Annotated in this window: 49 protein-coding genes (1 of these 49 running past the window's edge); 24 read left to right on the top strand and 25 right to left on the bottom strand. The window is 70.3% G+C overall.

The window, feature by feature from the left end; all coding sequences use genetic code 11:
- From ABD151_RS13530 to ABD151_RS13515, 4 genes are all read left to right on the top strand, one after another.
- Positions 1-566, top strand: partial view of a hypothetical protein gene (locus ABD151_RS13530; protein WP_343995216.1) — the 3' portion only. 478 nt of this gene lie to the left of the window's left edge; the window shows 566 of its 1,044 coding nt (coding positions 479-1,044); its start codon lies off the left edge, out of view; it ends in the stop codon at positions 564-566.
- Positions 567-755: 189 nt separating this feature from the next.
- Positions 756-1,049 carry a co-chaperone GroES gene (groES, locus tag ABD151_RS13525; RefSeq protein WP_343995214.1) on the top strand — a complete coding sequence of 98 codons (294 nt, stop codon included), beginning with the start codon at positions 756-758 and terminating at the stop codon, positions 1,047-1,049.
- Between the two features lie 80 nt (positions 1,050-1,129).
- Positions 1,130-2,758 (top strand): chaperonin GroEL, encoded by a 1,629-nt coding sequence (gene groL / locus ABD151_RS13520; protein WP_343995212.1) that lies wholly within the window; start codon positions 1,130-1,132, stop codon positions 2,756-2,758.
- 74 nt (positions 2,759-2,832) lie between these two features.
- Complete coding sequence (locus tag ABD151_RS13515) at positions 2,833-4,011, top strand: multidrug effflux MFS transporter (protein WP_343995210.1); 1,179 nt, start codon at positions 2,833-2,835, stop codon at positions 4,009-4,011.
- 21 nt (positions 4,012-4,032) lie between these two features.
- Here ABD151_RS13515 and ABD151_RS13510 read toward each other — a convergent pair whose 3' ends face one another.
- Positions 4,033-4,686, bottom strand: coding sequence for a TetR/AcrR family transcriptional regulator (locus ABD151_RS13510; RefSeq protein WP_343995208.1), 654 nt, complete (start codon positions 4,684-4,686; stop codon positions 4,033-4,035).
- A gap of 65 nt (positions 4,687-4,751) precedes the next feature.
- Between ABD151_RS13510 and ABD151_RS13505 the strand changes: the two genes are divergently transcribed.
- From ABD151_RS13505 to guaB, 3 genes are all read left to right on the top strand, one after another.
- A complete protein-coding gene (locus tag ABD151_RS13505) occupies positions 4,752-5,651 on the top strand; it encodes a sterol desaturase family protein (protein WP_343995206.1) in 900 nt (299 codons plus the stop codon).
- Between the two features lie 78 nt (positions 5,652-5,729).
- Positions 5,730-6,632: a GNAT family N-acetyltransferase gene (locus ABD151_RS13500; protein WP_343995204.1), complete on the top strand. Its 903-nt coding sequence runs from the start codon at positions 5,730-5,732 to the stop codon at positions 6,630-6,632.
- A gap of 38 nt (positions 6,633-6,670) precedes the next feature.
- Complete coding sequence (gene guaB / locus ABD151_RS13495) at positions 6,671-8,173, top strand: IMP dehydrogenase (RefSeq protein WP_415629950.1); 1,503 nt, start codon at positions 6,671-6,673, stop codon at positions 8,171-8,173.
- Here guaB and ABD151_RS13490 read toward each other — a convergent pair.
- A complete protein-coding gene (locus ABD151_RS13490; RefSeq protein WP_343995200.1) occupies positions 8,170-8,640 on the bottom strand; it encodes a GNAT family N-acetyltransferase in 471 nt (156 codons plus the stop codon). The genes guaB and ABD151_RS13490 overlap by 4 nt on opposite strands.
- 88 nt (positions 8,641-8,728) lie before the next feature.
- On the opposite strand from ABD151_RS13490, the gene ABD151_RS13485 reads away from it, so the two are divergent.
- From ABD151_RS13485 to ABD151_RS13455, 7 genes are all read left to right on the top strand, one after another.
- Entirely contained in the window at positions 8,729-9,835 is a 1,107-nt protein-coding gene (locus tag ABD151_RS13485) for a GuaB3 family IMP dehydrogenase-related protein (protein ID WP_343995198.1), read from the top strand.
- The gene (locus tag ABD151_RS13480) at positions 9,835-10,620 is read left to right on the top strand and encodes a carbon-nitrogen hydrolase family protein (RefSeq protein WP_343995196.1); all 786 of its coding nucleotides are present in this window, start codon (positions 9,835-9,837) and stop codon (positions 10,618-10,620) included. Before ABD151_RS13485 ends, ABD151_RS13480 begins: the two co-directional genes overlap by 1 nt.
- A 39-nt stretch (positions 10,621-10,659) precedes the next feature.
- Positions 10,660-12,411, top strand: a complete 1,752-nt coding sequence (locus ABD151_RS13475; protein WP_343995194.1) for a glycerol-3-phosphate dehydrogenase/oxidase — start codon at positions 10,660-10,662, stop codon at positions 12,409-12,411.
- A gap of 79 nt (positions 12,412-12,490) precedes the next feature.
- A complete protein-coding gene (locus ABD151_RS13470; protein WP_343995192.1) occupies positions 12,491-14,107 on the top strand; it encodes a succinic semialdehyde dehydrogenase in 1,617 nt (538 codons plus the stop codon).
- Positions 14,104-15,822: a GMC oxidoreductase gene (locus ABD151_RS13465; protein WP_343995190.1), complete on the top strand. Its 1,719-nt coding sequence runs from the start codon at positions 14,104-14,106 to the stop codon at positions 15,820-15,822. The genes ABD151_RS13470 and ABD151_RS13465 overlap by 4 nt, the downstream gene beginning before the upstream one ends.
- Before the next feature lie 288 nt (positions 15,823-16,110).
- Positions 16,111-17,676, top strand: coding sequence for a glutamine-hydrolyzing GMP synthase (gene guaA, locus ABD151_RS13460; protein WP_343995188.1), 1,566 nt, complete (start codon positions 16,111-16,113; stop codon positions 17,674-17,676).
- A gap of 215 nt (positions 17,677-17,891) precedes the next feature.
- On the top strand, positions 17,892-18,488 hold the full coding sequence (locus ABD151_RS13455; RefSeq protein WP_343995186.1) for an HAD family hydrolase: 597 nt from the start codon (positions 17,892-17,894) through the stop codon (positions 18,486-18,488).
- Between the two features lie 7 nt (positions 18,489-18,495).
- Here the strand turns inward: ABD151_RS13455 and ABD151_RS13450 are convergent, their stop codons facing one another.
- The 15 genes from ABD151_RS13450 to ABD151_RS13380 form a co-directional block, all read right to left on the bottom strand.
- Positions 18,496-19,848 carry an HNH endonuclease signature motif containing protein gene (locus ABD151_RS13450; RefSeq protein WP_343995184.1) on the bottom strand — a complete coding sequence of 451 codons (1,353 nt, stop codon included), beginning with the start codon at positions 19,846-19,848 and terminating at the stop codon, positions 18,496-18,498.
- 93 nt (positions 19,849-19,941) lie between these two features.
- Positions 19,942-20,979 (bottom strand): TerC family protein, encoded by a 1,038-nt coding sequence (locus ABD151_RS13445; protein WP_343995182.1) that lies wholly within the window; start codon positions 20,977-20,979, stop codon positions 19,942-19,944.
- A 231-nt stretch (positions 20,980-21,210) separates the two neighbouring features.
- A complete protein-coding gene (locus ABD151_RS13440) occupies positions 21,211-23,739 on the bottom strand; it encodes a bifunctional FO biosynthesis protein CofGH (RefSeq protein ID WP_343995180.1) in 2,529 nt (842 codons plus the stop codon).
- Positions 23,740-23,938: 199 nt separating this feature from the next.
- Positions 23,939-24,976, bottom strand: a complete 1,038-nt coding sequence (locus tag ABD151_RS13435; RefSeq protein ID WP_343995178.1) for an LLM class F420-dependent oxidoreductase — start codon at positions 24,974-24,976, stop codon at positions 23,939-23,941.
- A gap of 46 nt (positions 24,977-25,022) precedes the next feature.
- Positions 25,023-26,858, bottom strand: coding sequence for an AMP-dependent synthetase/ligase (locus tag ABD151_RS13430; protein WP_343995176.1), 1,836 nt, complete (start codon positions 26,856-26,858; stop codon positions 25,023-25,025).
- A gap of 8 nt (positions 26,859-26,866) precedes the next feature.
- Positions 26,867-28,045 (bottom strand): acyl-CoA dehydrogenase family protein, encoded by a 1,179-nt coding sequence (locus ABD151_RS13425; protein ID WP_343995174.1) that lies wholly within the window; start codon positions 28,043-28,045, stop codon positions 26,867-26,869.
- Between the two features lie 9 nt (positions 28,046-28,054).
- Entirely contained in the window at positions 28,055-29,206 is a 1,152-nt protein-coding gene (locus ABD151_RS13420) for an acyl-CoA dehydrogenase family protein (RefSeq protein ID WP_343995172.1), read from the bottom strand.
- Positions 29,207-29,278: 72 nt separating this feature from the next.
- Positions 29,279-30,370, bottom strand: coding sequence for an MlaD family protein (locus ABD151_RS13415; RefSeq protein WP_343995170.1), 1,092 nt, complete (start codon positions 30,368-30,370; stop codon positions 29,279-29,281).
- Complete coding sequence (locus ABD151_RS13410; RefSeq protein ID WP_343995168.1) at positions 30,367-31,383, bottom strand: MCE family protein; 1,017 nt, start codon at positions 31,381-31,383, stop codon at positions 30,367-30,369. The genes ABD151_RS13415 and ABD151_RS13410 overlap by 4 nt, the downstream gene beginning before the upstream one ends.
- Positions 31,380-32,471 carry an MCE family protein gene (locus ABD151_RS13405; RefSeq protein WP_343995166.1) on the bottom strand — a complete coding sequence of 364 codons (1,092 nt, stop codon included), beginning with the start codon at positions 32,469-32,471 and terminating at the stop codon, positions 31,380-31,382. Before ABD151_RS13405 ends, ABD151_RS13410 begins: the two co-directional genes overlap by 4 nt.
- Entirely contained in the window at positions 32,468-33,436 is a 969-nt protein-coding gene (locus ABD151_RS13400; protein ID WP_343995164.1) for an MCE family protein, read from the bottom strand. Before ABD151_RS13400 ends, ABD151_RS13405 begins: the two co-directional genes overlap by 4 nt.
- The gene (locus tag ABD151_RS13395; RefSeq protein ID WP_343995162.1) at positions 33,436-34,458 is read right to left on the bottom strand and encodes an MCE family protein; all 1,023 of its coding nucleotides are present in this window, start codon (positions 34,456-34,458) and stop codon (positions 33,436-33,438) included. The genes ABD151_RS13400 and ABD151_RS13395 overlap by 1 nt, the downstream gene beginning before the upstream one ends.
- Positions 34,455-35,498, bottom strand: a complete 1,044-nt coding sequence (locus tag ABD151_RS13390; protein ID WP_343995160.1) for an MCE family protein — start codon at positions 35,496-35,498, stop codon at positions 34,455-34,457. The genes ABD151_RS13395 and ABD151_RS13390 overlap by 4 nt, the downstream gene beginning before the upstream one ends.
- On the bottom strand, positions 35,495-36,310 hold the full coding sequence (locus ABD151_RS13385) for an ABC transporter permease (RefSeq protein ID WP_343995158.1): 816 nt from the start codon (positions 36,308-36,310) through the stop codon (positions 35,495-35,497). Before ABD151_RS13385 ends, ABD151_RS13390 begins: the two co-directional genes overlap by 4 nt.
- Positions 36,307-37,206: an MlaE family ABC transporter permease gene (locus ABD151_RS13380; RefSeq protein WP_343995156.1), complete on the bottom strand. Its 900-nt coding sequence runs from the start codon at positions 37,204-37,206 to the stop codon at positions 36,307-36,309. Before ABD151_RS13380 ends, ABD151_RS13385 begins: the two co-directional genes overlap by 4 nt.
- Before the next feature lie 138 nt (positions 37,207-37,344).
- Here ABD151_RS13380 and ABD151_RS13375 point away from each other — a divergent pair, with 138 nt between their 5' ends.
- The 3 genes from ABD151_RS13375 to ABD151_RS13365 all read left to right on the top strand — a co-directional run bounded on the left by ABD151_RS13375 (position 37,345) and on the right by ABD151_RS13365 (position 40,836).
- The gene (locus ABD151_RS13375; RefSeq protein WP_343995154.1) at positions 37,345-38,076 is read left to right on the top strand and encodes a MerR family transcriptional regulator; all 732 of its coding nucleotides are present in this window, start codon (positions 37,345-37,347) and stop codon (positions 38,074-38,076) included.
- 92 nt (positions 38,077-38,168) lie between these two features.
- Positions 38,169-39,203 carry a glycerophosphodiester phosphodiesterase family protein gene (locus ABD151_RS13370; protein WP_343995152.1) on the top strand — a complete coding sequence of 345 codons (1,035 nt, stop codon included), beginning with the start codon at positions 38,169-38,171 and terminating at the stop codon, positions 39,201-39,203.
- Between the two features lie 304 nt (positions 39,204-39,507).
- Complete coding sequence (locus ABD151_RS13365) at positions 39,508-40,836, top strand: HNH endonuclease signature motif containing protein (RefSeq protein ID WP_343995150.1); 1,329 nt, start codon at positions 39,508-39,510, stop codon at positions 40,834-40,836.
- A gap of 53 nt (positions 40,837-40,889) precedes the next feature.
- Here the strand turns inward: ABD151_RS13365 and ABD151_RS13360 are convergent, their stop codons facing one another.
- The 3 genes from ABD151_RS13360 to ABD151_RS13350 are packed head-to-tail and all read right to left on the bottom strand — an operon-like array spanning position 40,890 to position 43,063.
- The gene (locus ABD151_RS13360) at positions 40,890-41,729 is read right to left on the bottom strand and encodes a septum formation family protein (protein WP_343995148.1); all 840 of its coding nucleotides are present in this window, start codon (positions 41,727-41,729) and stop codon (positions 40,890-40,892) included.
- 8 nt (positions 41,730-41,737) lie between these two features.
- Positions 41,738-42,511, bottom strand: a complete 774-nt coding sequence (locus ABD151_RS13355) for a septum formation family protein (RefSeq protein ID WP_343995146.1) — start codon at positions 42,509-42,511, stop codon at positions 41,738-41,740.
- 60 nt (positions 42,512-42,571) lie between these two features.
- Positions 42,572-43,063 carry a flavodoxin family protein gene (locus ABD151_RS13350; protein WP_343995144.1) on the bottom strand — a complete coding sequence of 164 codons (492 nt, stop codon included), beginning with the start codon at positions 43,061-43,063 and terminating at the stop codon, positions 42,572-42,574.
- A gap of 177 nt (positions 43,064-43,240) precedes the next feature.
- Here ABD151_RS13350 and leuA point away from each other — a divergent pair, with 177 nt between their 5' ends.
- Positions 43,241-45,010 carry a 2-isopropylmalate synthase gene (gene leuA / locus ABD151_RS13345; RefSeq protein WP_343995142.1) on the top strand — a complete coding sequence of 590 codons (1,770 nt, stop codon included), beginning with the start codon at positions 43,241-43,243 and terminating at the stop codon, positions 45,008-45,010.
- On the opposite strand, the gene ABD151_RS13340 is transcribed toward leuA, so the two are convergent.
- A complete protein-coding gene (locus ABD151_RS13340) occupies positions 44,997-45,776 on the bottom strand; it encodes an ion transporter (RefSeq protein ID WP_343995140.1) in 780 nt (259 codons plus the stop codon). The two genes, leuA and ABD151_RS13340, sit on opposite strands and share 14 nt — an antisense overlap.
- Before the next feature lie 80 nt (positions 45,777-45,856).
- On the opposite strand from ABD151_RS13340, the gene ABD151_RS13335 reads away from it, so the two are divergent.
- Positions 45,857-46,600, top strand: coding sequence for an enoyl-CoA hydratase-related protein (locus ABD151_RS13335; RefSeq protein ID WP_343995138.1), 744 nt, complete (start codon positions 45,857-45,859; stop codon positions 46,598-46,600).
- Between the two features lie 35 nt (positions 46,601-46,635).
- Positions 46,636-47,292 (top strand): nitroreductase, encoded by a 657-nt coding sequence (locus ABD151_RS13330; protein ID WP_343995136.1) that lies wholly within the window; start codon positions 46,636-46,638, stop codon positions 47,290-47,292.
- 34 nt (positions 47,293-47,326) lie between these two features.
- On the opposite strand, the gene ABD151_RS13325 is transcribed toward ABD151_RS13330, so the two are convergent.
- From ABD151_RS13325 to ABD151_RS13310, 4 genes are read right to left on the bottom strand one after another with little or no spacing between them, the layout of a single operon-like run.
- Positions 47,327-48,142: an SDR family oxidoreductase gene (locus ABD151_RS13325; RefSeq protein ID WP_343995134.1), complete on the bottom strand. Its 816-nt coding sequence runs from the start codon at positions 48,140-48,142 to the stop codon at positions 47,327-47,329.
- Positions 48,139-49,059 (bottom strand): alpha/beta hydrolase, encoded by a 921-nt coding sequence (locus ABD151_RS13320; RefSeq protein ID WP_343995132.1) that lies wholly within the window; start codon positions 49,057-49,059, stop codon positions 48,139-48,141. The genes ABD151_RS13325 and ABD151_RS13320 overlap by 4 nt, the downstream gene beginning before the upstream one ends.
- On the bottom strand, positions 49,050-49,973 hold the full coding sequence (locus ABD151_RS13315) for an SDR family NAD(P)-dependent oxidoreductase (RefSeq protein WP_343995130.1): 924 nt from the start codon (positions 49,971-49,973) through the stop codon (positions 49,050-49,052). The genes ABD151_RS13320 and ABD151_RS13315 overlap by 10 nt, the downstream gene beginning before the upstream one ends.
- On the bottom strand, positions 49,970-51,427 hold the full coding sequence (locus ABD151_RS13310) for an MFS transporter (RefSeq protein ID WP_343995128.1): 1,458 nt from the start codon (positions 51,425-51,427) through the stop codon (positions 49,970-49,972). The genes ABD151_RS13315 and ABD151_RS13310 overlap by 4 nt, the downstream gene beginning before the upstream one ends.
- Positions 51,428-51,618: 191 nt before the next feature.
- Between ABD151_RS13310 and ABD151_RS13305 the strand changes: the two genes are divergently transcribed.
- The 4 genes from ABD151_RS13305 to ABD151_RS13290 all read left to right on the top strand — a co-directional run bounded on the left by ABD151_RS13305 (position 51,619) and on the right by ABD151_RS13290 (position 56,861).
- Entirely contained in the window at positions 51,619-52,215 is a 597-nt protein-coding gene (locus ABD151_RS13305) for a TetR/AcrR family transcriptional regulator (RefSeq protein WP_343995126.1), read from the top strand.
- Between the two features lie 89 nt (positions 52,216-52,304).
- Positions 52,305-54,230, top strand: coding sequence for a flavin-containing monooxygenase (locus ABD151_RS13300; protein WP_343995124.1), 1,926 nt, complete (start codon positions 52,305-52,307; stop codon positions 54,228-54,230).
- 1 nt (position 54,231) lies between these two features.
- Positions 54,232-55,272 (top strand): alcohol dehydrogenase catalytic domain-containing protein, encoded by a 1,041-nt coding sequence (locus tag ABD151_RS13295; protein WP_343995122.1) that lies wholly within the window; start codon positions 54,232-54,234, stop codon positions 55,270-55,272.
- Complete coding sequence (locus ABD151_RS13290) at positions 55,269-56,861, top strand: fatty acyl-CoA synthetase (RefSeq protein ID WP_343995120.1); 1,593 nt, start codon at positions 55,269-55,271, stop codon at positions 56,859-56,861. The genes ABD151_RS13295 and ABD151_RS13290 overlap by 4 nt, the downstream gene beginning before the upstream one ends.
- Positions 56,862-56,889: the final 28 nt, after the last annotated feature.

The raw sequence follows: 56,889 nt of genomic DNA, 5'->3' as shown, positions 1-56,889 counted from the left end.
TGGCCGGGGAGAGCATGACGGTGAGCGCCGACGGCGTCGACGCGGGACGCTTCGCCGAGCTGGCGTCGCTGCCCGCGTTGGGCGACGAGGACGGCACCGCTCTCGACTGTGGGGAGCCTCGGCTGCCGCCCGGCGTCAGCTCGCCGCGGGACGAGCCCTGGCTCAACGGCAGGTGCTCGGCCGGACTGAGCGTGCGCACGCCGTTCGTCGACGGCGTCGGCTGGGCCGCGGAGGGGAGTGAGTGGATGATCGTCGACCTGACCGTCGACGTGCCGTTCGAGCTGCGCAAGGACGGCGTCGGGGTGCGCTACAGCGAGGATGCGCGCGACTCGCTCACCTTGCTGGCGGCCCATGACAACGACGAGCTCCGGGTCGTTCCGCTCGACGAGGGGCCGTGGCGCGCGGGGTATCTCGACTCGTTCGCGGTCGAGGTGCCACGCGGTGAGGGCGCCCAGCTGCAGGCACAGGTGCGCACCGTGTCGAGCCGCGCCGAGAGCACCTACCGCGACGCCGGCGGCATGCGCTACACCTGGAACCTCACGTTGGGCGAGCCGGCAGACGAGTGACGATCTGAGCGTCGCCCTGGCACTCGCTGGGGGTGAGTGCTAACGTCTGTTCTGGCACTCTCCCCGTGAGGGTGCCAGTGCTTGCGAAGAGTGCGACCCCCGCGACGGCGTACCCCCAGCAAGCTCAGACGTCGGCGGGGCTGACCCGTCATCACAGATTCATCCCGAACAAGAAAGTGGAGGTTGACTGTGTCGGTCAACATCAAGCCTCTCGAGGACCGCATCGTCGTCAAGCCCCTCGAGGCCGAGCAGACCACCGCCTCTGGCCTGGTCATCCCGGACACCGCGAAGGAGAAGCCCCAGGAGGGCGAGGTCGTCGCCACCGGTCCCGGTCGCATCGATGACAACGGCAACCGCGTCCCGCTGGACGTTGCCGTGGGCGACAAGGTCATCTACAGCAAGTACGGCGGCACCGAGGTCAAGTACGCGGGCAGCGAGTTCCTGATCCTGTCCGCCCGCGACGTTCTCGCGATCGTTTCCTGACGCACCTGGCATGCCCGGCTGGCGGTCCTCCGCCGGCCGGGCGCCAGGCACGTCAGGTCTTGTGCATTTAAGGAGAAGCAATGCCGAAGATCCTGGAGTTCGACGAGAACGCTCGTCGCTCGCTGGAGCGGGGCGTCGACGCACTGGCCAACGCGGTCAAGGTGACCCTCGGTCCCAAGGGCCGCTACGTCGTCCTCGACAAGAAGTGGGGCGCCCCCACCATCACCAACGACGGTGTCACCGTCGCCCGTGAGGTGGAGCTGGACGACCCGTTCGAGAACCTCGGTGCGCAGCTGACCAAGGAAGTCGCCACCAAGACCAACGACGTCGCCGGCGACGGCACCACGACCGCCACCGTGCTGGCCCAGGCGATGGTCCACCAGGGCCTGCGCGCCGTGGCCGCCGGCGCCAACCCGATGGGCATCAAGCGCGGCATGGACGCCGCTGCCGAGGCCGTCGGCAACGCGCTGCGCGAGGCTGCCCGCGAGGTCGAGTCGAAGGACGACATGGCCAATGTGGCCACCATCTCGAGCCGTGACGCGCACATCGGCGCGCTGCTGGCCGAGGCCTTCGACAAGGTGGGCAAGGACGGTGTGATCACCGTCGAGGAGTCCAACACCATGGGCACCGAGCTCGAGTTCACCGAGGGCATGCAGTTCGACAAGGGCTACAACTCGGCCTACTTCGTGACCGACCCGGAGCGCATGGAGGCCGTCCTCGACGACCCCTACATCCTCCTGGTGCAGGGCAAGATCTCGGCCGTCGCCGAGGTGCTGCCGGTCCTGGAGAAGGTCATGAAGAGCGGCAAGCCGCTCTTCATCCTGGCCGAGGACGTCGAGGGCGAGGCGCTCTCGACCCTGGTCGTGAACAAGATCCGCGGCACCTTCACCTCTGTTGCCGTCAAGGCTCCCGCGTTCGGTGACCGCCGCAAGGCGATCATGCAGGACATCGCGATCCTGACCGGCGGCCAGGTGATCTCCGCCGAGATCGGTCTCAAGCTCGACCAGGTCGGTCTCGAGGTGCTGGGCCGTGCCCGGCGCGTCGTAGTCACCAAGGACAACACCACCATCGTCGACGGCGCGGGCGACGCGGCGCAGGTCGAGGGCCGGGTTGCCCAGATCAAGGCCGAGATCGAGAACACCGACTCCGACTGGGACCGCGAGAAGCTGCAGGAGCGCCTGGCCAAGCTGGCCGGTGGCGTCTGCGTGATCAAGGTCGGCGCCGCCACCGAGGTGGAGCTCAAGGAGAAGAAGCACCGCATCGAGGACGCCGTCTCCGCGACCCGCGCTGCCATCGAAGAGGGCATCGTGGCCGGCGGTGGCTCCGCGCTGATCCACGCCGTCTCGGTGCTCGAGGGCGACCTCGGCCTGAGCGGTGACGAGGCAGTGGGCGTTCGCGTGGTCCGCAAGGCCGCCGACGAGCCGCTGCGCTGGATCGCCGAGAACGGTGGCGAGAACGGCTACGTCATCACCACCAAGGTGCGCGAGCTTGGCGTCGGCCAGGGCTACAACGCCGCCACCGGCGAGTACGGCGACCTGGTCGCCCAGGGCGTCCTCGACCCGGTCAAGGTGACCCGCTCCGCGCTGGTCAACGCCACCTCGATCGCGGCGATGCTGCTCACCACCGAGACCCTCGTGGTGGACAAGCCGGAAGAGGAAGACCCCGAGGCCGCAGCCGGTCACGGTCACGGTCACGGACACGGCCACTGAGCACCGTTCCGTCATCAGCACCCGACCCGTCCGGGGCCCTGCGCCCCGGGCGGGTCGGCCTGTTTCTCGTGCTGGTGGCGAGCCTGAGCATGCTCGGGCCGTTCAGCATCGACACCGCCTTCCCGGCGTTCGCCCAGATGCGTGGCGAGTTCGAGGTGGGCAGTGCCGAGATGCAGTGGGTGGTCAGCGCCTACCTGATCTCCTTCGCGTTGATGAGCCCGTTCCACGGTCCGCTCTCCGACGCGGTGGGACGCAAGCCGGTGATGATCTGGGGCGTCGGCATCTACGCCGTCGCCTCGGTGGGCTGCGCCCTGTCGGTCTCCCTGCCGATGCTGCTGGTCTTCCGGGTGCTGCAGGGCTTGGCCGCAGGCGGCGGCGTGATCGTCAGTCGTACGCTGATCCGCGACGTCTTCGAGGGGGCCGAGGCGCAGCGACTGATGAGCATCACCGTGATGATCTTCGGCGTGGCCCCGGCATTGGCGCCGATCGCCGGCGGCTGGCTGCTCCAGCTCGGCCCGTGGCCGGTGGTCTTCTGGTTCCTGGCCGCCGTCGGCCTGGCGCTCAGCCTCAGCGTGGCGCTCTGGCTGCCTGAGACCCATCCCGCGGAGCGCCGGATCCCGTTCCGCTTCACTGCCATGCTGCGCGGTCTCACCGTCCCGGCGCGCGACCTCACCTTCCACCGGGTGGTCTGGTCGGCAGCGCTCTCCTTCGGCGGGCAGTTCCTCTACATCGGTGCGGCGGCGATCTTCGTCGTCGACCTGCTCGGCAAGGGCGAGCTCGACTTCTGGATCTTCTTCGTGCCGATGATCGGTGGCATGGTGCTCGGCTCGCTGGTCAGCACCCGGTCCGCGGGCCGGGTCAGCGGACGGCGGCTGATCACCTGGGGTCTGGTTGCGGCGGCGGTGGGCGCGGTGGTCAACATCGTGCTGGCTGTCGGCCCCACCGCGGCCGTGCTGCCGTGGGCGGTGATCGGCCCGGCGCTGATCGCCTTCGGCTCCGGCACCGCCTATCCGTCGCAGCAGCTCGCGCTGCTCGACCTCTTCCCGCAGGCGCGGGGGAGCGCGGTCTCGCTGTTCAGCTTCTGCACGCTGACCCTCAACGCGATCACTGCCTCGTTCTTGGCACCACACGTCACCGACACCGTGCTGCATCTGGCGATCGCGGCTGCGGTGATGGTCTTCGCCGGCCTTGCGCTCTGGCTGTGGCACCTGCGTGCGGTGCCCGCGGAGCCCGCCCTCGAGCCTGCCGGCTGAGCGTTCGGAGGTCGGTGGGGCTCAGGCCCCGCCGACCTCGGCGAGCACCCGCTGAGCCGCATCGCCGTCCAGGGTGACGGCGACGAAGAGCCGGGCGCTGCGCCGGGTCATCTCGGCTGCGCTCACCTCAGGGTGACCGAGCCACCAGACCACCAGCGTGTCGAAGACGCTCGCCCACACCGCGGCCAGCGCCTCGGCGTCGAGCGGGTCGGCGTTGCCGGCCGCGGCGAGCATCTCGGCGACGCCCTCGGCGGCACGCTCGGTGAGCCGTGCGGTGTAGCGCGCGACGATCGCGTCGAGCTCCTGGCTCGCGGGCCGGGTGGTGTCGAAGAAGAGGCGCCAGATCCACCGGCGCTCCTCCAGCACCTCGAAGATGCCCTCCAGGGTGACCAGTGCCCGGGCAAGGCCGACCTGGCCGGCCTCGGCGGTGCGGTCGATGTCGTCGGCGATCAGGTCTCCGGCGAAGCGCAGGCAGGAGGCGAAGAGGCCCTCCTTGGAGCCGAAGTAGTTGTAGATGAGCGGCTTGGAGATCCCGGCAGCCGCGGCGACGTCGGCCATCGAGACGGCGACGTACCCGGCCTCGCCGAAGGCGCGGCAGGCCAGCGAGAGGATCTCGGTCTCCCGGGCCGCGCGCGGCATGCCCTTGGACCCTGCCCGAGGGCGCGGAGAGCTCATGCGCGCACCCTATCCAACCCATATGAACGCGTGGTAACTTACCCAAGAGTCATATAGGAGGAAGCATGCTCGAGGAGTTGCTCGACCCGGCGAAGAACCCGATCGCCTACGCGGTTCCGTTCTTCGTGCTCACCATCGTGCTCGAGCTCGCCGCGCTCAAGTGGCTCGATCACGACGACAATGTCACCGGCTATCACCTCAAGGACGCGCGGACCAGCATCCTGATGGGGGTGGGCTCGCTCTTCTTCTCGACGGCGTTCAAGGTCGGCAGCTTCGTGGTCTTCAGCGCCGCCTACTTCTGGTGGGCGCCGTGGCACCTCGACGTCTCGGCCTGGTGGTACTGGCCGGCGCTGTTGCTGGTGCTGGACCTCTCCTTCTATGCCAGCCACCGCTTCGTGCATCGGGTCAACGTGGGCTGGGCCGCGCATCAGGCCCACCACTCCAGCGAGTACATGAACTTCGCGACCGCGCTGCGGCAGAAGTGGAACCCCTGGTTCGAGCTGATCTTCTGGATGCCCCTGCCGCTGCTCGGCTTCGCGCCGTGGACCATCTACGTCGCGTTCTCCTTCAATCTGATCTACCAGTTCTTCGTGCACACCGAGACCATCGATCGTCTCCCGCGACCGATCGAGTTCCTCTTCAACACGCCCTCGCACCACCGCGTGCACCACGGCTCCGATCCGGAGTACCTGGATCGCAACTACGCCGGCATGCTGATCATCTGGGACCGGATGTTCGGCACCTTCACCGCCGAGCGGCAACGCCCGCGCTACGGCCTCACCAAGCCGGTGGACACCTACAACCTGCTCAAGCTGGAGTACGGCGAGTACGTGCAGATCGGTCGCCAGGTGCGCTCCGCGCGCAGCTGGCGCGAGCGGGCCGGCTACCTGTTCGGGCCCCCGGGATGGCAGCCGCGCGACGTCGTCGCCGACCAGCCGGTCGCGGTGCGATCTTCACAGACCTGAAACATCGCCGAACCTCGGTGGCAACGCTGCCCCGTCAGGCTGGAGGCACCAAGCCGCCCACCTGCTGAGGAGAGGCCCATGTTGTGGAGAGTGCGCACCACCCTGCCCGACCAGCCCGGCGCGCTGGCGAACCTGGCCACCACCTGTGGCACGGCCGGCGTGAACATCCTGGCGATGCAGATCTTCCCGGGCATCGACGCCGTGACCGACGAATTCGTACTGCGTACCGCCGACGGCTGGAGTGAGGCGAACGTGGTCGCGCTGGTGGAGCGCTCGGGGGGCGCCGCCACCAGCTGCCTGCCCTGTTCGGAACAAGCGCTGGTCGACCAGCCCGCGCGGCATGTGCGGGCGGCCCGTGCGGTGCTCGCGCAGCCCGCGGCGTTCCCGGACACGGTGGCCAAGCTGCTCGATGCCGAGGCGGAGCCGACGCCGGACGGCATCGGCGCCGAGATGGACGTGATGGAGCTCGCGGTGGGCGAGGTGACCGTGCAGATCTGGCGGGCCGCACCGTTCACCCTGACCGAGCATGCCCGTGGCGCGGAGATGGCGGCCCTGGTCGCCGAGGTGCTCGAGCGCGGGCGGCTCGGCTCGCCCGGCCTGGCGCCGACGCCGGGGCGGCGGCTCAGCCCTGCGGACGCGCCGGAGTTCGTGGTCGAGGAGACCGCGGTGATGGCGACGGTCAACGGGACCGTCGTCGGACTCGCCGCGCTCGGGGTCGCCGATCTCGCGCCGGGGGTGCGGGAGAGCACCTTGCGCGTCGACCCGGCGTGGCGCCGTCGGGGGATCGGCACCCGGCTGCTGGTCGAGATGGCCAAGGTGGCCGCCGCGCTCGGGCTCGACGACATCAGTCTGCGCACCAGTGCGGACAACCAGGCCGTGCTGCCGATGGTGCTCTCGGCGGGGCTGCGGGCCCGGATCAAGATGTCCGCGGACCTGCTGACCGTCCAGGTTCCTGTGCGCCAGCTCACAGCTCCACGCTGATGCAGGAAGGTTGGTGATCGACCACTAGAATGGGCGAGGTGGAGATCCCTGAGAAGTTCGCGTCCCTCGGCCTGACCTACGACGACGTCCTGCTGCTGCCGGGCGAATCGGATCTCGCACCGGATGAGATCGACACCACCACCCGGCTGACCCGGGAGATCTCCATCAAGGTTCCGCTGCTCAGTGCGGCGATGGACACCGTCACCGAGTCGCGGATGGCGATCGCGATGGCACGCCAGGGCGGCATCGGCGTGCTGCACCGCAACCTCTCCATCGACGACCAGGCGTACCAGGTCGACCTCGTCAAGCGCACCCAGACCGGCATCATCTCCAACCCGGTGGTGATCGGCCCGGACGCGACGCTGGAGGACCTCGACCGGATCTGCGGCGAGTACCGGGTCTCCGGCCTGCCCGTGGTCGACCCGGCCAACAAGCTGATCGGCATCATCACCAACCGCGACCTGCGCTTCACCCCGGTCGCGGACTGGGCCACCACCAAGGTCTCCGAGATGATGACGCCGATGCCGCTGATCACCGGCCCGACCGGGATCGACCGCGACGACGCCACCGCGCTGCTGCGTGCGCACAAGCGTGAGCGGCTGCCGCTGATCGACCCGGACGGCACCCTGACCGGCCTGATCACGGTCAAGGACTTCGTCAAGGGCGAGCAGTTCCCCAACGCGTCCTACGACGGCGACGGCCGGCTCATGGTCGGTGCCGCGATCGGCTACTTCGGCGACGCCTGGGAGCGCGCCGGCCGGCTGATCGAGGCGGGCGTCGACGTGCTCGTCGCCGACACCGCCCACGGTCACGTGCACCTCCTGCTGGACATGGTCCGGCGGCTCAAGACCGACCCCGCCACCAAGCACGTCCAGGTGATCGGCGGCAACGTGGCGACCAAGGCGGGCGCCCAGGCGTTCGTGGACGCCGGCGCGGACGCGATCAAGGTCGGCGTCGGCCCGGGCTCGATCTGCACCACCCGCATCGTCACCGGTGTCGGCGTGCCGCAGGTGACCGCTGTCTACGAGGCGTCCCTGGCAGCCAAGGCGGCCGGTGTCCCGGTGATCGCCGACGGCGGCATGAAGCACTCCGGCGAGATCGCCAAGGCGCTCGTCGCCGGTGCGGACTCGGTGATGCTGGGCTCGCTGCTGGCCGGTTGCGAGGAGTCGCCCGGCGACCTCGTCTTCGTCAACGGCAAGCAGTTCAAGGCCTACCGCGGGATGGGATCGCTCGGCGCGATGAGCAGCCGTGGCAAGAAGTCCTACTCCAAGGACCGCTACTTCCAGGCCGAGGTCACCAGCGACGAGGAGCTCGTGCCCGAAGGCATCGAGGGCCAGGTCGCCTACCGCGGTCCGCTCGGCGCGGTCGCCCACCAGCTGATCGGCGGCCTGCACCAGTCGATGTTCTACGTCGGCGCGCGCACCATCGGCGAGCTGCAGGAGAACGGCAAGTTCGTCCGGATCACCTCGGCCTCGCTCAAGGAGAGCCACCCGCACGGCGTCCAGATGACCGTCGAGGCCCCCAACTACTCCGGCAACTAGCCGAGGGCGAGGGACATGCGCTGGTGCTCGACGCCGGCGTCGTCGAACGGCTCGCCGAGTGCCGTGAAGCCGTAGCGCGCGTAGAGGCTCTGCAGGTGGCTCTGCGCCTCGAGCGTGATCGTGCTGCCCGGCCAGGTGCGGCGGGCGTGGCGCAGCGCCTCGGCGACCAAGGCGTCGCCGAGCCCGCGTCCGCGCGCGATCGGTGCGATCACCACCCGGCCCAGGTGGATGTCGTCGTCGACGAGGCCCGGGCCCAGCAGCCGGGCGTAGGCCAGCAGGTCCTCGCCCTGGATGCCGCGCAGGTGGCAGGCGGACGGCGAGAGGTCGAGCCCGTCGACGTCCTGGTACGGGCTCTGCTGTTCGGCGACGAAGACGGCGCTCCGCAGCAGCAGGAACTGGTGCAGCTGCTCCACGCTCACCTGGTCGCCGGGCGTGAGCAGCCACTGGTGCGAGGTCTGGGTCGACACCCGTCCACTGTGTCACGTCGACGATCCCTCCGTTCACGATCGGCTCGCCCGAATCGGCGTCGGCCTCCGACGCCGATAGGATCGGGGCGTGACTGACATCGAGATCGGCCGAGCCAAGCGCGCCCGCCGCGCCTACTCCTTCGACGACATCGCGATCGTCCCGTCGCGGCGCACCCGCGACCCGGAGGAGGTCAGCACCGCCTGGCAGATCGACGCCTACCGCTTCGAGATCCCGGTGGTCGCGGCCCCGATGGACTCGGTCATGTCACCCGAGACCGCGATCGCCCTGGGCCGCCTCGGTGGCCTCGGCGTGCTCGACCTCGAAGGCCTCTGGACCCGCTACGAGAACCCCGAGCCGCTGCTGGCCGAGGTGGCCGACCTGCAGGGCGTCGCCGCGACCCAGCGGATGCAGGAGATCTACGCCGAGCCGGTCAAGGCCGAGCTGATCGGTGAGCGGCTGCGCCAGATGCGGGAGGCCGGTGTCACCGTGGCCGGCTCGCTCTCGCCGCAGCGCACCAAGGAGTTCGCCAAGACCGTCGTCGACGCCGGCGTCGACATGTTCGTGATCCGTGGCACCACGGTCTCCGCCGAGCACGTCTCCAGCCAGGCCGAGCCGCTGAACCTCAAGGAGTTCATCTACGAGCTCGACGTCCCGGTGATCGTCGGTGGCTGTGCCACCTACCAGGCGGCGCTGCACCTGATGCGCACCGGCGCGGCCGGCGTCCTGGTCGGCTTCGGCGGCGGCGCGGCGCACACCACCCGCACCGTGCTCGGCGTCGCGGTGCCGATGGCCTCCGCGGTCGCCGACGTCGCTGCGGCCCGTCGCGACTACCTCGACGAGTCGGGCGGCCGGTACGTGCACGTGATCGCGGACGGCTCGATCGGCAAGTCCGGCGACTTCGCCAAGGCGATCGCCTGCGGCGCCGACGCGGTGATGGTCGGCTCTCCGCTGGCACGCGCCGACGAGGCGCCCGGTCGCGGCTTCCACTGGGGCGCGGAGGCGTGGCACAGCAAGCTGCCGCGCGGCCAGCGCGTGGAGTTCGGCACCATCGGCTCGATGGAGGAGATCCTCTTCGGCCCGTCCCGTGTCGCCGACGGCACGATGAACCTGATCGGCGCACTGCGCCGCTCGATGGCCACCACCGGCTACACGGAGCTCAAGGAGTTCCAGCGGGTCGGCGTCGTCGTCCACTGATGCGGATCGCGGTCGGGCAGGGCGCAGCGCTGGCGGGCGATCTCGCCGCCAACGCAGCGACCGCTGCCCGGCTCGCCACCGCGGCGGCCGACCAGGGTGCCGAGCTGCTGGTGCTGCCCGAGGCGTTCCTGACCGGCTACTGCCGCGCGGCCTTCGAGGCGACGCCGCCGACGCCTGCGGAGGCAGCTTCGGCGCTGACGCCGGTGCGCCGGGTGGCCCGCGAGCACGCGATCAGCGTGGTGCTCTCCACTCCGCTGCTGCGCGGCGAGGCCCGCACCCTCTCCTCGATGGTGGTGCGTCCCGACGGCGAGGTGAGCGCGCCGTACGACAAGCAGCACCTCACCGGCTACGAGCACGACTTCTTCACCGCCGGTGACCACGGTGCCTCGCTCACCTTCGGCGACGTCGAGGCGGGGCTGGCGATCTGCTACGACTCGTCGTTCCCCGAGCATGCGCGGGCCGCGGCCCTCGACGGTGCCGGGCTCTACCTGATCTCGGCCGCGTTCTTCCCTGGCGGTGCGCACCGCCGTGACCTGTATGCCGCCTCACGCGCCCTCGACAACGGGATGTACGTGGCCTTCTCCGGGCTCACCGGTCGCTGCGGCGACGAGCAGTTCATCGGCGGCTCGGCGATCTACGACCCCGAGGGCCGCACGCTCGCCCGGCTCGACACCGAGGACGGCGTCGCGGTGGCCGACGTCGACGTCGCCGTGGTGGCCGCCACGCGTGAGGCGCATCCGATGCTGCGCGACCGTCGTGAAGATCTCGGCCCCCGGGTGCGTTGATCCGGCCGGTGATGGCCAGCGGCCTGCAAGACTGAGGCCATGAACGCCAGCGGTGACTCCCTGCGGGATCGTTCCGGCGCGCTGAGCCCCGCCTCGCGCGCGCACGCACTCGATGCGCTGGCCGCGGCCGGAGCCGCGGGCGGCGAGCTGGACGTGCTCGTGGTCGGTGGCGGGGTGGTCGGCGCCGGCACCGCGCTGGACGCAGTCACCCGCGGTCTGTCCACCGGCCTGATCGAGCAGCGCGACCTCGCCTCGGGCACCTCGAGCCGCAGCAGCAAGCTGATCCACGGCGGCCTGCGGTACCTGGAGATGTTCGACTTCGGTCTGGTCCGCGAGGCGCTGACCGAGCGCGGCCTGCTGCTCACCCGGCTCGCCCCGCACCTGGTCACGCCGGTCCCGTTCCTCTACCCGCTGCACAACAGCTGGGAGCGGCCCTATGTCGGCGCCGGCCTGGCGCTCTACGACACGATGGCCCACACCGGGCGCTATGACGCCGGCCTGCCGCGGCACAAGCACCTGTGGCGGCGCCAGGTCGCACGGATCGCGCCTGACCTGCGCACCGACGACCTCAGCGGGGCGATCCGCTACTACGACGCCCAGGTGGACGACGCACGACTGGTGCTCACCATCGCGCGCACCGCGGCGCGCTACGGGGCACACGTCGCGACCCGGACCCGGGTGGTGGGCTTCCTGCGCGAGGGGGAGCGGGTGGTCGGCGTCCGGGCCCGCGACCTGGAGAGCGGCGTCGAGTTCGAGGTCCGCGCGCGGGTGGTGGTCAACGCGGCCGGGGTCTGGACCGACGACATCCAGGAGCTGGTCGGCGGTCGTGGCGCGCTCAACGTCCAAGCCAGCAAGGGGATCCACCTCGTCGTCCCGCGCGACCGGATCCGCTCCGAGTGCGGCTTCATCACCCGCACCGACACCTCGGTGCTCTTCGTGATCCCGTGGGGCCGGCACTGGATCATCGGGACCACCGACACCGCCTGGGAGTTCGACAAGGCGCACCCGGCGGCGTCCCGCGCCGACATCGACTACGTGCTCAGCCACGTCAACACGATCCTGCGCGAGCCGTTGGAGGCCGACGACGTCGAGGGCGTCTACGCCGGCCTGCGCCCGTTGCTGCGCGGCGAGTCGGAGCCGACCTCGAAGATCTCGCGCGAGCACACCGTGGTGACGCCGGTGCCCGGGCTGGTGATGATCGCCGGCGGCAAGCTGACCACCTACCGGGTGATGGCCGCCGACGCCGTCGATGCCGCCGCCCACTCGCTCGGGACGACGACCGATGCGGTGGTCCGCTCCTCGATCACCGACCGGATCCCGCTGCTGGGTGCCGACGGGTATGCGGCCCGGGCCAACCAGCGCGTCGAGCTGGCGCGCCGGGCTCGGCTGCACGTGAGCCGGATCGACCATCTGCTCTCCCGCTACGGATCGCTGGTCGACGACCTGGTCGATCTGCTGCTGCTCCGTCCCGAGCTGGCCGCTGCGCTGCCCGGCGCCGACGACTACCTGGCGGCCGAGGTGGTCTATGCGGTCACCCATGAGGGTGCCCAGCATCTGGACGACGTGTTGGTCCGGCGCACCCGGATCTCGATCGAGACCTTCGACCGGGGAGTGGATGCGGCGGGCCCGGTGGCCAGGCTGATGGCCGCCGAGCTGGGCTGGGACGACGCTCGGGTGGCCGACGAGGTCGACCACTACCTGCGCCGGGTCGAGGCCGAGCGGCAGAGCCAGGCCAAGGCGACCGACCAGGAGGCCGATGAGGCGCGGGTGCGGCCCCGGCATCCCGCCTGAGGCCCCTTGACAAAAAGTTCTCAGATGTCAAGGCCGCCAACACCTACCGCCGGGTAGCCCGGTCGCCTAGGCTCGACCCATGAGCCAGCAGACGCCGAACCCCGGCCCCCTCGTCGGTGGCCCGAACGACCCCGAGCACGACCCGGCCGCGACGTACGCGCTGGGCCGCGACCTCACCGCCCGGCTCACCGGGCGGATCCTGTCGACCTCGGGCGAGGCGGTGCTCTCGCACTCGCCGTGCAACGGGCAGCCGCTGGCCCACATCCCGCAGTCCAGCGACGCCGACGTCGAGGAGGCGTTCAAGCGCGCCCGCCGGGCGCAGGCCGCCTGGGCCCGGACCTCGCTGGACGTCCGCGCGGAGCTGATGCTGCGCCTGCACGACATCGTGCTCGACCGCGCCGAGGAGATCTGCGACCTCACCGTCTGGGAGTCCGGCAAGGCGCGCAAGGAGGCCTATCTTGAGGCCTACCACGTGGCACTGACCGCGCGTTACTACGCGCGCACGGCCCACAAGCACCTCGACCCCGAGCGTCGCTCCGGCGTGATGCCGCTGGCCACCCGGATCGACGTCAACCGGGTGCCCAAGGGCGTCGTCGGCATCATCTCGCCGTGGAACTACCCGTTCACGATGGCGCTCTGCGACGGCCTCCCCGCGCTGATGGCGGGCAACGCCGTGGTCAGCAAGCCGGACAGCCAGACCATGCTGACCGCCCTGCTGGGCATGGAGATGCTCGACCAGGCCGGCTTCCCGAAGGATCTGTGGACCGTCGTCGCGGGCCCCGGCTCCCGGGTCGGCACCGGGATCATCGAGCGCGCCGACTACGTCTGCTTCACCGGCTCCACGGCGACCGGCAAGCGGGTCGCCGCGGGCTGCGCCGATCGGCTGATCGGCTGCTCGCTGGAGCTCGGCGGCAAGAACCCGATCCTGGTGCTGCGCGACGCCAGCATCGAGAAGGCGGCGGAGGGCGCCACCCGGGCCGCGTTCTCCAACGGGGGGCAGCTCTGCGTCTCCACCGAGCGGATGTTCGTGGCCGACGAGATCTACGACCAGTTCGTGGATCGCTTCGTCGCCCGCACCGAGGCGCTGACCCTCGGCGTCGGCCAGGACTGGGCGATCGACATGGGCTCGCTGATCTCCGCCGACCAGCTCGCCACCGTGCAGGCACACGTCGAGGACGCCGTCGCCAAGGGCGCACGGGTGCTCGCCGGCGGCCGGCACCGCCCCGACCTCGGTCCGTTCTTCTACGAGCCGACCATCCTCGAGGGCGTCAGCTCCGACATGGTCTGCCACGGCAACGAGACCTTCGGCCCGGTGATCTCGCTCTACCGGTTCACGAGCGAGACCGAGGCGATCGCGGCGGCGAACGAGGGCAACTACGGCCTCAACGCCTCGATCTGGACCCAGGACGGCAAGCGCGGCCGGGCGATCGCGCGCGAGATCAAGTGCGGCACGGTCAACGTCAACGAGGCCTACGGCGCCACCTTCGCCAGCCTCGACGCGCCGATGGGCGGCATGCGCGAGTCCGGCACCGGCCGTCGTCAGGGGCCTGAGGGCATCCACCGCTACACCGAGGTGCAGGCGGTCGGCACCCAGCGCGGCTGGGGCTTCCGTCCGGTTCCGGGCATGTCCAACGAGACGTTCAGCAAGGTGCTCACCGCGAGCGCGCGGATGTTCAAGAAGCTGGGGCGCGCATGACGGCGTCGCACCACTATGACGTCGTCATCATCGGCTCGGGGTTCGGCGGTTCGGTCTCTGCACTGCGGCTGACCGAGAAGGGGTACAAGGTCGCCGTCCTGGAGGCCGGTGCCCGCTTCGCCGACGACGACTTCCCGGCCACCTCGTTCGACACCAAGCGGTTCCTGTTCCGTCCGGAGATCGGTTGCTATGGCATCCAGCGCATCGACATGGTCAAGGACTGCCTGATCCTCGCCGGAGCCGGCGTGGGTGGTGGCTCGCTGGTCTATGCCAACACGCTCTACGAGCCGCTCGACGCCTTCTACCGCGACAAGTCGTGGGCGCACATCACCGACTGGAAGGCGGAGCTGGCGCCGTACTACGACCAGGCGAAGCGGATGCTCGGCGTGGTCGAGTACCCACGGCACACGCCGTCGGATGCGGTGATGCGCCAGGTCGCCGAGGAGATGGGCGTCGGCGACACCTTCCACCCGACCCCGGTCGGCGTCTTCTTCGGCGGGCCGGGGGCGGAGCCTGCCGAGCAGGTCGGCGACCCGTTCTTCGGCGGCGCCGGACCGGACCGCAACCCGTGTCGCAACTGCGGCGAGTGCATGACGGGGTGCCGGCACAACGCCAAGAACACGCTGGTCAAGAACTACCTGTACCTGGCCGAGCAGGCCGGTGCCGAGGTGCACCCACTGACCACCGTCACCCGGGTCCGGCCGCGGCCCGACGGCGGCTACCGGATCGACACCCGCTGGACGAAGGCGAAGCTGAGCCGCCGCAGCGCGGTGAAGACCTTCACCGCCGACCAGGTGATCTTCGCGGCAGCTGCGATCGGCACCCAGAAGCTGCTGCACCAGTTGAAGGCGGACGGCGACCTGCCGGGCATCTCGGACCGGCTCGGGGTGCTCACCCGCACCAACTCCGAGGCGATCCTGGGCGCGATCTCGCCGCGCGACGACGTCGACTACACCGAGGGCGTCGCGATCACCTCCTCGTGGCACCCGGACGAGGTGACCCACATCGAGCCGGTGCGCTACGGCAAGGGCAGCAACCTGATGTCGCTGTTGCAGACGGTGCTGACCGACGGCGACGGCGACCGGCCGCGCTGGCAGACCTGGCTCAAGCAGATGTGGGCGGAGAAGGCGAACGTCGCCAAGCTCTACGACATGAAGCACTGGTCGGAGCGGACCGTGATCGCGCTGGTGATGCAGACGCTCGACAACTCGATCACCACGGTCCGCAAGACCGGTCCGTTCGGCATCTCCTGGCTCTCCTCGCGCCAGGGGCATGGGGCGCCCAACCCGAGCTGGATCCCGGTCGCCAACGACGCGGTGCGCAAGATGGCCGACGTGATGGGCGGCGGCACCGCCGGTGGCAGCATCGGCGACCCGTTCAACGTGCCGCTCACCGCCCACTTCATCGGCGGCTGCACGATCGGCGACTCGCCGGCCAGTGGCGTCGTCGACCCGTACCAGCGGGTCTACGGGCACCCGGGTCTGCACATCGCCGACGGCTCGGCGATCTCGGCCAACCTCGGCGTGAACCCGTCGCTGACGATCACCGCGCAGGCGGAGCGGGCGATGGCGTTCTGGCCGAACAAGGGCGAGGTCGACCCGCGTCCCGGGCTGGGGGAGCGGTACGCCTCGATCGAGCCGGTGGCGCCGAAGCAGCCGGTGGTTCCGGACGCCGCGCCCGCCGCGTTGCGGCTTCCGATCGTCGGGGTGAGCTGAGCAGGACGGGGCCCGCCGGAAAAGTTCCGGCGTATCGGTCGGATTTCGGCGTAACCCCGGTGGGGGAGCCTCGTTGTCTCATCGGGTCCGACAGTCATGCTCCCTCCCACGTCGGGCCCCGCGTCCTAGCTCCTGTCCATCAGAAGCGTGGACAATCAGGGCCCGACCACCCTCCCTCCCCGGTCGGGCCCTGATCGTTTTCTCAAGCGGGTTGCCGACGTCGGGGATGCGGCGCTCGGCGGATAGACTCAGATCTCGCTACGCCGTCCGTCGAAAGGCACCAGAGAAATGACCGCAGGGTCGGACCACGACCTCGTCCTCGTCGTCGACTTCGGCGCGCAGTACGCCCAGCTGATTGCGCGTCGCGTGCGTGAGGCTCGGGTCTACTCCGAGCTCGTCCCGCACACGATGCCGGTCGCCGAGATGCTGGCGCGCAAGCCGAAGGCGATCATCCTGTCCGGTGGCCCGTCGTCGGTCTACGCGGAGGGCGCCCCGAGCATCGACTCCGGCATCTTCACCGCAGGCGTTCCGGTCTTCGGCATGTGCTACGGCTTCCAGCTGATGGCCAACGGCCTGGGCGGCGAGGTCGCCGCCACCGGTGCCCGTGAGTACGGCCGGACGGCCGTCACGGTGGCCGAGCCCGGCACCCTGCTGGCCGGCATCCCGGCGGAGCACAACGTCTGGATGTCGCACGGCGACTCGGTCGTCGCGGCTCCCGAGGGCTTCACCGTGCTGGCCTCCACCGAGATCGTGCCGGTCGCGGCGTTCGAGAACGTCGAGGCGAAGCTGGCCGGCGTGCAGTGGCACCCTGAGGTGATGCACTCCGAGAACGGCCAGCGGGTGCTCGAGCACTTCCTGTGGAACATCGCCGGCTGCCGCAAGACCTGGACCATGGCGAACCTGGTCGAGGAGCAGGTCGCGGCGATCAAGGAGCAGATCGGCGACGGCCAGGCGATCTGTGCGCTCTCCGGTGGTGTCGACTCCGCGGTGGCTGCGGCGCTCGTGCAGCGCGCGATCGGCGATCGTCTCACCTGTGTCTACGTCGACCACGGCATGATGCGCCAGGGCGAGACCGAGCAGGTCCGCAACGACTTCGAGGCCGTCTTCGACACCCTCGACGTGGTGGACGCCTCCGAGCAATTCCTCGGCAAGCTGGCCGGGGTCACCGACCCGGAGACCAAGCGCAAGATCATCGGTCACGAGTTCATCAACACCTTCGACGAGGCGCAGGTCCGGGTCTTCGGCGAGCTTCCGGCCGGGGCCACCGCGTTCCTGGTGCAGGGCACCCTCTACCCGGACGTCGTCGAGTCCGGCGGCGGTGCGGGCACCTCCAACATCAAGTCGCACCACAACGTGGGTGGGCTGCCCGACGACATGAACATGGAGCTCGTCGAGCCGCTGCGCGCGCTGTTCAAGGACGAGGTCCGCGCGGTGGGCGAGCAGCTCGGCCTGCCCGAGCGGATGGTCTGGCGCCAGCCGTTCCCGGGCCCCGGCCTGGGCATCCGGATCATCGGTGCGGTGACCCGCGAGCGTCTCGACATCGTGCGTCACGCCGACGCGATCGCGCGCGAGGAGATGACTGCGGCCGGGCTGGACCGCGACATCTGGCAGATGCCGGTCGTGCTGCTTGCCGACGTCCGCTCGGTGGGCGTGCAGGGCGACGGCCGCACCTACGGTCACCCGATCGTGCTGCGTCCGGTCACCTCTGAGGACGCGATGACCGCCGACTGGGCGCGCCTGCCGTACGAGGTCCTGGAGAAGATCTCCACCCGGATCACCAACGAGGTCGCCGACGTCAACCGGGTGACGGTCGACATCACCTCGAAGCCCCCGGGCACCATCGAGTGGGAGTGATCCCACGCTGAGCGTCGCGACGCCCCTGTCTCCGGTCACGGAGGCGGGGGCGTCGTCGTCGGGGGATGCTTCGGCGCGCCACTGCCTCCGGGGACCCGTGTGGTTCCGGATGAGGCGGCGGGTGGGGCGCTCAGAGGGCTCTGACACAGCGACTGCGGTCGAGCCTGACCGCTTTTGGCGACGTGACCGTGCGGCGCTGCGGCTAGGGTGCGGGCATGGTCCGTTCCCTCTTCTTCGACGCCGACGGGGTGTTGCAGCGGGTGCCGGACGGGTGGCATGCGGCCGCAGCCCCGTTGTTGGGGGCGCACGCCGAGGAGTTCCTGGAAGCGGTCTGGCGTGAGGAGCGGACGGCGCTGCTCGGCGAGGAGCCGATGCTGGAGGTGATCAGCCGGGTTCTGGAGGGCCTCGGGCTGGTCGCCGACCCGCTCGCCCTGTTCGTGGGGCTCTGGCAGCGCGTCGAGGTCGACGCCGAGGTGGCGTCGCTGATCGCGGAGCTGCGGGCCGAGGGGTTCCGCTGCTTCCTGGCGACCAACCAGAACCCCGAGCGGATGGACTATCTGCTCGACGGCCTGGGGTACCGCGAGCTGTTCGACGGATTCGCCTGCTCCTGCACGTTGGGCGCGATCAAGCCGCAGCCGGAGTTCTTCGCCCGGGCGCAGGCGCTTGCCGGGGTGGGGGCGGAGCAGGCGCTGCTGATCGACGACTCGCGGATCAATGTCGCGGCCGCGCTGGAGGAGGGCTGGACCGCGATCTGCTGGAACAACCGGGAGCCGCTGGCACGCCTGCGCGCCGAGTTGGCGCGCGTCGGTTGAGTGCGCGTCAGTCGAGCTGGATCGTGCCGAGCGCGGTGACGAGCCAGGTGTGGCCGTGCTTGTTGGTCCAGGTGTAGGTGCCGTCTCGGTTGCGGACGTAGCGCCAGCCGGCGAAGGTCTTGGCCAGGTGGTGCCGGCGGCACAGCGGCGCGAGGTTCTCGGGGTTCGTCTGGCCCGGTGGGCCGGTCTCCTGGTACGGGTTGATGTGGTCGAGGTCCGCGTCTGCGGATGATCGGGTGCAGTGGGGGAAGACGCAATGCTGATCGCGTTCCTTGACGAGCTCGACCATCCACTGGGGTGGGTCGTGGCGGTCGACGGAGCCAGTGCGGTTCAGGTCGATGACCGGGTTGATCGAGGCGATGGAGCCGTGGCGTTGGAGCCAGTCGGTGAGTTGTTCGATGAGGATGGGGCCGAGGCGGTCGGTGTCGGCGAGGGTGAGGTCGTCGGTGGAGAAGAGGTCGGCCAGGGTGGTGTGCACGAACAAGCGCACCCCTCGGCCCTTGCGGCCCCGCTGTGTCGCAGGCTCGCTTGCCGCACCGCTGGTGTCACCGGCAGCCTCGTAGTCCAGCGTGCCCTGCTGCTCCGCGATGCTCCCCAAGGCCTTGGCCTTGCGCTGGCCCAACGTGTCGGCGTCACCCGCGCGCTTCAACTTCTCCGCCTCGTCACAGACGAGGTCGTGGAACCGCGCCAGATCCAGCGAGTCACCGACCACGTCCAGCGTGGAGGTGCCCGAGGCCGTGCCATCAGGCCCGTAGCGGTGCTCAAGCCGCACGTCCCAGTCGGCCTTGGTGAGCGGGCCGTTCTTGTCGCGGACCAGCTCAGGGTGGAACTTCGCGACCGCCATCGCCAGGGTGCGTTCGATGGTGGGCCAGCCGTAGCGTTCGCCGTCCGCGAGGGTTTGGTCGAACCAGGCGGCCGCCTGCCGGGAGAGCTTGCGGGTCAGTTCAGCAACGCGCCGGGCATTCCAACCGGGGACTTCCAGCAGTTCGACCTGTGCCCACAACAGCGGCAGCCGGTGGTGCAGATCCAACGCGTCCGCCAGCAACGAGAGCGCCGCGTACCGGGAGAGGCCCGAAGCCGCCGCGAACTCCTCAGCAGCGAACGCCGCCACCGCCGGGGTGCCCTCCCCGCCGAGGAAGTCGTCCAGATCCAAGGATGCGAACGCGGCGTCGTCACACCACGAAGCCGACGAACCGCCGTCCACGACGGGGTTGAGCACGCACCACTGATGCGCCAACCGCAACTGCCGTCGCGTCGCCTTCAACACCCGGACCCGGTCCTCCGAGATCACCGCAAGCAAGCACCCCGCGTCGAGGTCCGTGACCTCATACGGGGTGTGCGCGGCGTCGATCTCGATCATGGAACCAGCAGAGCACGGACCTCCGACACAACCCCCAGAACGCACGTTGCCCGGCACCGCAACAGCGGTACCGGGCAACGCGGTGAGCTCAGATCAGGAGTTGGCGTCCTCGGCGTTCGCCGCCTCCTGCTTGCGGGTGGCCGCCAGGCTGACCACCGCGGTGACCGCGAGGGTGCCGATGATGACGGTCAACGAGAGCCAGATCGGGATGTCCGGAGCCCACGAGATGTGCTCGCCGCCGTTGATGAACGGAAGCTCGTTCTCGTGCATCGCGTGCAGGATCAGCTTGACGCCGATGAAGGCGAGCAGGAACGACAGACCGTAGGACAGGTAGATCAGGCGCTGCAGCAGGCCGCCGATCAGGAAGTACAGCTGACGCAGACCCATCAGCGCGAACAGGTTCGCGGTGAAGACCAGGTACGGGTCCTTGGTGAGGCCGTAGATGGCGGGGATCGAGTCCAGCGCGAAGAGCAGGTCGGTGGTGCCGAGCGCGAGGATCACCAGGAACATCGGGGTGATCAGGCGCTTGCCGCCCTCCTTGATGGTCAGCTTGGTGCCGTGCCACTCGCTGGTCGCCGGAAGGTGGTTCTCGGCGAACTTGACCAGCTTGTTCTCCTCGAACTCGTCCTCGTCGTCGTGCTGACCCTCGCCGGCGAGCTTCACCGCCGTGTAGATCAGGAAGAGGCCGAAGATGTAGAAGACCCAGGAGAACTCGTTGATCGCCGCTGCGCCGACCACGATGAAGATGGCGCGCATGATCAGCGCCAGCACGATGCCGATCATCAGCGCGGTCTGCTGGTACTGACGCGGCACGCCGAACTTCGTCATGATGATGATGAAGATGAAGAGGTTGTCGATGGAGAGTGAGTACTCCGTCAACCAGCCGGCGAAGAACTCAGCGCCGGGGTTGGGCGACAGCTCGTGCGGCTCCGCGAAGATCAGCAGACAGACCCCGAAGATCACCGCCAGCCCCACGAAGAAGGCCAGGTGGCGGCTGACCTCGGCCATCGACGGCTCATGCGGCCGCCGGGCGATGACCAACAGGTCGACCATCAGCACACCGATCAGGACGACCAGGGTGATGCCCCAGACCAAGGGTGAGGCGACCGAGTCGCCGAATATTGCGTTCACGTGTGAGTTCGCTCCTCCGGAGTGACGTGTGGTGCAACGTAGGTGCGAGCCTACGCCTGCCTGACAGGGACTCCGGAGGTCTCTTCCGCCCGCGTGGCGGGCCGATGGCGCCGGGGCAGGCCGTGGACCTACCCGTGATGACGACGTCACCGCGAAGGAATACTCCCCTCCGATACAACGAAGCGAAGTCTTTCATGCCGGTGCACTTTGAGGCGAACCCGGCAGCCCGTCTCAGCCGACGCCGACCGCCGGGCGCCCGTAGGTCGTCGTCCGCTGCCGGACCGGCCGGTCGATGCCGACGCCGATCTCCTCCAGCTCGGCCACCGTCTTCGCCGAGCCGTGCTCGGAGCCGGCCATCCGGGAGATGGTCTCCTCCATCAGCGTCCCGCCCAGGTCGTTGGCGCCGGCCTGCAGCATCGCCCGGGTGCCCTCGATGCCGAGCTTCACCCAGGAGGTCTGGATGTTGTCGATCCGGCCGTGCAGCATGATCCGGGCCAGCGCGTGGACGGCGAGGTTGTCGCGCAGCGACGGCCCGGGGCGGGCCACGCCGGCCAGGTAGATCGGCGCGGAGGTGTGCACGAACGGCAGCGGCACGAACTCCGTGAAGCCGGCCACCCCGGCCTCGTGCGCCTTGTCCTGGACGCCGGCCAGCACCTTCAGGTGGTTCACCCAGTGCCGCGGGTTGTCCACGTGGCCGTACATCATCGTCGAGCTGGAGCGCACCCCGACCCGGTGCGCGGTGCTGACGATCTCGATCCAGGTCGCGGTCGGCAGCTTGCCCTTGGTCAGGATCCAGCGGACGTCGTCGTCGAGGATCTCCGCGGCGGTGCCCGGGATGGTGTCCAGGCCGGACTCCTTGGCCCGGGTCAGGAAGTCGGCGAACGAGAGTCCGGTGCGCGAGGAGCCGTTGACGATCTCCATCGGCGAGAAGGCGTGCACGTGCATCTGCGGCACCCGGGCCTTCACCGCGGCGGCGAGGTCGAAGTACGCGGTGCCGGGCAGCTCGGGATCGATGCCACCCTGCATGCAGACCTCGGTGGCGCCGAGGGTCCACGCCTCCTCGGCGCGGTCCGCCACCTGGTCGAGGGAGAGCGAGTAGGCGTCGGCGTCGCTCTTGCGCTGCGCGAACGCGCAGAACCGGCACCCGACGTAGCAGACGTTGGTGAAGTTGATGTTCCGGTTCACCACGTAGGTGACGTCGTCGCCGACGACCTGGCGGCGCAGCTCGTCGGCCAGTGCCGCGACGTCGCGCAGCAGGTCGCCCTCGGCGGTGATCAGCACCAGCGCGTCGTCGGCGCTGAGGACGCCCGGGGCGCGCTCGGCGGCGGCGAGGGCCGCGGCTCCCGCACTGCGCAGCCCGGGAGCGCCCGCGGTGGCGACCTCCTCGGCCGCCTGACGGACCTCCTCCCAGTCGCCGTAGACGTGGGAGAAGTCGCCGCGACGGTCCGCGCTGCGACCGTCGGTGTCGATGCTGGCGAACAGGTCGGTGCGCCCGGTGCTGCTGAGCTCCTCCTCGGGCTCCTGCCAGGCACGGCCCTGGGGCCGGACGCCGGGCACGGCCAGGCCGGCATCCGGGCCGTCGGCGATCGCCAGCGCGGCGACGTGGGTGTGGATGCGTGGGTCGAGCCACGGCGTCGGGCGGGTGACGTACTCGGGGTGGGCGGTGAGCCGGGGGCGCAGGTCGAAGCCGCACTGCGCGGTGATGTCGCGCAGCCGCTCCAGCGAGGGCCAGGGGCGCTCGGGGTTCACGTGGTCCGGCGTCAGCGGGGAGACGCCGCCCCAGTCGTCGACACCGGCCGCGAGCAGCGCCGCGCACTCCCCGAGGGAGACCAGGTTCGGCGGCGCCTGGATCCGCATCTTCGGCCCGAGCACGATCCGGCTGACGGCGATCGCCGCGCGGTACTCGTCCAGGCCGAGGTCGTCGCGGTGCCGGGCTGCCGTGTCCGGCTTGGCCCGGAAGTTCTGCACGATCACCTCTTGCAGGGCGCCGTAGCGACGGGCGTTCGCACGCAGCGCGAAGATCGTCTCGGCGCGCTCGGTGAGGTCCTCGCCGATGCCGACGAGCAGACCGGAGGTGAACGGGATCGCGAGGCGCCCGGCGTCCTCGAGGACACGCAGGCGGACGTCCGGGTCCTTGTCCGGGGAGCCGTAGTGCACGGCGCCCTTGGTCTCGAAGAGGCGACGCGAGGTGGTCTCCAGCATCATCCCCATCGACGGCGCCACCGGCTTCAGCCGGTTGAGCTCCTCCCAGCTCATCACGCCGGGGTTGAGGTGGGGCAGCAGGCCGGTCTCCTCCAGCACCCGGATCGCCATCGCCCGGACGTAGGCCAGCGTCGAGTCGTAGCCGCGCGACTCCAGCCACTCCTGGGCCTCGGGCCACCGGTCCTCGGGGCGGTCGCCGAGCGTGAAGAGGGCCTCCAGGCAGCCCAGCTTGGCACCCTCGGCCGCGATCGCGACGATCTCGTCGGGGGAGAGGAAGGGGGAGTCCAGCTTGCCCGGCACGGTGACGAAGGTGCAGTAGTGGCACCGGTCGCGACACAGCCGGGTGATCGGGATGAAGACCTTGGGGGAGTAGGTGACCGTGCCCGGGCGTCCGGCGCTGACCAGGCCGGCGTCACGGACCCGGGCCGCGATCGCGCAGAGGGCGTCGAGGTCGTCGCCGGTCGCGGCGAGCAGCGCGGCGGCCTCGCCGACGTCCAGGGTGGCGCCGCGGTCGGCGCGGGTCAGGGCGCGGCGGATCTGCTGGGGCGTGGCAGACACTCTTCTACTCCTTGTCACGGAAACGCAGTCAGCACAGCACAGAAACGGGACGTGCGGATCCGGTGTCTCACCGTTTCCGCACGTCCCGTCGGGATCTGCTGCGCCCTCATCTGCAGTTTGTGCGCTTCTCAGCGACAACAAGTGCAGGTTTGGGGGTGAACAAGCGCAGGTTCGGGGGTGAACAAGCGCAAGCTCGGGCTTAGATGAGGGACTTGAGGTGCTCGACGACGGCGGCCGGGTTCTCGGCGGCGGGGTGCACGTTGAGGCTGGTCACGCCGGCCTCCTTGAACGCCGCGAGCCGCTCCTTGATGTAGGACTCGGGTCCGACCAGGTTCGCGGCCTCCAGCCACTCCAGCGGCACCAGGGCCTCGGCCTCGCGCTTCTTGCCCGAGAGGTAGAGCTCCTGGATCTCCGTCGCCTCCTTCTCGTAGCCGTAGGCGCAGGCGACGTCGTTGTAGAAGTTCTTGCCCTTGGCGCCCATGCCGCCGACGTAGAGCGCGAAGAGCGGGCGGGCGAAGTCGAGCAGCGCCTTGGTCTCCGGGCCCTCGCCGATCGCGACCATGCCGCCGGCGACGATGTTCATCGCACCCAGCGACGGGTCGCGGCGCGCGGAGCCGGCCTTGATCGCGTCGCCCCACACCTGGCCGAACTTCTCCGGCCAGAACAGGTGCGGCAGCCAGCCGTCGGCCAGCTCGGCCGCCTGCTCGACGTTCTTCGGGCCGAGCGCGGCGACGTAGATCGGGATGCTGGAGCGCTCCGGCTTGGTGAGCAGCTTGAGCGGCTTGCCGAGCCCGGTGACGGCGCCGTCCTCCTTGGTCAGCGGAAGCTTGATCAGCCCGTCGGAGACCAGCGGCTCACGCTTGAGGCCGGAGCGGATGATCTCGATGACCTCGGCGGTGCGGGCCAGCGGCTTGGAGTACGGCAGACCGTGGAATCCCTCGATCACCTGCGGCCCGGAGGCGCCGAGGCCGAGGATCGCGCGACCGTTGGAGACGTTGTCGAGCCCGGCGGCGGTCTGCAGCAGTGCGCCCGGGGTGCGCGAGTAGATGTTGAGGATCGCCGAGCCGATCTCGATGGTCTCGGTCTTGGCGGCCAGATAGCCCATCAGGGTGGGGGAGTCGAAGCCATAGGCCTCGGCCACCCACACGGTGTCGAGCCCGGCCTTCTCCAGCGCCACGACCTGGTCGGCCGCGGCGCGGGGGTTGCCGTCATACGTCAGCATGGTGGAGAGCTTCATTGCATCCTCGTCGTCGTCATCGAAGGGGTTGAGGTGAGGTTAACGTTCATTCACCGTAGAGGGCAGTGATCTCGGCCGAATAGTTCTCGTGAACCACCCGGCGCTTGAGCTTGAGGGTAGGCGTGAGCTCGGCCGACTCGGCCGTCCACTCGGCGCCGAGCAGGCGCCACTGCTTGACCTGCTCGGGACGGGAGAGGCGGGCATTGGCCGACTCCACCGCCTGGCCGACGAGGGCCAGGATCGTCGGATCGGCGGCCAGCGCGGAGAGGCTGGTGAACTCGACGCCCACCTTCGCGGCCACCAGCGGGGCGATCTCCGCATCCAGGGTGAGCACCGCGACGACGTAGGGGCGGCCCTCGCCGTAGGCCAGCGCATGGCCGATCAGCGGGCTCTCCTTGAGCAGGTTCTCGATGTTGGACGGGGCGATGTTCTTGCCCGAGGAGGTGATGATCATCTCCTTCTTGCGGTCCACCACCTTGATGAAGCCGTCGGCGTCGATCTCGCCGATGTCGCCGGTGTGCACCCAGCCGTCGGCGTCGATCAGCGCGGCGGTGGCGTCGGGCCGGTTCAGGTAGCCCGGCGTGGTGACCGGTCCGCGGGCCAGGATCTCGCCGTCCTCGCCGAGGCGGACCTCGAGGCCGGCCAACGGGCGGCCGACGGTGCCGAGGCGGAAGGCGTCGGGGCCGCAGGCCGCCACCGCGGACGAGGTCTCGGTCATCCCGTAGACGTCGTAGATCCGCATGCCCAGGCCGGCGAAGAAGCGGGCCACCTCCTCGGGCATCGGCGCGGCGGCGCTCGCCGCCCACTGGCAGCGGTCCAGGCCGAGCAGTCCGCGCAGCAGGCTGAGCACGGCGCCGTCCATCGCCTCGAACTGGGCGGTGAGCTCCGGGGAGGGGGTGTTGCCGTACTGCTGGGCCTCGACATACGCGAGGCCGACGGCCATCGCGGCCTCGATGCCGGCCCGCTTCGCCTCGTCCGGCTCGGCAGCCAGCCGGGCCGAGACGCCGGTGCGGATCTTCTCCCACACCCGGGGGACGCCGAAGAAGCGGGTCGGGCGGACCTCGGCCAATGCGCCGACCAGCAGCGAGGGGTCGGCGATCAGGTGCACGTGGCCACCCTGGACCTGGGGCACGTACATGCTCAGGATCCGCTCGGCGATGTGCGCGAACGGCAGGTAGGACAAGGTGATCCCGGGCTCGGTGGTGCCGGCCACCGCCGAGGAGGACTCCGCCTCGAAGAGCAGGTTGGTGTGGGTGAGCACCACGCCCTTGGGGGCGCCGGTGGTGCCCGAGGTGAACAGGATGGTGAGCGGCTGGTCGGTCTTCAGGCCGGCGATCCGGGCGTCCACCTCGGCCGGCTGCGCGGCCCGGCGGGCGGCGCCGTCGGCGAGCAGGCGCGACCAGGTCAGGTGATCGCCGGCGGCAGCCTCGTCGAGCACCACGACGGTGCGCACCGACCCCGTCGAGAGCGCCTCGCTCCACCGGGCCAGCTGGTCGGCGCCCTCCAGGATCACCACCGCCGGGGCCAGGTCGGCGGCGACCTGGCCGACCTGCAGCGGGGAGAGGGTGGCGTAGACCGAGGAGGGCACCGCGCCGGCGTGCACGGCACCCAGGTCGGCCAGGATGTGCTCGATCCGGCTGCTCGCCATGATCGCGACCGTCTCGCCAGGCTGCACGCCCAGCTCGACCAGACCCGCAGCGACGTCCAGGGCGCGCTCGCGCACCTCGCTCCAGGTGAGCGTGCGCCACCCGTCTCCGTCCACCCCTACCTTGTCGGAGTAGGCCGGCTGATCGCCGTAGGTCGCCACGGTCCGGGCCAGGGCGACGGGCAGGGTCAGCCCGTCGATGGCGGAGAGGATCTGCTCGCGCTGCGGGTCGGTCATGATGCTCCTCAGTAGCTCTTGGGAAGGCCGAGTTGCTGACTTCCGATGTGTGCCAGTACCAGTTGTTCCGAGACGGGGATGTTCTTGCCGATCCGGGCGTCGCGGAAGATCCGCTCGATCGGATACTCCTTGGAGTAGGCCATGCCGCCGAGCGTCTGGAACGCCTGGTCGGCCGCCTCCCAGGCCACCTGGGCGCCCAGCAGCTTGGCGATGTTGGCCTCGTCGCCACACGGCTTGCCCTGGTCGTAGAGCCAGGCCGCCTTGTACGCCATCAGCCGGGTCGCCTCCAGCTTCGCCTTGATCTGGGCGAGCGGGAACTGGATGCCCTGGTTCGCGCCGATCGGCTTGCCGAAGACGACCCGCTCCTTGGCGTAGGAGACGGCGATGTCGAGGGCCGCCTGCGCGGTGCCCACCGCGCCGCCCGAGGCCAGGATCCGCTCCGGGTTGAGCACGTCCCACAGCACCGCGAAGCCGGCGTCGACCTCGCCGATCACCCGGTGCGCGGGCACCCGGACGTCGTCGAAGAAGACCTGGCTCGAGTGCAGGATGTTGCTGCCCATCTTCGGGATCGGCGTGTAGCTCAAGGTGCCGGCGGCCAGCGCCTCCTTGACGTCGATCAGGAAGAGCGTGAACCCGGCGACCCGGGGCTTGGCCTCGGCCGCGGGGATGGTGCGGGTGACCGCGACCATCCAGTCGGCGCGCTCCACGTTGGAGATCCACACCTTCTGGCCCTTGATCAGGAAGTCGTCGCCGTCACGGCGCGCCGAGGTGGTGATCTCGATGGTGTTGCTGCCGGCGTCGGGCTCGGTGAGCGCGAGGCAGAACTGCGCCTTGCCCTCGGCGAGCGCGGGCAGCACCTCCTGCTTCTGCTCCTCGGTGCCGTGGCGCACGATCGTGGTGGCGCCGAAGCCCGGGGTGGTCACGTAGAAGAAGGTGCCCGCGACGCCACCGGACGCCGTCAGCGCCTCGTTGGCGACCGTCAGCTCCAGCAGGCCCTGGCCGCCGCCCCCGTACTCCTCGGGGATGTTGAGGCCGAACCAGCCGCCGTCTGCGAGGTCGTCCCAGGCCTCCTGCGGGAAGCGGTGCTCCTCCTCGCATCGGGTCCAGTAGGCGTGGTCGTAGCGCGCGGCGACGGCGGCGACGCCGTCACGGACGATCTGCGCGGATTCGGGAAGCTCGAGGTCCATCAGGCGTCCTCACAGGCCGAGCGAGCGACCGATGATCTCCTTCTGGATCTCGGTCGTGCCGCCGTAGATGGTGGAGATCCGGCTGTCGAGGTAGGCCTTGGCCACCGGGTACTCGAGCATGTAGCCGTAGCCGCCGTGCAGCTGGACGGCCTGGTTGACGAGCTTGTTCTGCAGCTCGGTGGCCCAGTACTTGGCCATCGAGGCGCCGGTGGCGTCGAGCTCGCCCTTGATGTGCTTGGCGATGCAGTCGTCGAGGAAGACCCGGGTGATCCGGGCCTCGGTGGCCATCTCGGCGATCACGAACCGGGTGTTCTGGAACTTGCCGATCGGCTTGCCGAACGCCTCGCGGGTCTTGGCGTAGTCGAGGCAGATCTCGACCATCAGGTCGCAGGCGGCGGCTGCCTGGGCGGCGATGATCAGCCGCTCCTGCGGCAGGTTCATCATCAGCGAGATGAAGCCGCTGCCCTCGGCGCCGAGCAGGTTCTCCTTGGGCACCCGGACGTCGGTGAAGGAGAGCTCCGCGGTGTCCTGGGCGTGCAGGCCGACCTTCTCCAGGTTGCGGCCGCGCTCGAAGCCCTCCATGCCGCGCTCGACGACGAGCAGGCTGATGCCCTGGTGGCCGGCGTCGGGGTTGGTGCGGGCCACGACGATCACCAGGTCGGCGTTGATGCCGTTGGAGATGAAGGTCTTGGAGCCGTTGAGCAGGTAGTGGTCGCCCTGGTCGATAGCGGTGGTGCGGATGCCCTGCAGGTCGCTGCCGGCGCCGGGCTCGGTCATCGCGATCGCGGTGATCGTCTCGCCGCTCACGCAACCGGGCAGCCAGCGCTGCTTCTGCTCCTCGGTGGCCAGGCTGGAGAGGTACGGAACGATGATGTCGGTGTGCACCGAGAAGCCGGGGCCGGCGGTGCCGGCGCGGGTCTGCTCCTCGGAGAGCACCACGTTGTAGCGGAAGTCGTCGACGCCGGCGCCGCCGAAGGCCTCGTCCACGTCGAAGCAGAGGAGGCCGGCTGCGCCGGCCTTGAGCCACAGGTCGCGGGGGACGATGCCGTCCTTCTCCCACTGGTCGTGGAACGGCACGACCTCGCGCTCGAAGAAGGTCCGGACGGTCTTGCGGAAGTCCTCGTGCTCGGCTTCGAAGATCGGGCGGGCGGGCTGGTTCATCGGAGGAGTCCCTTCACTGGTGGTGTCGCGCAACTCTAACAGTGACAGTGCTACTGTCAATGAACTTTCAGGTCATGGACGGGGCACGTTCTGAGACCCCCGTCCCTGGAGCTGCGGACTCTCCGCGTGGCACCGCGCGTCGAGTCGCGGCGACTGCTTGGTGGTCTCGTGCGGGCTGCGCCGGTCGACGCCGTAGTCGCAGTTCTTCAGCAGCTTCGGCACCAGCAGCACCCGGCCGCTGCCGTCGCGGGTGGAGCCGGCCATCGCCGCCAGCTGCTGCGGCAGCCAGTCCAGCCAGTGCCGCAGCCCGGGCAGGCGCAGCCCGGCCATCGCCAGCAGCGGGGTGCTGGCGTCGATCAGCTCCACGACCTCGGGCTCCAGGTCGCGCCAGAGACCCTCGACCGCCGCAGCCGCCTCGGGACCGGTGGTCAGCAGACGCCGCACCGTGGGATCGAGGCCGGCAAGCTCCGCGCTGACCAGGCGGGCGTTGCGCAGCGTGCGCCGGATCAGCGCCGCCTGGTCGCTGATGGTCGTCAGCGGGACCTCCGCCGCGCGGGTCAGCCGGAGCAGGTCGGGCTGCATCGCCTGGAGCAGGTCGAAGGCGCGCTCCAGCTCGATCGTGGTGGCCCGCAGGTCGACGGTGCCGTCGCCGAAGACCGCGTCGATCTCGGTGGAGATGGTGGTGATGTCGTCGATGTCGATCCGCTTCATCAGGGTCTGCACGTCGGCCAGCACCTGCGGCATCGGCAGCGGGATCGCATCAGAGCCGGCGCTGACCTCGCTGCCGTCGGCGAGCCACGGACCCTGGTCGGTGTTGGGGGCGATGTAGAGGTGCTGCTCACCGACCGCGGAGAGGTTGCGGACCTCGAAGGTGCTGTCGGTGGGGATCCGCGCGTCCTCCTCCAGCTCGATCGTCGCCGCGATGCCGTCGTCGGTGAGCCGGATCCCGGTGACCACCCCGACCTTCTGCCCGCGATAGGTGACGGCGGCGCGCGGGTGCAGCCCGCCGGCCTCGGGCAGGTGGACGGTGACGGTGGTCGGGGAGGAGAACAGGCCGCCGCCGACCACTGCGTCGCCGACGTAGGCGGTGCCGGCCACCACGATCGCCAGCAGCAGGATCTGGGCGATCCGCACCCGGCGGCGGACGCGCTCGAACTGGCTCATCGGCCGCCCTCCTGTCCGCGGGCGCCGTCCGGCTGCTGCGGCTGGCCGCTGGTCGGGTTGAGGCCGTCCGGGTCGAGCAGCAGGGTCAGGTCGAAGTTGGAGAAGTCGCCCGGCGACGCGTCGTCGGTGAGCGCGCCGAACTTGATCAGGCCGCGCATGCCGCGGACCAGGTGGGACTGCGACCGGCGCAACGAGTCCAGCACCGGGCCGGCGCTGTCCAGGGTGGTGACCAGGTCCTCGCGCACCGCCGTGGTGAAGGCCTCGGTGCTCTCGCCGAGGCGCCGGACCTTGGCGAGCAGGCGGAGCAGGTCGCTCTGCTGGCCCTCGAGCGCCCGCACCGCCGGGCGCAGGTCGCGCACCGCCTCGACCAGGTAGGGAGCGTCGTCGGCAAGGCGTCGGGTCAGCCGGTTCACCCCACGCAGTGCCCGGTCGAAGTCGGCGGTGTGCGCGTTCAGGTCGCTCACCGTGTCATCGAGCCCGCGCAGCAGCGCGCGGGCGGCCGGCGCGTTGCCGGTGAGCGCCACGTTGAGCTCGTCGACCACGGTGCCGATGTCGGCGAAGGCGCCGCCGGTGACCACCACCGACAGCGAGCTCAGCAGGTCGGCGACGTCGGGTGCGCGGGTGGTGCTGGCCACCTCGATCCGCGCTCCGGCCTCGAGCGGGGCATTGCCCTGCGGGCCGTCGAGCAACTCCACGAAGGCGGTGCCCATCGGGGAGGTGAGCCGGATCTCGGCGCGGCCGCCGGAGCGGATCCGGGTCTCGTCGGTGATCTCCATCGCGACCACGGCCCGGTAGTCACGCACCTCGACCCCGACCACCTGGCCGATGGTCCGCCCGCCCCACTTGACCGGCGAGTCCACCGGCAGGTTCAGGGCGCTGTCGAAGACGGCGGTGAGCTCGTAGGTCGGGCCCTCGATCAGCGACGGCATCGGGACGTCGTCCAGGGAGAGCCCGCAGCCGCCGAAGAGCAGGCCCAGGCAGAGCAGGGGAGCGGCGAGCAGACGGCGGCTCATGGCAGGTTCCCCGGGATCGCCTCGCCGAGGCCGTCCAGCAGCCAGTCCAGTGCCCCGGTGCTCTCGGAGGTGAAGAGCAGGTCGCACCACCGCCCGGCCAGGGCCTGGCACATGGTGGCGCGGAAGTCGGCGGAGAACGGGCCGGTGTCGGTGGAGAACTGCACCCGGAGCCGGCCGGTGCGCCAGTCGTAGGCACGGGCCAGATTCTCGGCGAGGGTGGGCATGGTGTCGAAGGCCTCGGCGAGCGAGTCGCGGTGGCGGGAGACCTGACGGGTCAGGCGGAGGGCCTCGTTCAGGTCGGTGCCGATCACCTTCCGGTTGCGGGCCACGAAGCCACTGACCACCCCGGTCAGCTCGTCCAGCGACCTGAGCGTGCCGGAGACGCCGTGGCGTTGCTCGGCGAGGACCGCGGTGGTGGCGTCGAGGCTGGCCGAGAAGCGCCGGATCACCGCGTCGCGGGCAGCGACCGAGGAGAGCAGGTCGGCCAGGTTCGCGGTGACCGTGGAGAGGTCGCCGCCGGAGGCGTTGATCGTGCGCAGCGCTCGCTCCCCGGCCACCAGTGCCTTGCGCACCCGAGGACCGTTGCCTTCGAAGCTGCGCGCCGTCACCTCCAGCAGGTCGCCGACGTCGCGGCCGCCGGGGGTGGTGTTGTCCAAGGCCAGCACCAGGTCGTCGATCGAGGAGGCGATCTGGTCCACCCCGGCCGGGCTGCGGGTGCGGTCGGTGCCGAGGTGGGCGCCGTCGGCGAGCGCCGGTCCGCCCTGATAGGCCGGGCCCATCTCCACGTAGCGGTCGGTGACCAGGCTGGACTGCATGATGTTGGCGCCGGCCTCCTGGGGCAGGCGGGTGCCGGCGTCGAGCTCGATGCGCACCTGCATCCAGCGGCCCTTGGGCTCGATCGCGGTGACCGTGCCGACCGGGACGCCGAGGTACTGCACGTCGTTGCCGACGTAGAGCCCGGTGGTGTCCTCGAAGTCGGCGGTGACCACGATCGGCTCCTCGCCACCCGAGCGCCACCACAGCAGGCCGCCGGCGACCAGCGCCACGACGAGGGCCGCCAGCGCGATCCGGCTGCGGGAGGCGCTCATGAGCAGGCTCCCGGGGTGGCCACGCACCACAGGTCGTCGGGCAGCACGAACCACGGCGCGTTGACGCCGAGCCACGGGCCGTCGCCGGCCGCGTTCGTGTACAGCCGCATGGTCGGGCCGGCCATCTCGAGCACCGTGTCGAGCTCCTTGCGCTGGGTGTTCAGGACGCCGAGGACCGTGCGGATCCGGCGCAGTGCTGGCTCCAGGTCGGGCTGCGTGGTCCGGGCCAGGGCGGTGAGTCGTCCGGCCAGGCGACGGCTGTCGCGCAGCAGTACCCGCAGCGCCTCGCGCCGCTCGTAGACCATGGTCAGCACCTTGTCGGCGTCGCTCATCAGGGCTTCCAGCTCGTCGGTCTGGTCGGTGACGGTGGTGGTCACCGAGCGCGTGGTGGCAAGCAGCTGCTGCAGCTGGGCGTCGCGGCGGTTCACCATTCCGGAGAGGCCGGTGAGGCCGTCGAGGGCGGTGCGCACGTCGCGCGGAGCGGTGTCCAGCTCGCTGGACAGCACGTCGATCGAGCGCTCCAGCGAGTCGAGGTCGAGCTCCTCGAGCTTGGGGGCGGACTCCAGCCAGAACTCCTCGATCGTCCACGGATCGCTGGCGTTCGTCACCGGCAGCGTGCCGCCGGCGTCCAGGGTGGCCCCGGTGCCCGGGGTGAGGGCGAGGAAGCGCTTGCCGAGCAGGGACTCCAGCTTCACCTCGACCTTGGTGTCGCGGGTCAGCCGGGCGTCCGCGTCGAGGCGGAACTCGACCGCGACCTGGTCCCGCTCCGCGCGTACCGAGGTGACCGAGCCGACGTCGAGGCCGGCGATCCGCACGGCGTCGCCGGCCCGCAGCCCGCCGGCGTGCGCGAGGCGTGCCTGGTAGCGCTCCCCGTCCGGGAGCAGCGCGATCACCACGGCGACCAGGGCCGCCAGCAGCGCGCCGATCAGCAGCAGTCGCAGCAGGCGGGGGGAGAGCAGCGTCATCAGCGGCACCTCGCGGAGTGTTGGCTGCTCGGCACGATGTCGACGCCGGGAAGGCCGGGCAGCTCGCCGAGCAGCTTGCAGACGTAGACGTTGAGGTGACTGCCGTAGCCGAGGGTGCGCAGGTAGACGCCGAACTGGAGGGGTGCAGCCTGGACGGTGTCGCCGAGGAGCTCGGCGTTCTCGGCGAGGTGGTCGCCGACGTCGCGCAGCCCGGCCAGGTCGTAGACCAGCGCGTCGTCGGTCGCATCGAGGAGGTCCTCGACCTCGACCGTCAGCGCCGAGACGTCGTCGAGTGCGCCGCCGATCCGGTTCCGGTCGCGGGCCAGCCCGTGGGTGAGCGAGCCGAGGTCGTCGATCATCCCGGTGATCTCGGCGCGGTGCGTGTCGGCGGCCACGAGCACCGTGGTCAGGTTGTCCAGCACGGTGCCGATCAGGGCGTCGCGGTCGACGAGGTGGGTGGTCAGCCGGCCGACCTGCTGGGTGAGGTGCTCGATGGTGCCGCCCTGGCCCTGGAGCACGGCGACGATGTTCTCGGCCAGCTGGTTGAGATCGCCGGGCTGGAGTGCGTCGAAGAGGGGGCGGAAGGCGTTGAACATCGCGGTCAGGTCGAGTGCGGGCCTGGTCCGCCCGACCGGGATGGTGGCGTCCTCCGGCAACCGCTTCGCGTCCGGTCGGGCGCCCGGCTCCAAGGCGACGTAGCGCTGGCCCATCAGGTTCAGATAGGCGATCGAGGCGATGGTCGACTCGGTGACCTGTTGCGCGCCGTCCACCTCGAAGGTGACCAGGGCGAGGTTGCCGTCGAGGCGGGTGTCGACCACGCGCCCGACCCGGACGCCGGCCATCCGGACGTCGTCGCCCACGCTCAGGCCGGTGGCGTCGCGGAACTCCGCGCGCAGCCGTACCGGGTCCTCGCCACGCTCCCCGGCCAGGGTGCCGGCGATCAGCGCGGTCAGCAGCAGCGAGAGCACGGTGAAGGCGGCGACGCCGAGCACGGCTCCGCGATGGGCGCGTAGGACCCTCATCGGCAGTTCCTCCCGGCCATCGAGCCGTAGCGCGGGCAGTCGGCTGGGCCGTAGGGATCGGGCAGCTGACCGCCGATCACACCCTCCATCTGGATGCTGCCGCCCTTGATCGCGGCGGCGCCGTTCTCGACGACGCCGGTGAACTCGGCCAGCGCGCGGCTGAACGTGGCGCTGCGCGACGCCATCACCTCCAGCACTCCGGCGAAGTCGGCCAGCACGCCGGCGATCGGGGTGCCCTGGGCCCGTAGGAACGTGTCGACGGTGCCGGCCAGCCCGCTCAGGTCGCGCAGCGCGGCCAGCACCTGGCGGTGCTGCTCGGCGTAGGTGCGGGCCAGGGGGAGCGAGTCGCGCAGCACCTGGACCAGCAGCGGCTCCACCTCGGCGCCGAGCTCGCTGGCCTCGGCCAGCAGGGCGACGTCGCGGTGGAAGGTGGGCGCGACGCCCCGCCACGAGTCGACCAGCGCGTCGGCGTCGCGGATGAACGCGCCGAGGTCGTCGCCGCGCCCGTCGAGGGAGGCCGCGAGCTGGGAGAGGGCGGCGTCGAGATCGGCCGGGTCGATGGCGACCAGCAGCCGCTGGGCGGCGGTGAAGGTGTCCATCAGGCGCAGGGTGGCTCGCGAGGTGTCGGCGGGGATGGTGCTGCCGGCGTCGAGCGAGCCGGCTGCGGCCGATGCCTCGGCCGGGCGGACCAGGTCGACGTACTCGTTGCCGAACAGGGTGCCGGGCAGGACTCGGGCGACGACGTCGCTGGGGATCGCCTCGGCGTACTCGGACATCAGCACGATCTCCGCGCTGGGCCGGGTGCCGGGGGCGACGCTCAGCACCCGGCCCACCCGGAGGCCGCGGTACTTGACGTCGGAGCTCACCCCGAGCGAGTCCCCGCTGGTGGGCAGGGCGGCGGTGACCTTGAGGTCGTTGGTGATCAGGCCCAGGTAGGAGCCCGCGAGCCAGGCCGTGACCCCGCCGACCAGAGCGAGGGTCGTCAGACCGACCAGCAGCATCCGGGTGCGCTGGCCGAGGCCGGTGATGAACGTCCTCATCCGGAGATCTGGACCTGCTGATCGGGGCCCCAGAGGGCCAGCGTGAGCAGGATGTCGAAGACGGTGAGCGCGACGATGCTGGTGCGGATCGCCAGACCCGTCGAGCGGCCCACGCCCTCGGGGCCACCGCTGGCGGTCATCCCGTAATAGCAGTGGATCAGGGTGATGATCAGGGTCAGCACGATCACCTTGATGCCGGCGTAGAGCACGTCGACGGGTGCCACGAAGGTGCTGAAGTAGTGGTCGTAGGTGCCCGCGGACTGGCCGAAGAAGGTGGTGACCATGAAGTCGGTGGCCACATAGGTGCCGACCAGGCCGATCAGGAAGAGCGGCACCATCACCACCAGGGAGGCGATGATCCGGGTGCTGACCAGGTAGGGGATCGGCCGGATCGCCATCGACTCCAGCGCGTCGACCTCCTCGTTGATCTTCATCGCGCCGATCCGCGAGGTGAACCCGCACCCGATCCGGGCGGCGAAGCCGAGCGAGGCGACGATCGGGGCGAGCTCGCGGGTGTTGGCGTAGCCGGAGATGAAGCCGGTCAGCGGTGCCAGGCCGATCACGTCGAGGCCGTTGTAGCCCTCCAGGCCCACCTCGGTGCCGGTCAGGGTGGAGAGCAGCAGCACCACGCCGACCACGCCGCCGCCGACCACGAAGACGCCGGAGCCGAGGGTGACCTCGGCCAGCACCCGGCCGATCTCGCCGCGGTAGCGACGCAGCGCGAGCGGGATGCCACGCAAGGCGTGGAAGGCGAGCGCCATCATCTCGCCGAGGCGGACGATGGGGGTGGTGACCACGTCGGCGGCGCTCATCCGAGGGGCCCTCCTGCCAGGGTGCTGTGGATCTGGGAGATCGCGAAGTTCGCGGCGAAGAGCGCGATGAAGTTGATGACCACGGCGCTGGTCACCGCATCGCCGACGCCGGTCGGCCCGGCGCTGACCCGCAGCCCCTTGTGCGCGGCGATCACCGTGCACATCACCGCGAAGATCGCCGCCTTGACCAGGGAGAGCCAGAGGTCGGAGAGCCCGGCCAGGGTGGTGACCGAGGCCAGGTAGGCGCCGGGTGGCAGGTCCTGGAGCACCACGCTCACGGTGAGGGTGGTCAGGATGGTGAAGAACATGACCACGCCGTTGAGCAGCACGGCGACCACCACGGTGGCCAGCATCCGGGGGACCAGCAGGCGCTCCACGATCGGGATGCCCATCACCTCGAGGGCGTCCAGCTCGTCACGGATCTTGCGGGCGCCGAGGTCGGCGCAGATCGCGGAGCCGGCCACGCCGGCCAGCATCAGTGCGGTGATCATCGGCGAGGCCTGGCGGACCACGGCCAGGGTGTTGCCGGCGCCGGTGAAGGAGACCGCACCCACCTCCTGGGCGAGCACGCCGACCTGCAGGGCGAGGATCACCCCGAAGGGCATCGAGACGGCCAGTGCCGGCAGTGAGCAGACCCGGATGGTGAACCAGGTCTGCAGCAGGAACTCCTCGAACGGGAAGCGCCGGCCGAGGATGCTGCGCACCAGGGCGGTGATCATCTGCTCGCCCAGGCGGAGCATGGCGAGCAGCTCCTCCAGCGGGCGCCAGGTGCGCAGGTTGGCGCGGATGCCGCTGCGCAGACCGTCACGGAACGACTCGGTGAGCGAGTCGCCGAGGTGGGCGCCGGGCCGCGGGGACCCGTCGGCGTCCGGCGTGGGGAGGGGTGCCGTCGTCATCCCACCCCCTGGTGATCGTGACAGCGTTACTGTGACAGAGATGAGGGTCACATGCTGTCGGGGCGCCGTCAAGCAATTGCCGAAACCCGGTGGAAATAGGCTTTGCCAGCACGCTGAGACAGCATTACTGTGACAGTCATGAGCACGCAGGTGGAGACGGAGAGCGGTGACCTGCTCACCATCGACGAGTTGGCCGCGACCGTGGGGATGACCGTTCGCACGGTGCGCTACTACGCCACATTGGGCCTGCTTCCGACGCCCGAGCGGCGCGGGCGGATCGCCTACTACGGCGACGTGCACCGGGCGCGGCTGGAGATGGTGCGCGCGTTGCAGGAGCACGGCTTCACCCTGCAGGCGATCGAGGGCTACATGACCTCCATCGACCCGGAGGCCACGGTCGAGGAGCTGGTGCTGCGCCGCTCGATGCTGATCCCGTGGAGCCCGGCGCCCACCGAGCTGCTCAGTCGCGCCGACCTGGAGGAGCAGGCCGGGCGCAAGCTGACCGCTGCCGACCTCGACCTGCTGGTCACGCTCGGGGCGATCAGCCGGGTGGGGAAGAAGTTCGAGCCCAAGCCTGCGCTGCGGGTCAGCCTGGACCTGATCGAGCTCGACATCCCGACCGAGAGCATGGGGGCCGCCGGGCAGGCGATCGCGCGCCACATGGACTCGCTGGTCGAGGAGCTCACCACGATCATGCGCCAGCAGGTGGTCGCGCCGTTCCGCAGCGCGCCGCACACCTCCGAGGAGGCGCTGGAGTTCGAGCGCACGGTCAAGCGCCTGCGCCAGCTCACCATCGAGGCCGTGGTCACCCACTTCCAGCGCTCGGCCAACGAGTTCATCGCCAAGTCGCTGAACCGGCCCGCCGGCTGAGGCCGGCAACCGCTCGCAACCGCCGCGCGGGCGCCGCGTGCGGTTCACGTGCGCGACGCCTCGCCGTCACGAGGCGCTGGTCCGATGGTGGCGTGAGCCCCACGATCTCCAGTCTGGTCGTCACTCCCGCCGTCGTCGCGCATCGCGGTGCCTGCGGACTCTTCCCGGAGCACACCCTCGAGGCCTATCGGGCGGCGATCCGGATGGGCGTCGACGACATCGAGCTCGACCTGGTCTGCACCCGTGACGGCGTGCTGGTCGCGCGGCACGACGTCGAGCTGTCGGCGACCACCGACGTCGCCCGGCGGCCCGAGTTCGCGCGGCGCTGGAAGGTGCGCCGGCTCGACGGCGAGTGGCAGCGCGGCTGGTTCGTGGACGACTTCACGCTCGCCGAGCTGGGCACCCTGCGCGCACGGGAGCGCTTCCCGAGGCTGCGTCGCCGCAGCGCGGGTCACGACGGCCTGCTCGGGCTGGCCAGCCTGGACGACGTCCTGGCCCTGGTGGCGGCGGAGTCGGCCCGGTCGGGGCGCTCGGTGGGCGTGATGCTCGAGCTGAAGCACCCCACCTACTTCGCGAAGCGGGGCCTGGACCTGGTCTCCCCGTTGCTGGAGACGCTCGGGCGTCACGGCCTGGACCACCCGCGCTCCCGGGTCACCGTGATGGGCTTCGAGACGACGGTGCTGCGGCGGATCGCCGAGCGCAGCCGGGTCGCGATCACCCAGCTGCTGACCCCCGAGGGCGCGCCGTACGACCTGCTCGTCGCGGGGGAGTCGACCACCTTCCTCGACCTCGCGTCGCCGGACGGGTTGGCGCGGATCGACGAGTACGCCGACGGGATCGGCGTGCACCGTGAGCTGGTGCTCGACGACGACGGCACGGCGACGTCGCTGGTGGCCGACGCGCACCGCAGCTGGCTCACCGTGCACGTATGGACCCTGCGCCGCGAGAACCGCTTCCTGCCACCCCGGTGGCGCCAGCCAGGCCTGTACGGCGATCTGGCCGGATATGCCGACGCCTTCCTCGCAGCAGGCGTGGACGGCCTGATCGTCGATCACCCCAAGCCGGTGCTCCTGGCCGGCGGTCGCCCCCTCGACCCCGCCGAGGCCGAGCGTCCGGTGCAGGCGTAGGGGAGCGATCCGTCGCCGGACATGCGGGAGGTCTCCTACGATCGCTGGCATGGAAGCTGAGCCTCTCGGACCGGAGGACCGCTGCGCCGTGTTGCGGGGCGCAGGCAGCGAGTCCGGAGCGCGGCCAGTCCCCGAGAGTCTGGCTGCGGTGCTGGAGTTCGGCGAACTGTTTCCGCCCCCACGTGCCGATCCGCTGCCGGACATGCGGGAGGTCTGGGCTCGGGCGCGAGCGCGCGGGGGCACGACGGATCTTGACCGAGACCGCCGAAAGTGAAGTGTCGGAGGGTCCTGATGGACTGTTCGCATGATCGAGATCGATGCCGCGCACACTCCGTATGAGGTCATGGACCTCGACGCGGGGTGCTTGCTTGCGGTGATCTCGGAGGACCGGGTCCGGGTGTTGAAGGGTGTGCGGCGGCAGTTGCGGTTGGCGCATCAGTGGTGCGTGGTGAACCCGGTGGTAGACGGCGGGTCGTCGGCTTCCTGGTGTGACGACGCCGCGTTCGCGTCCTTGGATCTGGACGACTTCCTCGGGGGTGAGGGGACGCCGGCGGTGGCGGCGTTCGCTGCGGAGGAGTTCGCGGCCGCCTCGGGGGTCTCGCGGTACGCGGCGTTGTCGCTGCTGGCCGATGCGTTGGACCTGCACCACCGGCTCCCGCTGTTGTGGGCGCAGGTTGAGTTGCTGGAGGTGCCAGGTTGGAAAGCCCGGCGCGTGGCGGAGCTGACGCGCAAGCTCTCCCGGGAAGCCGCTGCCTGGTTCGACCAGACCCTCGCGGACGGCGAGCGGTACGGCTGGTCGACCATCGAGCGGGTGTTGGCGATGGCGGTGGCGAAGTTCCACCCGGAGCTGATCCGCGACAAGAACGGCCCACTCACCAAGGCCGACTGGGACGTCAGCCTGAACCACCACTACGGGCCTGACGGCGCCGCGTCCGGCACCTCCACGCTCGACGTAATCGGCGACTCGCTCGATCTCGCCCGGTTCCACGACCTCGTCTGCGACGAAGCCGAGAGGTTGAAGCGGGCCGGTGACACCGACACGCTGGGCCAGCGCAAGGCCAAGGCCCTCGGCAGCATTGCGGAGGCGCAGGGGACGCTGGACTACGAGGCCGCCGACCAGCCCACGCCGCGAGGCCGCACTGGGCGCGGGGTGCGCGTGTTCGTGCACACCACGCTGGCCGACCTCTTCTCGACCGACGACCTGACGCTTGCCGACACCGACCGCCTCGGCCCGATCCTCATCGAGCAACTCACCGACTGGCTCCAACGCCACGGCTCCATCGCCAGCATCACCCCGGTCATCGACCTCAACCGCACCGGCGCGGTCGACCGGCACGACCCGCCCGCCTGGATGGCCGAGCAGGTCAGGCTGCGAGACCCGCACTGCGTCTTCCCGCACTGCACCCGTTCCTCAGCCGACGCGGACCTCGACCACATTGACCCGTACCAAGAGACCGGCCCACCGGGTCAGACGAACCCCGAGAACCTGGCACCGTTGTGCAGACGCCACCACTTGGCGAAAACCTTCGCCGGCTGGCGCTACGTCCGCAACCGAGACGGCACCTACACCTGGACGAACAAGCACGGCCACACCTGGCTGGTCACCCCACTCGGCACCATCCAACTCGACTGAACGACAGCGCCCCCTCCGTCGGCCACCCGGTCACCGGAGGCATCGGCGCGCGCTCAGGCAGGTGCCCAGCAGATGCCGTAGCGGCGTCCGGCCTTCCACTGCTCGGCAGTGGGCCACTCGTAGCCCCACTTGTAGTTGAGCGCATCGCTCGCGCCGCGTCGGGCGAGCTCCTTGCAGCGTTCGGCGCCGGCGCGCTCGGCGGCGGCCTTCCCGGGCCACTTGTCGCCCTTGGCGCCCTTCACCTCGACAGTGCCGGTCGCCTGCCAGCTGTGCCGCGATGCGCACTGCACGCGCTCGAAGTCCGGGGTGCCGGGCTGCGCGGTGCCGCACATCCCGAACCGGGTGCGTCCGGCCTCGGAGTCCAGCACGCCCTTGAGCGAGGACGGCAGCTCCGCCAGTCGTTCGGGAGCCGCGATCGCGACGACGTCGCAGCGGTACCACTGCTCGCCGGCGTCCGAGGCCTCCACTGTGGGGGCGAACCAGGCCGAGGTGATCATGCTCAGTCGTCGCTGCTCCACCGAGCCGCCGAGGTAGGCGTCCACCGCCCTCGCGCAGCGGGCAGGCGGCTGCTTGCGCACATGATCGGAGTCGATCGCCAGCAGATGCCCGTCGACCACGGTGTCGAGCTCGCCGACCGCGACCGTCCGCGCCGTGTGCGGCTTCTTGCAGGAGACAGGCTCCGCCGTCGTCGTCGGCTCCATGATCTCCGCCCAGCTCAACCGGTAGCAGGCACCCTCGGCGGGCGGCTCCGGCGGCGCGACCGGGGTACGTGAGGCGGTCGCCGAGGGGGTCGGGGTCTCCGCGTTGTCGTCGTCCGACCCGCCGCTGCAGCCCGCCAGGGCCAGCAGGCCCACCAGAACCAGGGCCAGCAGAGCGGTCAGCAGTCGGCGCATCGTGAAGCTCACTTCGTGGTCTTGGCCCAGCAGACCGACCGGCGGTTCCCGGCCTCCCATTCGGCCTCGTGGAACCAGGTGTAGCCGAACTGGTAGTCCGGCGGATAGTTCAGCCAGGCCACCACCGACTTGGAGCAGAAGTCGCGCGACTGCACCTCCACCAGGCGATCGCCCGGGTAGGGCGCGTCGTCGTCGCCGACCTTGATCGTGGTCACCGCGCGCCAGGTGTGCGGCTGCGAGCAGGGGATCTTGACCGAGCCCGCGACGCTCGCGCCGTCGGCGCAGACCATCCACTTGTCGTCCGGACGCCCCAGCATCAGCCCGCGTGCGGTGTCCGGCAGGTCCACGTACTCCTTGGACTGGTCACCGCCGCCGATCACGTCACAGCGGTACCAGCGCGCACCCTTCTTCCAGGCCTTCTCGCTCGGCCGGAACCACGCCCAGCTCAGCACCGTGCGCATCACCAGCGAGTCGTCCGCGCCGAGGAACTCGCGGTACTTCGCCGAGCACGTGGTGTAGGCGAACTTGCCCAGGGCCGGGTCCTCGTAGTCGGCGTCCTCGAACTCGTCGGGCAACGGCCCGACCGCGAAGGTCTCGGCGTTGTGCGGCTTGGTGCACGCGACGGTGCGGGTGGCGTTGTCCGGCTTGCTGATGTCGTCCGGCTCCAGCACCCGGCAGGCCCCGGCCTTCGGCGGCTCCACAGCGTCCACCTGGTCCGGGTCGGTGTCGCCGTCGGTGCCACCACACGCCGCGACCACGAGCAGCAGAGCGAGGGTCGCCACGATCCCACGTAGGCGCCTGCTCACACTGTCCTCCTCAGCCACGATCGGTCGCCCGGAATCCTAACCGGCGGCACTGAGCAGCGCAGCGAGAGTGGCGCCCAGCTCGACGGCGGCCTCGACGTCGTCGGCGGAGACGTCGCCCATCACCTCGAGCACCGGTGCCGCCTGGCGCCACGGCAGGGCCCCGGTGATCGCCAGCACCGAGCGGACGGCGCCGGTGGTGTCGTAGCGTCCGTGCACCCACAGTCCGAACGGCTTCTTGCCACCTGTGGCCGGAGCGCCGGACCCGTCGTCGGAGAGCGAGCCGCCGATCGCCAGGAAGGAGCTGTCGAAGAAGTGCTTGAGGGCCCCGCTCATGTAGCCGAAGTTGGCCGACGTGCCGAGCAGGATGCCGTCGGCGGCGAGCACGTCGTCGGCGCCGGCCTCCAGCGCGGCGCGCACGGTCACCTCGACGTCGTCGATCTCCTCGGTCCCGGCACCCGCCAGCACCGCCTCGGTCAGCCGTTGCAGGGAACGGGTGGGGGAGTGGTGGACGACGAGGAGCCGAGGCATGTGTCCATCCTGCATCCCCCGGCTACCACGACCAAGCGGCGTCGGCTAGAGTGGTCGTCGTCATGATCAACGTGCTCCTCCTTCGCTGCCGCAGCAAGGTCTGAATCTGCCGGACCCCCTTGCTGCGGAGTTCTTGTGCGCGACCGGCGCCGAACCCATCTCGTCAGCGAGGACACCATGACCAACCTGAGCAACACCGCCAACAACCAGGCTCCCAGCGGCATGCCGCACCAGCGCTACACCGCCTTCGTCCCGGTCGACCTGCCCGACCGCACCTGGCCGGCGAAGAAGATCACCCACGCACCCCGGTGGCTCTCCACCGACCTGCGTGACGGCAACCAGGCGCTGGTCGAGCCGATGAGCCCGGCCCGCAAGCTGAAGATGTTCGACCTGCTGGTCAAGATGGGCTACAAGGAGATCGAGGTCGGCTTCCCGAGCGCCAGCCAGACCGACTTCGACTTCGTGCGCCAGCTGATCGAGGGCGACCGGATCCCCGACGACGTCCAGATCTCGGTGCTGACCCAGGCCCGCGAGGACCTGATCGAGCGGACCGCCGAGTCGCTGGCCGGTGCGCCGCGAGCGACCATCCACCTGTACAACGCGACCGCTCCGCTGTTCCAGCGCGTGGTCTTCGGGGTGACCCCGGCCCAGTGCACCGAGATCGCGGTGCGCGGCACCGAGATGGTGGTCAAGTATGCCGAGAAGTACCTGTCCGACATCGTCGGCACCGAGGACTTCGGCTACCAGTACAGCCCGGAGATCTTCACCCAGTCCGACACCGACTTCGCACTGAGCGTCTGCGAGGCAGTCTCCGACGTCTGGCAGCCCGAAGCGGGTCGGGAGATCATCCTGAACCTGCCGGCCACCGTGGAGATGTCCACGCCGAACACCTACGCCGACCAGATCGAGTACTTCAGCCGCGCCCTGACCCGCCGTGAGCACTCGGCGATCAGCCTGCACCCGCACAACGACCGCGGCACCGCCGTGGCGGCCAGCGAGCTGGGCCTGATGGCCGGCGCCGACCGGGTCGAGGGCTGCCTGTTCGGCCACGGCGAGCGCACCGGCAACGTCGACCTGGTCACCTTGGCGATGAACCTGTTCAGCCAGGGCATCGACCCGCAGGTCGACTTCTCGGACATCGACGAGGTCCGCCGCACGGTCGAGTACTGCACCCAGCTGCCGGTCCACCCGCGGCACCCCTACGCCGGCGACCTGGTCTACACGGCCTTCTCCGGCTCGCACCAGGACGCGATCAAGAAGGGCCTGGAGGCGCTGGAGACTCAGGCCGCCGAGCAGGGCATCTCGGTGCGCGACATCGCCTGGGAGGCGCCCTACCTGCCGATCGACCCGAAGGACGTCGGCCGCAGCTACGAGGCCGTGATCCGGGTCAACAGCCAGTCCGGCAAGGGCGGAGTCGCCTACATCCTCAAGGCGGAGCACAACCTGGACCTGCCGCGCCGTGCCCAGATCGAGTTCAGCCGGGTCATCCAGCAGCACTCCGACGCGGAGGGCGGCGAGGTGACCCCGGAGAACATCTGGAGCATCTTCAGCGCCGAGTACCTGGAGCGCGAAGCGCCGCTGAAGCTGAACTCGGTGCACACGTCATCGGCCGCCGGCGCCCAGGACCAGCTCAACGTCAACGTCTACGTGGACGGCGAGCTGCGCGAGCTGAGCGGCAGCGGCAACGGCCCGATCAACGCCTTCACCAACATCCTGTCCGAGCTGGTCGCCACCGAGCAGGCGGCGGGCAATCCGCTCTACGCCACCCGTGGCGACGTGCGGGTGCTGGACTACGTCGAGCACGCCCTGTCGGCCGGCGGCGACGCGATCGCTGCCGCCTACGTGGAGTGCGCGGTGGGTGACAAGGTGCTGTGGGGCGTCGGACTGGACGCCAACATCGTCACCGCGTCGCTGAAGGCCGTGATCTCCGCGATCAACCGGGCGTGACGTCCTCCGACGAGCTGCGGTCGCGGACCGCCTGACGCATCTGCATGAGGTTCTCCTCCAGCAGGTCCGCGACCAGCTCGTCGGTGCGGGGATCGTTCAGCACCTCGAAGACCAGCCGGAACACGGTGTCGCTGACCACCCGCACGATGTCGTCGTGGAACGGCATCCAGCGCAGCCGGCCGAGCCGGGCGTCCTGCTTGACCAGGTCCACGATCATCTCGTCGATCTCGACCCGGTTCTCCGCCAGGGCGGCGGCCACGTTCTTCGTGTAGTGGCCGGTGCGCAGCACGGCGGCCACCTCGTCCATCACCGCGATGGTGACCGGGCGCTTGATCGCCTCGACCAGTGCGTCGGAGGCGTGGGTGACGACCGCGGCGGTGACCCGGTCGCCGAAGGCGCGGTCCGCGGCTCGTCCCAACCGGGCCAGCACGATCACGATCCGCAGCAGCCGGAACGAGCGGAACGCCGGGTGCGCGACCGGGATCATGCCGAGGATCTCGTACCAGTAGCGCGGCAGGAACCGCCAGCCCTCGCCGCTGCGGCGCCAGCGGTAGCCGAACTCGAGGGCGAAGACGGCGCAGATGGCGGTGTCCGCGATCACCACTCGTCGAGTGACCGCCTCCGAGACGTCGAAGAAGGTGACCCAGCTCAGCAGCACCACCGAGACCACCGCGATGGTCAGCATCGCCCAGTCCAGGACGCCGACCGGTGGCTTGGACGGGTAGTTGGCGAGTGCCGAGGTGGCGGGGGCGTTGCGGACGGCCATGCACAGAAGGATCTCAGGTCGGCGTCCGCGGATCGGTACCCGCCGTGGGGTGGGCGTCGCGCCTGCGGCATCATCACGTCATGACTTCCTTGCGCCAGGAGAACGTCGGCCACGTGCGGGTGCTGTCGCTCTCGCGACCCGAACGGCGCAATGCGATCGACCAGGGTCTCGCCGATGAGCTCTCCGCGGCCTTCGAGGCGCTGGAGGCGGACCGCTCGGTGCGTGCCGTGGTCCTCGCCGGTGACGGCGGCTACTTCAGTGCCGGCACCGATCTGACCTCGACGTCGCCCCCGCGTACCGAGGGCGGCGCCTACGGGTTCCTGGCGCGGGTGCGTCGCAAGCCGCTGATCGCCGCGGTCGAGGGCTTCGCCTTCGGCGGCGGCTTCGAGTGCGTGCTGGCCTGTGACCTGGTGGTGGCCAGCCGGGAGGCCCGCTTCGGCCTGCCGGAGGTCAAGCGCGGACTGGTCGCCAACAGCGGTGCGCTCTTCCGGGCCCCGGCACGGCTCCCGTTGAACCTGGCCACCGAGATGCTGCTGACCGGTGACCCGATCGGAGCCGAGCGCGCGCACCTGCACGGCTTGGTCAACGAGCTGGCGGAGCCGGGCCAGGCCTTGGACACGGCCCTCGCGCTGGCCGAGCGGATCGTGGTGAACAGCCCGGACGCCGTCCAGCAGTCGCTGCACGCGATCGCCGTCGAGGTGGCCGAGCGCGAGGAGCGTGGCTGGGAGCTGACCCGAGCCGCGGACGACGAGAACGCAGGCTCGCCCGACCGCGCCGAAGGCGTGCAGGCGTTCTTCGAGAAGCGCGCGCCCAACTGGGCCTGAGATCCGGGTCGTCGACCCGAAGAGGAGGAGTGAAGGTGGAGCTGAACGAGATTCTCCAGGAGCGCTACAGCTGCCGGGCGTTCGCGAGCGAGCCGGTGGAGCAGTCGGTGCTCGCCGACGTCTTCGCGCTGGCCCAGCGCACGCCGTCGTGGTGCAACACCCAGCCCTGGCAGGTGCATCTGCTCAGCGGCGAGGCCCGCGCCTCGCTGTCCAAGGCCTTGGTCGAGTCGGTGCTGGCCGGGCAGGGCGGCTCCGACTTCCCGCTCCCGGACTACGTCGGTGCCTCCGACGACCGGCGCAAGGTGGCGGGCTTCGGCCTCTACCAGGCGTTGGAGATCGCGCGTGAGGACAAGCTCGCCCGGGGCGCGCAGATGCTCAAGAACTTCGAATTCTTCGGGGCGCCGCACGTCGCCGTGATCACCACCGATGCGCCGCTGGGCTTCTACGGGGGCGTGGACTGCGGTGGCTTCGTGGCGAACCTGGTCAACGCAGCCCACGCCCAGGGCCTGGGAACCTGTGCCCAGGGCGCGATCGCGATGCAGGCACCCGTCGTCCGCGAGTTCCTGGACCTGCCCGAGGATCGCCTGGTGGTCTGCGCGGTGTCGATCGGCCGCCCCGATGCGAGCGACCCGGTCAACGCGTTCCGCACCGAGCGGGCCGAGGCGGCAGATGTGGTGACCTACCTGTCCTGACGGCCCGCCCGGCGCGGCACAGCAGTCGCCGGGGTCAGCGGACCCCGGCGGTGAGGTCGGCCAGGTGCTCGCTGAGCACCTGCTCCGACATCTCGGGGTGCGTGTGGATCCAGCGCCGGCCCTCGAGGACGCCGGCGAACGCGATCTCGGCGACCTGCTCCGGAGTGATGCCGTCGTTGGCCAGGTGGCTGGCCAACGCGCTGCGCATCTCCTCGGCACCGGCACTCCCGGTGCTGGCGGCGTCGTCGAAGATCCGCGTCCGCACGGCGCCGGGCAGCAGGATCGAGACGCCGATCCGGGCATCGGCTGCCTCCAGGTCGGCGGCGAGCGTCTGGGCGAAGACCCGGATCGCATGCTTGCTCACCAGGTAGGCCGACTGGCCGGCACCGATCGAGATGCCGCCGATCGAGGAGGTGCACAGCACGTGCCCCGGCTGCTCGGTCTGCAGCATCGCGGGCAGGAAGGCGCGCGCCATGAGGAAGGCGCCATTGACGTTGATCGCCTGGACCCGCTGCCAGTCGCGTGGCTCGATCTCCCAGACCGCGCCGGTCATCTCGACGCCTGCGTTGCAGACGAGCAGGGCGGGCGCGCCGTAGGCGTCGAGGGCCCGCGCCCGCAGGGCGTCGACCGAGGCCGGGTCGGAGACGTCGACGGCGAGTGCCTGCGCCTTCCCGCCGGCGCCGGTGATGGCTGCGGCCACCTGCTCGGCACGGGCAGCGTCGACATCGGCGACCACGGCCGTCATCCGGTGCTCGACCGCGGCCCGGTAGGCGAGGGCGGCGCCGATCCCGGAGCCTGCGCCGGAGACGACGATCGGTCGTCCGGCGAGATCATCGGCGTGGATGGTCATGGAGTCCTCCTGAGCTGAGCATCGATGAAGGCGACGACGTCGTCGAAGGCCTGCTGGGCCTCGGGGAGCAGGTCCACCATGCCGAAGAACCCGTGGTGCATCCCCGGGTACCGGCGATGGACGGCGACGCCACCGTGGGCGGCGAGGGCTGCGGCGTACCGCTCGCTCCCATCGCGAGTGGGGTCGTGCTCGGCCGTCACCACGAAGAGCGGCGGCAGAGCGGTGAGGTCCTCGGCAAGGGCCGGGGACACGTAGGGATCCTCGGGGGTGTCGGTGTACGCCGACCAGAACCACTCGGCGTCCGCCGCGGTGAGGAAGGGCAGGTCGGCCAGCTCCGGGTTGGTGATCGTGCACTCCGCGGTCCCGTAGACGCTGACCTGACAGGCGGGCGCGGGCAGGCCCTGGTCGCGGCAGAGCTGGGAGAGCACCATCGCCAGGTTGCCGCCGGCGCTGTCGCCGGCGACCACGACCCGGCTGGTCGCGCAGCCGTCCAGCTCCGAAGGCGCGCCGCGGATCCAGCCGAGCACCGCGAGGCAGTCGTGCAGACCTGCGGGGAACGGACGCTCCGGGGCGACGGCGTAGTCGACGTTGACCACGGCCAGCCCGGTCGCGTTGCAGAGCCGGCGGCTGAGATCGTCGCCCAGCTCCAGCCCGCCCAGAGCGAAGCCGCCGCCGTGCAGCCAGAGCAGCACGCCGTCGGGCTCGGCGACGTCGGCGGGCCGGTAGACCCGGATCGGCACCTGGCGGCCGCCGTGACCCACCGTGAGCTCCTGCACCTGGCCGACCTCGATGCCCGACGCCGGGATGGAGGCGACGGTCGCCGCGCGCAGCTGCTCGATGGGCAGGGTGGTCATCGGCCCGCCGAACGCGGCAGCCATCTGCTCGGCGATCGCTGCCACCTGGGGGGTCACCGCCATCGCGCACGCCCCTCCAGGTCGGAGACCACCAGATCGACGGAGTCCAGCATGTCCGTCGGCACCATCCACTCGGCCGCGTCGACCACCCGCTCGGCGTTCTCGGCGAAGGAGTCGAGGGCACGTGCCGGGTCGGCCTTGAAGCCGCCGGTGACGGCCAGGAACTCCCGCGCGGCGCGGTTCCCGCCGACCTGGAAGGCTTCGCCGTTCCAGGGGCAGTCGGGGTGGACCAGGAAGCCGACGAAGGGTGCCGCGGCCTCGGGTGGGAAGTGCTTCTCCACGGTGTCGCGGAAGTCGCCCGGAGGGATGCCGCCGGTCATCCGGGTCCATGCCGAGGGCATCACGGTGTTCACCGCGATCCCGACCTCGGCCGCCTCGGCGGCGAGCGCGCGGGTCAGCCCGACGATCGCTGCCTTGCAGGTGACGTAGTTGCTGGTCGGGGTTCCCCAGATCGAGTCCGACGAGGTGTTCACCACGCGACCGTTGCCGGAGGCGATCAGGTGCGGCCAGGCCGCCCGGGTGACGCGCACCGAGCCGGCCACGTGGATGTCGAACGAGGTGAGCAGGTCCTCGGCGGAGTTCTCCGCGATGCCGACCCCGCCCCGCGTCGCGCCGGCGTTGTTGATCACCGCGTCCACCCGGCCCCAGGCGGCCATGGCCTGCTCGACGATCTCGTCGCCCGCGCTCGGGCTGGTCACGTCGGCGCCGTTGGCGATCGCCTGTCCGCCGGCGGCCTGGATCTCCTCGACCACCGACCGGGCCATGGCCAGGTCGCCGGCCACCCCCTGCACGTCGCCGCCGTAGTCGTTGACGACGATCCGAGCACCGCGGGCGGCCAGGAAGTGTGCGTAGGCACGACCGAGCCCGCCACCGGCTCCGGTGATGATGACCACCCGGTCGGTGAAGTCGCGGCTCATCGCGCGACCTCCTCGACCACAGGCTCGACCACGACGCGCTCGTTGCGCGGGATGGCGAGGGCGATCAGGATCGCCACCACGCACATGCCGACGGCGATCAGGAAGACGATCGTGAAGCCGCGGGCGGTGTAGATCGGGTAGCCGCCGACGAGCTGGCCGACGTTCTTGGACAGCGCCAGTCCGGCGAGCTGGGCGCACGCGCTGCCGATGGCGGCGCTGATCGCGCCCATCATGCCGGCCGAGGCGCCCCGGCTCTCGGCGGGCGCGAGCACCATCAGCAGGCCGGGGCCTGCCGCGTAGACCATGGCGCCGAGGCCGACCAGGCCGTAGCTGAGGATCGGCATCCAGGGCTCGCTGTGCCCGAAGGCGAGGCCGAGGGCGCCGGTGCCCATCACCGCCGAGCCGATCAGCAGGAAGATCCGGTAGCCGAAGCGGGGTGCCAGGGCACCGACGATCAGGCCGCCGAGCACGGTCAGCACACCGGCCAGGATCAGGTACTTGGCGACCCCGGTGGCGCTCAGGCCGAAGCCGTAGTCGACGCCCAGTGCGCGCGGCGTCTGCAGCATGCTGGGCAGGTAGCTGGCCATCACGGTGGTGGCACCGCCGGCGAAGGCGTAGGAGAAGATCGTGGTCGCCACCGGACGGCTGGAGAGCAGGTTGGTGTCGATGAAGGGCTCGGTGGTGCTCGCCTCGTAGCGCCACCAGCCGGCCAGGATGACCAGGCCGCCGCCGATGGTCAGCAGGGTCCGGTAGTCGGTGACGGTCCAGGTCTGGATCTGGGAGATGCCGTAGAGGACCAGCAGCAGGGCCGCCATCAGGCCGATCACGCCGATCAGGTCGATCCGGGAGCGGACCCGGATGGTGCTCTCGGGGACCAGGGCCAGGGTGCCGGCCGCGCCGATCGCGGAGATGGCGGTGACGAACCAGAAGACGGCGGAGATCGAGTAGTTGTCGATCAGGTAGCCGGCCAGGAAGGGGCCGACGATGGTGACCACACCGACGCCGTTGGTCGCGATCCCGATGCTCATCGCGCGGAAGCTCTCGGGGAAGACGTCGCGGATCAGGGCGAAGGTGACCGGCAGGAAGGCGGTGCTCAGGCCCATCAGCGCGCGGCCGAACAGGAAGAGGCCGAAGCCGGGCGCCAGCGCACAGATGACCGAGCCGATCAGGGAGATGACGGCGGCCGCGACCAGCACCCGGCGCTTGCCGTAGCGGTCGCCGAGCTTGCCGATCACCGGGGTGACGACGCCGCCGATCAGGGTGAAGATGGTGATCGCCCAGATGATCTGGGTGGTCTCGTACTTCATCGCCAGGCCGGTCAGCGCCGGTGCGATCAGAGTGAACCCGAGTGCGGTCTGCTCGGTGAGCAGGACCAGAACGGCGATCGCAGCGATCCACCGTCCCTTGTTGGGCGTCGCGGACGAGGTCCCCGGCGCGATGGTGCGAGCTGTCATGTTCGAGGCTCCTGGTGCAGGCCCCGGGCGGGGCGGGAGATGAGGAGGAGGGACCGGATCGCTCACGTGAGTGGGATCACAGTAGGCAGAACGTTCCACGTACCTAGACTTCAAGTCAAGAGTTTGGACTCAAAGTTTATTTACGAGATCTTCGGTCTGGCCCAGGGTGCTCTCGCCCTAGGATGGCTGGCATGAGTGACGCCAAGCCGATGTCCCTGCGGGAGAAGCGCCGGGCGGAGACCCGGGAGGCGTTGATCGCCGCCATGGCGACGTTGCTGGGGCGTGGCGACTTCCAGTCCACCTCGATCGACCAGATCGCCGAGGAGGCAGGGATCAGTCGCGCCACCTTCTATGCCTACTTCGATAGCAAGGAGGCGATCCTGGGGGCGGTGGTCGAGCTGATGTGGCGCGAGGCGGAGGAGATCTACGCCCGCTTCGGCGAGCTCGCTGACTGGTCGGCGAGCTCGATCGGCCAATGGCTGAACGAGTTCATCGACGCCTGGAAGCTGACTGCTGGTCGCAACCGAGCGGCCAGTGACGCCGTTCGCCTGGAGTTGCTGGGTGACGTCCCGGATCGGTACCAGGGGATCGTGAAGATCGTCCGGGCGCGCACCGAGCTGTGGTCGCGGTTCACGCCGCGCGAGGCGGATGCGCGGGCCCTGATGATGGTGCACATGGTCCAGCAGATGCTGACCTTCCACTTCATGGAGGACGGGGAGAGGGAGACCGACCTGCTGGTCGAGCACCTCACCTCGGCGCTGCGGGACCTGCTGCGAGCAGAGAACTGATTTCTATACTCGTAGTCCATTGACAAGACTCAAAGTCTAAATAACACTTCCCGTGTGACCCATGTCGCATGGACCTGAGAGGTGTTGTTGTGCCGATTTCCGCCCCCGAGACCCGTCGCCAGAGCTCAGCTCTGGCCGCCGCCCTGCCGGCGGCCAACCCGGCCGTGATGCTGGCGGCGCTGGTCAGCCAGACCGGCGAGCTGGACCGCGCGCGTGGCATCGCCGCGGAGCTCTCCCACGCCTTTGCCAAGGGTGGGATCGTGGCGTCCTTGCCCGAGCAGCCCGCGGCCGAGCTGAAGGCCTGGGCCGAGCGTGAGCTGGCCGTTCGCGAGGATGTCGAGAGCGGGGACGCCGCCGTCCGCCGTCCGGAGCTCTCCGACGAGGTGTTCGCCGAGGTGGCCTCCTGGCTGGTCGGTTGGCCGGTGCCGGTCGCCTCCAGCGCCTTCTACAAGGAGCAGGCGGGCTTCACCGACTTCGTGGAGAGCACGGCGCATCCCGAGGCCGACGTGAGCGGTGTGAGCCTGCTGGTGATCGGGGCCGGGATGGGCGGCATCGCGGCCGCGGTGGCCGCCGCCAAGGCGGGCATCTCCTGCACCGTCGTCGAGAAGGCCGACCAGCTCGGGGGTGTCTGGCAGCGCAACACCTACCCGGGTGTCGGCGTGGACACGCCCAGCGCCTACTACTCGTTCTCGTTCGAGGTGAACGACGAGTGGAGTGGGATCTACCCCAAGGGCCAGGAGTACCTCGACTACCTCAACCGGGTCGCGGACCAGTACGACGTGCGCAAGGACATCCGCCTGGGCACCACCGTCACCGGCATGGCCTGGGACGACGCCGCGAAGGTGTGGGAGGTGCGCTGTGAGCGTGGGGGTCGTGCGGAGACGATCCGTGCGAACTACGTGATGACGGCGGCCGGCTACCTGACCCGGCCCCAGGTGCCGCAGGTGCCGGGTCTGGACGCGTTCGCCGGCACCTGGTTCCACTCCGCCGACTGGGACCACGACTACGACTTCGCGGGCAAGCGGCTCGCGGTGGTCGGCACCGGCTGCACCAGCGTCCAGGTGGTCGACGCGCTGGTCGACGAGGTGGCCAGCCTGACCCTGGTCCAGCGCCAGCCGCACTGGGTGATGCCGGCCGCCGTCGACGACGAGTTCGCGCCGGAGGAGGTCTGGCTGAGCACGAACGTCGGTCACTACGCGCTGTGGAACCGGCTGCTCACCTTCTTGCCGATCAGCGACACCAACTACCCGGTGGTCCGCTACGACGCCGAGTGGGCGGCCGAGCACGACCTGTCCATCAGCGCCGCCAACGACGCGGTGCTCCAGGTCGCCCAGGGGTACCTGGAGGAGAGCTTCGCCGACCGCCCCGACCTGCTGGAGCGGCTGCGCCCGAACTTCGCCCCGTTCGGCAAGCGCACGATCCGCGACCCCGGCAACTACTACTCCGCGCTGAAGCGGGACACCTCCACCGTCGCCTCGGGTCTGAGCGAGCTGGTCCCGGAGGGCCTGGTGGACGCCGACGGGAAGCTGCACGAGGTGGACGTGATCGTCTTCGCGACCGGATTCAGCCTCGAGTACCTGGCCGACATCGAGATCGCCGGGCGCGACGGCGTGCTGCTCAGCGACGTCTGGGCACAGTCGCCGAGCGCCTACAACGGCTGCCAGGTGCCGGGCTTCCCGAACCTCTTCATCACCTCCGGCCCGCACGCATCGGCCGCGCACGGCGGTGGGCACAACTTCACCATCGAGGCGGTCGTGCACTACCTGATCGAGTCGATCCGGGCGACTGCCGCGCGGGGCGCCGCGAGCCTGGAGGCCACCCCGGAAGCGTGGCAGCGTTGGCAGCAGGAGGTGCGCGAGCAGATGGCCGACACGATCTGGGCGCGGGAGAAGCGGGCCACCACCTACTACCGCAACAGCGCGGGCGAGGTGATCCTGGCCAGCCCACTGCTGATGGAGGACTTCTGGGCCCGTCTCCGCGGCCCGGTCGACGACGACATGATCTTCGGAGGCTGAGATGCGTGGTGTGCAGGTACTGGACGGCGCTCTGCGCGTCGTCGACGGGCTGTCGCTGCCGGAGGTCGGCGCGGGCCAGGTGCGGCTCCGGGTGGAGGCGTGCGGGATCTGTGGCAGCGACCTCAGCCTGGTCAAGGACGCGGCGCGGTTCGTGGCGACCGCCGAATCGGGCGGGTTCGAGCTGGCCAGGTTCGACCCGACGCGGCCGGTCACGCCGGGTCACGAGTTCGCCGGAGTCGTGGTCGAGGTCGCCGACGACGTCAGCACCCTGGCCCCCGGCGACCGGGTCGCGGGGATCGGCATCGCCACCGACCACGCCACCGGGGCCCTCACCATCGTGGGCTACTCCAACACCCACCCGGGGGCGCTCGCCGAGGAGATCGTGGTGGACGCCGGCTGGCTCCGGGTGATCCCTGACGCGATGAGCTTCGACGTCGCCTCGCTCGCCGAGCCGCTGCATGTGGGGGAGACCCACGTCCAGCAGTCCGGGTGGCGCTCCGGTCCGGCCGTGGTGATCGGCGCCGGGACGATCGGCCTCGGGGTGGTGATCGCGCTGGTCGCCCGTGGTTGCTCGGACGTGGTCGTCGTCGAGCCCTCGCCGCGGCGGCGCGAGCTGGCCCTCGCGTTGGGTGCGACCCGCGCGCTGGACCCTGCCGAGCACGACCTCGCGGCGGTGCTGGCCGCCGCCGGCGGGCCGGTCACGGTCTTCGAGTGCAGTGGACGCCAGGGGGCGATCGCCGAGCTGACCCGGATCGCCCCGCACGGCTCGCATCTGCAGATCGCGGCCTCCGCCTTCGGTGACGAGACCTTCGTGCCGGTGATCGCGCAATGGCGCCAGCTGGTGATCAACTTCGGCTCCGGCCCGGTCGACGACCCGTACGGCGTGACCCTGCAGCGGCTGGCCGACGGCGAGATCGACGCGGAGCGGCTGATCACCGCGCGGATGCCGTTGCCGGCGACGGCGGAGGCGTTCGCGGCACTGCGGGTGCCCGATGAGCACGTCAAGATCATCATCCGGCCGAACGCGGAGGAGCCGGCATGAGCGGGCAGGCCACGATCGAGGACCCGACCGGTCTCGCGCCGGTGCGCCGCGCGCGTGCCCACGGCCTCGGCGACATCCCGCGCCGGAGCGCGGCCAGGAGCCCGGAGCGGATCGCGATCGTCGACGGCGACGCCGCCTTCACCTTCGCGCAGTGGGCGCAGGTCGTGGATGCGGTGGCGGCCGGCTTGGTCCGGCACGGCGTGACGCAGGGCGACCGGGTCGCCGTGCTGTCGCACAACTGCTGGCAGTTCGCGGCGCTCTCCTTCGCCACGGCGCGGATCGGCGCGCTGCTGGTGCCGATCAACTTCATGCTCGGCAGCGAGGAGATCGCGTTCATCCTCGAGCACAGCGAGCCGCGGCTGTTGGTCGCCGAGCACGCCCTGGTGGGACGCGCCGAGCAGGCCTTCGCCGCCTCGGCTCACGTCCCGGCGGTGCGGGTGGCGATCGAGGGCGAGGAGCCCGGATGGCCCGAGTTCGCCGCGCTGGTCGGCGACGGCCGCGGTGTGCCGCCCGAGGTCGACGTCGCGGACGACGACCCGATCCGGCTGATGTACACCAGCGGCACCGAGTCGCGGCCCAAGGGCGCCCTGTTGAGCAGCCGCTCGCTGCTGTGGCAGTACGCGAGCGTGCTGATCGAGGGGGAGGGCTCGGCTGACGACGTCGACCTTCATGCGCTTCCGCTCTACCACTGCGCCCAGTTGGACTGCTTCCTCGGTCCCGACCTGTACATCGGGGCGCGGAGCGTCATCGCCCGGAGCCCGGACCCGGATCTGCTGCTTCAGATGATCGAAGAGAACCGGGTGACGAAGTTCTTCGCGCCGCCCACGGTGTGGATCGGCATGCTCAACTCGCCGCGCTTCGCCGAGACCGACCTGAGCAGTCTGCGCAAGGGCTACTACGGTGCCTCGGCGATGCCGGTCGAGGTGCTGGCCCGGCTGGCGGAGCGGCTGCCACAGATGCGGCTGTGGAACTTCTACGGCCAGACCGAGATGGCCCCGGTGGCGACCATCCTCAAGCCGGAGGAGCAGGCCGCGTTCGCGGGCGCGGCAGGTCGTGCGGCGATCAACGTCGAGACCCAGGTGGTCGATGACGGCGGCGTCCCGGTCCCGCCCGGCACGGTGGGGGAGATCGTGCACCGCAGTCCGCACGCCACGCTCGGCTACTACCGGGACCCGGAGAAGACGGCGGAGGCGTTCCAGGGTGGCTGGTTCCACTCCGGAGACCTCGGCGTCTTCGACGAGCACGGCGTGCTGCGCGTGGTCGACCGCAAGAAGGACATGATCAAGTCGGGTGGCGAGAACGTCGCGAGCCGCGAGGTCGAGGAGGTCCTCTACACGATGCCCGGGGTGGCGGAGGTGGCCGTCTTCGGGCTGCCGGACCCGGTCTGGGTCGAGGCGGTGACGGCGGTCGTGGTGCCGCAGGACGGTCAGCGGGTCGAGGCCGACGAGGTGATCGCCTTCGCGCGCGGCCGTCTGGCCGGCTTCAAGATCCCGAAGCAGGTGCACGTCGCCGAGCAGATGCCGAAGAACCCCAGCGGGAAGATCCTCAAGCGGGTGCTGCGCGACGCCTACCAGGCACAGCAGGGCTGACCCGCACCGCTGGAGTGCCGAACAACGC

The sequence above is a fragment of the Nocardioides dubius genome, from assembly GCF_039528155.1.
Classification (GTDB): domain Bacteria; phylum Actinomycetota; class Actinomycetes; order Propionibacteriales; family Nocardioidaceae; genus Nocardioides; species Nocardioides dubius.
The sequence above is the reverse complement of the archived record's forward strand: the minus strand, read 5'-3'. Positions and strand labels throughout refer to the sequence as shown.

What these genes read in the sequence shown, in the direction of transcription:
- ABD151_RS13430 (WP_343995176.1), bottom strand. Translation starts at nt 26,858, where the DNA reads ATGACCGACCCGCAGCGCGAGCAGATCCTCTCCGCCATCGACGGGCTG.
- groL (WP_343995212.1), top strand. Translation starts at nt 1,130, where the DNA reads ATGCCGAAGATCCTGGAGTTCGACGAGAACGCTCGTCGCTCGCTGGAG.
- ABD151_RS13410 (WP_343995168.1), bottom strand. Translation starts at nt 31,383, where the DNA reads ATGAGCCGCCGTCTGCTCGCCGCTCCCCTGCTCTGCCTGGGCCTGCTC.
- ABD151_RS13340 (WP_343995140.1), bottom strand. Translation starts at nt 45,776, where the DNA reads ATGGCCGTCCGCAACGCCCCCGCCACCTCGGCACTCGCCAACTACCCG.
- ABD151_RS13320 (WP_343995132.1), bottom strand. Translation starts at nt 49,059, where the DNA reads ATGGCGGTGACCCCCCAGGTGGCAGCGATCGCCGAGCAGATGGCTGCC.
- ABD151_RS13455 (WP_343995186.1), top strand. Translation starts at nt 17,892, where the DNA reads ATGGTCCGTTCCCTCTTCTTCGACGCCGACGGGGTGTTGCAGCGGGTG.
- ABD151_RS13475 (WP_343995194.1), top strand. Translation starts at nt 10,660, where the DNA reads ATGAACGCCAGCGGTGACTCCCTGCGGGATCGTTCCGGCGCGCTGAGC.
- ABD151_RS13315 (WP_343995130.1), bottom strand. Translation starts at nt 49,973, where the DNA reads ATGAGCCGCGACTTCACCGACCGGGTGGTCATCATCACCGGAGCCGGT.
- ABD151_RS13365 (WP_343995150.1), top strand. Translation starts at nt 39,508, where the DNA reads ATGATCGAGATCGATGCCGCGCACACTCCGTATGAGGTCATGGACCTC.
- ABD151_RS13380 (WP_343995156.1), bottom strand. Translation starts at nt 37,206, where the DNA reads ATGACGACGGCACCCCTCCCCACGCCGGACGCCGACGGGTCCCCGCGG.
- ABD151_RS13350 (WP_343995144.1), bottom strand. Translation starts at nt 43,063, where the DNA reads ATGCCTCGGCTCCTCGTCGTCCACCACTCCCCCACCCGTTCCCTGCAA.
- ABD151_RS13505 (WP_343995206.1), top strand. Translation starts at nt 4,752, where the DNA reads ATGCTCGAGGAGTTGCTCGACCCGGCGAAGAACCCGATCGCCTACGCG.
- ABD151_RS13400 (WP_343995164.1), bottom strand. Translation starts at nt 33,436, where the DNA reads ATGACGCTGCTCTCCCCCCGCCTGCTGCGACTGCTGCTGATCGGCGCG.
- ABD151_RS13450 (WP_343995184.1), bottom strand. Translation starts at nt 19,848, where the DNA reads ATGATCGAGATCGACGCCGCGCACACCCCGTATGAGGTCACGGACCTC.
- ABD151_RS13360 (WP_343995148.1), bottom strand. Translation starts at nt 41,729, where the DNA reads ATGCGCCGACTGCTGACCGCTCTGCTGGCCCTGGTTCTGGTGGGCCTG.
- guaA (WP_343995188.1), top strand. Translation starts at nt 16,111, where the DNA reads ATGACCGCAGGGTCGGACCACGACCTCGTCCTCGTCGTCGACTTCGGC.
- ABD151_RS13465 (WP_343995190.1), top strand. Translation starts at nt 14,104, where the DNA reads ATGACGGCGTCGCACCACTATGACGTCGTCATCATCGGCTCGGGGTTC.
- ABD151_RS13385 (WP_343995158.1), bottom strand. Translation starts at nt 36,310, where the DNA reads ATGAGCGCCGCCGACGTGGTCACCACCCCCATCGTCCGCCTCGGCGAG.
- ABD151_RS13405 (WP_343995166.1), bottom strand. Translation starts at nt 32,471, where the DNA reads ATGAGCGCCTCCCGCAGCCGGATCGCGCTGGCGGCCCTCGTCGTGGCG.
- ABD151_RS13470 (WP_343995192.1), top strand. Translation starts at nt 12,491, where the DNA reads ATGAGCCAGCAGACGCCGAACCCCGGCCCCCTCGTCGGTGGCCCGAAC.
- ABD151_RS13305 (WP_343995126.1), top strand. Translation starts at nt 51,619, where the DNA reads ATGAGTGACGCCAAGCCGATGTCCCTGCGGGAGAAGCGCCGGGCGGAG.
- ABD151_RS13480 (WP_343995196.1), top strand. Translation starts at nt 9,835, where the DNA reads ATGCGGATCGCGGTCGGGCAGGGCGCAGCGCTGGCGGGCGATCTCGCC.
- leuA (WP_343995142.1), top strand. Translation starts at nt 43,241, where the DNA reads ATGACCAACCTGAGCAACACCGCCAACAACCAGGCTCCCAGCGGCATG.
- ABD151_RS13435 (WP_343995178.1), bottom strand. Translation starts at nt 24,976, where the DNA reads ATGAAGCTCTCCACCATGCTGACGTATGACGGCAACCCCCGCGCCGCG.
- ABD151_RS13510 (WP_343995208.1), bottom strand. Translation starts at nt 4,686, where the DNA reads ATGAGCTCTCCGCGCCCTCGGGCAGGGTCCAAGGGCATGCCGCGCGCG.
- ABD151_RS13415 (WP_343995170.1), bottom strand. Translation starts at nt 30,370, where the DNA reads ATGAGCCAGTTCGAGCGCGTCCGCCGCCGGGTGCGGATCGCCCAGATC.
- ABD151_RS13395 (WP_343995162.1), bottom strand. Translation starts at nt 34,458, where the DNA reads ATGAGGGTCCTACGCGCCCATCGCGGAGCCGTGCTCGGCGTCGCCGCC.
- ABD151_RS13335 (WP_343995138.1), top strand. Translation starts at nt 45,857, where the DNA reads ATGACTTCCTTGCGCCAGGAGAACGTCGGCCACGTGCGGGTGCTGTCG.
- ABD151_RS13325 (WP_343995134.1), bottom strand. Translation starts at nt 48,142, where the DNA reads ATGACCATCCACGCCGATGATCTCGCCGGACGACCGATCGTCGTCTCC.
- ABD151_RS13500 (WP_343995204.1), top strand. Translation starts at nt 5,730, where the DNA reads ATGTTGTGGAGAGTGCGCACCACCCTGCCCGACCAGCCCGGCGCGCTG.
- ABD151_RS13310 (WP_343995128.1), bottom strand. Translation starts at nt 51,427, where the DNA reads ATGACAGCTCGCACCATCGCGCCGGGGACCTCGTCCGCGACGCCCAAC.
- ABD151_RS13390 (WP_343995160.1), bottom strand. Translation starts at nt 35,498, where the DNA reads ATGAGGACGTTCATCACCGGCCTCGGCCAGCGCACCCGGATGCTGCTG.
- ABD151_RS13295 (WP_343995122.1), top strand. Translation starts at nt 54,232, where the DNA reads ATGCGTGGTGTGCAGGTACTGGACGGCGCTCTGCGCGTCGTCGACGGG.
- ABD151_RS13425 (WP_343995174.1), bottom strand. Translation starts at nt 28,045, where the DNA reads ATGGACCTCGAGCTTCCCGAATCCGCGCAGATCGTCCGTGACGGCGTC.
- ABD151_RS13290 (WP_343995120.1), top strand. Translation starts at nt 55,269, where the DNA reads ATGAGCGGGCAGGCCACGATCGAGGACCCGACCGGTCTCGCGCCGGTG.
- ABD151_RS13375 (WP_343995154.1), top strand. Translation starts at nt 37,345, where the DNA reads ATGAGCACGCAGGTGGAGACGGAGAGCGGTGACCTGCTCACCATCGAC.
- ABD151_RS13420 (WP_343995172.1), bottom strand. Translation starts at nt 29,206, where the DNA reads ATGAACCAGCCCGCCCGCCCGATCTTCGAAGCCGAGCACGAGGACTTC.